Origin of the sequence: Terribacillus saccharophilus (genome assembly GCF_000725365.1) — a bacterium.
GTDB classification, from domain to species: domain Bacteria; phylum Bacillota; class Bacilli; order Bacillales; family Amphibacillaceae; genus Terribacillus; species Terribacillus saccharophilus.
In genome coordinates this window covers 416,923-474,593 of record NZ_CP008876.1, presented here as the reverse complement: position 1 = coordinate 474,593, position 57,671 = coordinate 416,923, and the positions used below count along the sequence as shown (strand labels likewise).

At 41.8% G+C, this 57,671-nt stretch carries 61 protein-coding genes (2 of these 61 only partly in view); 14 read left to right on the top strand and 47 right to left on the bottom strand.

The window, feature by feature from the left end; translation table 11 throughout:
- The 6 genes from GZ22_RS02525 to GZ22_RS02500 all read right to left on the bottom strand — a co-directional run.
- Window positions 1-82, bottom strand: the 5' portion of a protein-coding gene (locus tag GZ22_RS02525) for a YesL family protein (RefSeq protein WP_051747970.1). 542 nt of this gene lie to the left of the window's left edge; only the first 82 of its 624 coding nucleotides appear in the window; its start codon is at window positions 80-82; its stop codon lies off the left edge, out of view.
- 33 nt (window positions 83-115) lie between these two features.
- Window positions 116-955: a carbohydrate ABC transporter permease gene (locus GZ22_RS02520; protein WP_051747968.1), complete on the bottom strand. Its 840-nt coding sequence runs from the start codon at window positions 953-955 to the stop codon at window positions 116-118.
- Window positions 955-1,893: a carbohydrate ABC transporter permease gene (locus GZ22_RS02515; RefSeq protein ID WP_038558382.1), complete on the bottom strand. Its 939-nt coding sequence runs from the start codon at window positions 1,891-1,893 to the stop codon at window positions 955-957. The genes GZ22_RS02520 and GZ22_RS02515 overlap by 1 nt, the downstream gene beginning before the upstream one ends.
- 18 nt (window positions 1,894-1,911) lie before the next feature.
- Window positions 1,912-3,432 carry an arabinosylfuranosidase ArfA gene (gene arfA / locus GZ22_RS02510; RefSeq protein ID WP_038558380.1) on the bottom strand — a complete coding sequence of 507 codons (1,521 nt, stop codon included), beginning with the start codon at window positions 3,430-3,432 and terminating at the stop codon, window positions 1,912-1,914.
- Window positions 3,433-3,679: 247 nt separating this feature from the next.
- Window positions 3,680-5,017, bottom strand: a complete 1,338-nt coding sequence (locus tag GZ22_RS02505; RefSeq protein WP_038558377.1) for an ABC transporter substrate-binding protein — start codon at window positions 5,015-5,017, stop codon at window positions 3,680-3,682.
- A 303-nt stretch (window positions 5,018-5,320) separates the two neighbouring features.
- A complete protein-coding gene (locus tag GZ22_RS02500; protein ID WP_038558374.1) occupies window positions 5,321-6,451 on the bottom strand; it encodes a GntR family transcriptional regulator in 1,131 nt (376 codons plus the stop codon).
- A 228-nt stretch (window positions 6,452-6,679) separates the two neighbouring features.
- On the opposite strand from GZ22_RS02500, the gene GZ22_RS02495 reads away from it, so the two are divergent.
- From GZ22_RS02495 to GZ22_RS02485, 3 genes are read left to right on the top strand one after another with little or no spacing between them, the layout of a single operon-like run.
- On the top strand, window positions 6,680-7,072 hold the full coding sequence (locus GZ22_RS02495) for a Crp/Fnr family transcriptional regulator (protein WP_038558371.1): 393 nt from the start codon (window positions 6,680-6,682) through the stop codon (window positions 7,070-7,072).
- A complete protein-coding gene (locus GZ22_RS02490) occupies window positions 7,048-7,374 on the top strand; it encodes a Crp/Fnr family transcriptional regulator (protein WP_342666740.1) in 327 nt (108 codons plus the stop codon). The genes GZ22_RS02495 and GZ22_RS02490 overlap by 25 nt, the downstream gene beginning before the upstream one ends.
- An 18-nt stretch (window positions 7,375-7,392) precedes the next feature.
- Window positions 7,393-8,082: a YjjG family noncanonical pyrimidine nucleotidase gene (locus tag GZ22_RS02485; protein ID WP_038558366.1), complete on the top strand. Its 690-nt coding sequence runs from the start codon at window positions 7,393-7,395 to the stop codon at window positions 8,080-8,082.
- A gap of 128 nt (window positions 8,083-8,210) precedes the next feature.
- On the opposite strand, the gene araA is transcribed toward GZ22_RS02485, so the two are convergent.
- From araA to araD, 3 genes are read right to left on the bottom strand one after another with little or no spacing between them, the layout of a single operon-like run.
- Window positions 8,211-9,683: an L-arabinose isomerase gene (araA, locus tag GZ22_RS02480; RefSeq protein WP_038558363.1), complete on the bottom strand. Its 1,473-nt coding sequence runs from the start codon at window positions 9,681-9,683 to the stop codon at window positions 8,211-8,213.
- A gap of 16 nt (window positions 9,684-9,699) precedes the next feature.
- Entirely contained in the window at window positions 9,700-11,391 is a 1,692-nt protein-coding gene (locus tag GZ22_RS02475; RefSeq protein ID WP_038558360.1) for a ribulokinase, read from the bottom strand.
- 12 nt (window positions 11,392-11,403) lie between these two features.
- A complete protein-coding gene (araD, locus tag GZ22_RS02470) occupies window positions 11,404-12,102 on the bottom strand; it encodes an L-ribulose-5-phosphate 4-epimerase (protein WP_038558357.1) in 699 nt (232 codons plus the stop codon).
- A gap of 414 nt (window positions 12,103-12,516) precedes the next feature.
- Between araD and GZ22_RS02465 the strand changes: the two genes are divergently transcribed.
- A complete protein-coding gene (locus GZ22_RS02465) occupies window positions 12,517-13,071 on the top strand; it encodes a DUF4825 domain-containing protein (RefSeq protein WP_038558355.1) in 555 nt (184 codons plus the stop codon).
- A 67-nt stretch (window positions 13,072-13,138) separates the two neighbouring features.
- Here the strand turns inward: GZ22_RS02465 and GZ22_RS02460 are convergent, their stop codons facing one another.
- The 9 genes from GZ22_RS02460 to GZ22_RS18815 all read right to left on the bottom strand — a co-directional run bounded on the left by GZ22_RS02460 (window position 13,139) and on the right by GZ22_RS18815 (window position 21,840).
- Window positions 13,139-14,557 (bottom strand): amidohydrolase, encoded by a 1,419-nt coding sequence (locus tag GZ22_RS02460; RefSeq protein ID WP_038558352.1) that lies wholly within the window; start codon window positions 14,555-14,557, stop codon window positions 13,139-13,141.
- A gap of 63 nt (window positions 14,558-14,620) precedes the next feature.
- The gene (locus GZ22_RS02455; protein ID WP_038558350.1) at window positions 14,621-15,214 is read right to left on the bottom strand and encodes a type 1 glutamine amidotransferase family protein; all 594 of its coding nucleotides are present in this window, start codon (window positions 15,212-15,214) and stop codon (window positions 14,621-14,623) included.
- A 26-nt stretch (window positions 15,215-15,240) separates the two neighbouring features.
- Window positions 15,241-15,669 (bottom strand): GNAT family N-acetyltransferase, encoded by a 429-nt coding sequence (locus GZ22_RS02450; protein WP_038558348.1) that lies wholly within the window; start codon window positions 15,667-15,669, stop codon window positions 15,241-15,243.
- A 12-nt stretch (window positions 15,670-15,681) separates the two neighbouring features.
- On the bottom strand, window positions 15,682-16,149 hold the full coding sequence (locus tag GZ22_RS02445) for a GNAT family N-acetyltransferase (RefSeq protein ID WP_038558346.1): 468 nt from the start codon (window positions 16,147-16,149) through the stop codon (window positions 15,682-15,684).
- A 112-nt stretch (window positions 16,150-16,261) separates the two neighbouring features.
- Window positions 16,262-17,698 carry a glycoside hydrolase family 1 protein gene (locus GZ22_RS02440; protein ID WP_038558344.1) on the bottom strand — a complete coding sequence of 479 codons (1,437 nt, stop codon included), beginning with the start codon at window positions 17,696-17,698 and terminating at the stop codon, window positions 16,262-16,264.
- Between the two features lie 85 nt (window positions 17,699-17,783).
- Window positions 17,784-19,178, bottom strand: coding sequence for a PTS transporter subunit EIIC (locus GZ22_RS02435; RefSeq protein WP_038558342.1), 1,395 nt, complete (start codon window positions 19,176-19,178; stop codon window positions 17,784-17,786).
- Window positions 19,179-19,229: 51 nt separating this feature from the next.
- Entirely contained in the window at window positions 19,230-20,027 is a 798-nt protein-coding gene (locus GZ22_RS02430) for a MurR/RpiR family transcriptional regulator (protein ID WP_038558340.1), read from the bottom strand.
- Window positions 20,028-20,241: 214 nt separating this feature from the next.
- Complete coding sequence (locus GZ22_RS02425; RefSeq protein WP_038558337.1) at window positions 20,242-20,952, bottom strand: AAA family ATPase; 711 nt, start codon at window positions 20,950-20,952, stop codon at window positions 20,242-20,244.
- A gap of 801 nt (window positions 20,953-21,753) precedes the next feature.
- The gene (locus tag GZ22_RS18815) at window positions 21,754-21,840 is read right to left on the bottom strand and encodes a putative holin-like toxin (RefSeq protein ID WP_255212168.1); all 87 of its coding nucleotides are present in this window, start codon (window positions 21,838-21,840) and stop codon (window positions 21,754-21,756) included.
- Window positions 21,841-22,122: 282 nt separating this feature from the next.
- Between GZ22_RS18815 and GZ22_RS02415 the strand changes: the two genes are divergently transcribed.
- Window positions 22,123-22,818, top strand: coding sequence for a FadR/GntR family transcriptional regulator (locus tag GZ22_RS02415; RefSeq protein WP_306452923.1), 696 nt, complete (start codon window positions 22,123-22,125; stop codon window positions 22,816-22,818).
- A gap of 31 nt (window positions 22,819-22,849) precedes the next feature.
- On the opposite strand, the gene GZ22_RS18405 is transcribed toward GZ22_RS02415, so the two are convergent.
- The 7 genes from GZ22_RS18405 to GZ22_RS02385 all read right to left on the bottom strand — a co-directional run bounded on the left by GZ22_RS18405 (window position 22,850) and on the right by GZ22_RS02385 (window position 27,780).
- Complete coding sequence (locus tag GZ22_RS18405; protein ID WP_123921881.1) at window positions 22,850-22,993, bottom strand: GapA-binding peptide SR1P; 144 nt, start codon at window positions 22,991-22,993, stop codon at window positions 22,850-22,852.
- 39 nt (window positions 22,994-23,032) lie between these two features.
- Window positions 23,033-24,364: an MFS transporter gene (locus GZ22_RS02410; RefSeq protein WP_038558329.1), complete on the bottom strand. Its 1,332-nt coding sequence runs from the start codon at window positions 24,362-24,364 to the stop codon at window positions 23,033-23,035.
- Window positions 24,365-24,419: 55 nt separating this feature from the next.
- Window positions 24,420-25,178 (bottom strand): SDR family NAD(P)-dependent oxidoreductase, encoded by a 759-nt coding sequence (locus tag GZ22_RS02405; protein WP_038558327.1) that lies wholly within the window; start codon window positions 25,176-25,178, stop codon window positions 24,420-24,422.
- Window positions 25,179-25,198: 20 nt separating this feature from the next.
- Window positions 25,199-26,149 (bottom strand): transketolase family protein, encoded by a 951-nt coding sequence (locus GZ22_RS02400; RefSeq protein WP_038558325.1) that lies wholly within the window; start codon window positions 26,147-26,149, stop codon window positions 25,199-25,201.
- Window positions 26,146-26,982 carry a transketolase gene (locus GZ22_RS02395; protein ID WP_038558323.1) on the bottom strand — a complete coding sequence of 279 codons (837 nt, stop codon included), beginning with the start codon at window positions 26,980-26,982 and terminating at the stop codon, window positions 26,146-26,148. Before GZ22_RS02395 ends, GZ22_RS02400 begins: the two co-directional genes overlap by 4 nt.
- Window positions 26,983-27,198: 216 nt before the next feature.
- Entirely contained in the window at window positions 27,199-27,489 is a 291-nt protein-coding gene (locus GZ22_RS02390) for a hypothetical protein (RefSeq protein WP_038558322.1), read from the bottom strand.
- A 30-nt stretch (window positions 27,490-27,519) separates the two neighbouring features.
- The gene (locus GZ22_RS02385) at window positions 27,520-27,780 is read right to left on the bottom strand and encodes a YesK family protein (protein ID WP_038558319.1); all 261 of its coding nucleotides are present in this window, start codon (window positions 27,778-27,780) and stop codon (window positions 27,520-27,522) included.
- 223 nt (window positions 27,781-28,003) lie between these two features.
- Between GZ22_RS02385 and GZ22_RS02380 the strand changes: the two genes are divergently transcribed.
- Window positions 28,004-29,437, top strand: coding sequence for a PrpR N-terminal domain-containing protein (locus tag GZ22_RS02380; RefSeq protein ID WP_038558317.1), 1,434 nt, complete (start codon window positions 28,004-28,006; stop codon window positions 29,435-29,437).
- A 47-nt stretch (window positions 29,438-29,484) separates the two neighbouring features.
- Here the strand turns inward: GZ22_RS02380 and GZ22_RS02375 are convergent, their stop codons facing one another.
- The 5 genes from GZ22_RS02375 to GZ22_RS02355 are packed head-to-tail and all read right to left on the bottom strand — an operon-like array spanning window position 29,485 to window position 33,463.
- Window positions 29,485-30,129 (bottom strand): isochorismatase family protein, encoded by a 645-nt coding sequence (locus GZ22_RS02375; protein ID WP_038558315.1) that lies wholly within the window; start codon window positions 30,127-30,129, stop codon window positions 29,485-29,487.
- Window positions 30,130-30,145: 16 nt separating this feature from the next.
- On the bottom strand, window positions 30,146-30,886 hold the full coding sequence (locus GZ22_RS02370; RefSeq protein WP_038558313.1) for a sulfite exporter TauE/SafE family protein: 741 nt from the start codon (window positions 30,884-30,886) through the stop codon (window positions 30,146-30,148).
- Between the two features lie 36 nt (window positions 30,887-30,922).
- Window positions 30,923-31,465 (bottom strand): NADPH-dependent FMN reductase, encoded by a 543-nt coding sequence (gene ssuE, locus GZ22_RS02365; RefSeq protein ID WP_038558311.1) that lies wholly within the window; start codon window positions 31,463-31,465, stop codon window positions 30,923-30,925.
- 21 nt (window positions 31,466-31,486) lie between these two features.
- A complete protein-coding gene (locus tag GZ22_RS17935; protein ID WP_051747963.1) occupies window positions 31,487-32,386 on the bottom strand; it encodes a carbon-nitrogen hydrolase family protein in 900 nt (299 codons plus the stop codon).
- Between the two features lie 12 nt (window positions 32,387-32,398).
- Complete coding sequence (locus GZ22_RS02355) at window positions 32,399-33,463, bottom strand: LLM class flavin-dependent oxidoreductase (protein ID WP_038558309.1); 1,065 nt, start codon at window positions 33,461-33,463, stop codon at window positions 32,399-32,401.
- A gap of 176 nt (window positions 33,464-33,639) precedes the next feature.
- On the opposite strand from GZ22_RS02355, the gene GZ22_RS02350 reads away from it, so the two are divergent.
- Window positions 33,640-34,287 (top strand): zeta toxin family protein, encoded by a 648-nt coding sequence (locus tag GZ22_RS02350; protein WP_038558307.1) that lies wholly within the window; start codon window positions 33,640-33,642, stop codon window positions 34,285-34,287.
- Window positions 34,288-34,333: 46 nt separating this feature from the next.
- Here GZ22_RS02350 and GZ22_RS02345 read toward each other — a convergent pair whose 3' ends face one another.
- From GZ22_RS02345 to GZ22_RS18510, 5 genes are all read right to left on the bottom strand, one after another.
- A complete protein-coding gene (locus GZ22_RS02345; RefSeq protein WP_038558305.1) occupies window positions 34,334-35,572 on the bottom strand; it encodes an MFS transporter in 1,239 nt (412 codons plus the stop codon).
- Between the two features lie 72 nt (window positions 35,573-35,644).
- Entirely contained in the window at window positions 35,645-36,787 is a 1,143-nt protein-coding gene (locus GZ22_RS02340; protein WP_038558303.1) for a winged helix-turn-helix domain-containing protein, read from the bottom strand.
- A gap of 34 nt (window positions 36,788-36,821) precedes the next feature.
- Complete coding sequence (locus tag GZ22_RS02335) at window positions 36,822-37,433, bottom strand: HNH endonuclease (RefSeq protein WP_084160620.1); 612 nt, start codon at window positions 37,431-37,433, stop codon at window positions 36,822-36,824.
- Between the two features lie 186 nt (window positions 37,434-37,619).
- Entirely contained in the window at window positions 37,620-38,492 is an 873-nt protein-coding gene (locus tag GZ22_RS02330; protein WP_038558302.1) for a YitT family protein, read from the bottom strand.
- A gap of 141 nt (window positions 38,493-38,633) precedes the next feature.
- Window positions 38,634-38,771, bottom strand: coding sequence for a hypothetical protein (locus tag GZ22_RS18510; protein ID WP_164072005.1), 138 nt, complete (start codon window positions 38,769-38,771; stop codon window positions 38,634-38,636).
- A 190-nt stretch (window positions 38,772-38,961) separates the two neighbouring features.
- Between GZ22_RS18510 and fbp the strand changes: the two genes are divergently transcribed.
- A complete protein-coding gene (gene fbp / locus GZ22_RS02325) occupies window positions 38,962-40,893 on the top strand; it encodes a fructose-1,6-bisphosphatase (protein ID WP_038558299.1) in 1,932 nt (643 codons plus the stop codon).
- A 451-nt stretch (window positions 40,894-41,344) separates the two neighbouring features.
- On the opposite strand, the gene GZ22_RS02315 is transcribed toward fbp, so the two are convergent.
- From GZ22_RS02315 to melA, 5 genes are all read right to left on the bottom strand, one after another.
- A complete protein-coding gene (locus GZ22_RS02315) occupies window positions 41,345-42,241 on the bottom strand; it encodes an AraC family transcriptional regulator (protein WP_038558295.1) in 897 nt (298 codons plus the stop codon).
- Between the two features lie 95 nt (window positions 42,242-42,336).
- A complete protein-coding gene (locus tag GZ22_RS02310; RefSeq protein ID WP_038558293.1) occupies window positions 42,337-43,167 on the bottom strand; it encodes a carbohydrate ABC transporter permease in 831 nt (276 codons plus the stop codon).
- A complete protein-coding gene (locus GZ22_RS02305; protein ID WP_367544106.1) occupies window positions 43,167-44,006 on the bottom strand; it encodes a carbohydrate ABC transporter permease in 840 nt (279 codons plus the stop codon). Before GZ22_RS02305 ends, GZ22_RS02310 begins: the two co-directional genes overlap by 1 nt.
- Before the next feature lie 141 nt (window positions 44,007-44,147).
- Complete coding sequence (locus tag GZ22_RS02300) at window positions 44,148-45,398, bottom strand: ABC transporter substrate-binding protein (protein WP_038558288.1); 1,251 nt, start codon at window positions 45,396-45,398, stop codon at window positions 44,148-44,150.
- Window positions 45,399-45,483: 85 nt separating this feature from the next.
- The gene (gene melA / locus GZ22_RS02295; RefSeq protein WP_038558286.1) at window positions 45,484-46,809 is read right to left on the bottom strand and encodes an alpha-glucosidase/alpha-galactosidase; all 1,326 of its coding nucleotides are present in this window, start codon (window positions 46,807-46,809) and stop codon (window positions 45,484-45,486) included.
- Between the two features lie 387 nt (window positions 46,810-47,196).
- Between melA and GZ22_RS02290 the strand changes: the two genes are divergently transcribed.
- A complete protein-coding gene (locus tag GZ22_RS02290; RefSeq protein WP_038558284.1) occupies window positions 47,197-48,249 on the top strand; it encodes a tetratricopeptide repeat protein in 1,053 nt (350 codons plus the stop codon).
- Between the two features lie 16 nt (window positions 48,250-48,265).
- Entirely contained in the window at window positions 48,266-48,406 is a 141-nt protein-coding gene (locus GZ22_RS18505) for a hypothetical protein (RefSeq protein ID WP_164072003.1), read from the top strand.
- 92 nt (window positions 48,407-48,498) lie between these two features.
- Here the strand turns inward: GZ22_RS18505 and GZ22_RS02285 are convergent, their stop codons facing one another.
- Window positions 48,499-49,725: a CynX/NimT family MFS transporter gene (locus GZ22_RS02285; RefSeq protein WP_038558282.1), complete on the bottom strand. Its 1,227-nt coding sequence runs from the start codon at window positions 49,723-49,725 to the stop codon at window positions 48,499-48,501.
- A 180-nt stretch (window positions 49,726-49,905) separates the two neighbouring features.
- On the opposite strand from GZ22_RS02285, the gene GZ22_RS02280 reads away from it, so the two are divergent.
- Entirely contained in the window at window positions 49,906-50,400 is a 495-nt protein-coding gene (locus GZ22_RS02280) for a hypothetical protein (protein ID WP_038558280.1), read from the top strand.
- 69 nt (window positions 50,401-50,469) lie between these two features.
- Here GZ22_RS02280 and GZ22_RS02275 read toward each other — a convergent pair whose 3' ends face one another.
- Together GZ22_RS02275 and GZ22_RS18500 are read right to left on the bottom strand one after the other, a co-directional pair.
- Window positions 50,470-50,850, bottom strand: a complete 381-nt coding sequence (locus GZ22_RS02275; protein ID WP_123921880.1) for a hypothetical protein — start codon at window positions 50,848-50,850, stop codon at window positions 50,470-50,472.
- Window positions 50,851-51,065: 215 nt separating this feature from the next.
- Window positions 51,066-51,236 carry a hypothetical protein gene (locus GZ22_RS18500; RefSeq protein ID WP_164072001.1) on the bottom strand — a complete coding sequence of 57 codons (171 nt, stop codon included), beginning with the start codon at window positions 51,234-51,236 and terminating at the stop codon, window positions 51,066-51,068.
- Between the two features lie 479 nt (window positions 51,237-51,715).
- Between GZ22_RS18500 and GZ22_RS17930 the strand changes: the two genes are divergently transcribed.
- Both GZ22_RS17930 and GZ22_RS17925 read left to right on the top strand, forming a co-directional pair.
- Entirely contained in the window at window positions 51,716-52,036 is a 321-nt protein-coding gene (locus GZ22_RS17930; protein WP_051747961.1) for a hypothetical protein, read from the top strand.
- 77 nt (window positions 52,037-52,113) lie between these two features.
- Complete coding sequence (locus GZ22_RS17925) at window positions 52,114-52,323, top strand: hypothetical protein (RefSeq protein WP_123921879.1); 210 nt, start codon at window positions 52,114-52,116, stop codon at window positions 52,321-52,323.
- A gap of 621 nt (window positions 52,324-52,944) precedes the next feature.
- Here GZ22_RS17925 and GZ22_RS02260 read toward each other — a convergent pair.
- The 3 genes from GZ22_RS02260 to GZ22_RS02250 form a co-directional block, all read right to left on the bottom strand.
- On the bottom strand, window positions 52,945-53,721 hold the full coding sequence (locus tag GZ22_RS02260; RefSeq protein WP_038558272.1) for a putative hydro-lyase: 777 nt from the start codon (window positions 53,719-53,721) through the stop codon (window positions 52,945-52,947).
- A gap of 73 nt (window positions 53,722-53,794) precedes the next feature.
- Window positions 53,795-53,986 (bottom strand): hypothetical protein, encoded by a 192-nt coding sequence (locus tag GZ22_RS02255; RefSeq protein ID WP_038558270.1) that lies wholly within the window; start codon window positions 53,984-53,986, stop codon window positions 53,795-53,797.
- A gap of 12 nt (window positions 53,987-53,998) precedes the next feature.
- Window positions 53,999-55,195, bottom strand: a complete 1,197-nt coding sequence (locus GZ22_RS02250) for a class I SAM-dependent rRNA methyltransferase (protein ID WP_038558268.1) — start codon at window positions 55,193-55,195, stop codon at window positions 53,999-54,001.
- A 191-nt stretch (window positions 55,196-55,386) separates the two neighbouring features.
- On the opposite strand from GZ22_RS02250, the gene GZ22_RS02245 reads away from it, so the two are divergent.
- The gene (locus GZ22_RS02245; protein WP_038558266.1) at window positions 55,387-56,877 is read left to right on the top strand and encodes a flotillin family protein; all 1,491 of its coding nucleotides are present in this window, start codon (window positions 55,387-55,389) and stop codon (window positions 56,875-56,877) included.
- Between the two features lie 87 nt (window positions 56,878-56,964).
- Here the strand turns inward: GZ22_RS02245 and GZ22_RS02240 are convergent, their stop codons facing one another.
- Window positions 56,965-57,671, bottom strand: the 3' portion of a protein-coding gene (locus GZ22_RS02240; protein ID WP_038558264.1) for a Gfo/Idh/MocA family protein. 265 nt of this gene lie beyond the right edge of the window; 707 of the gene's 972 nt are visible here — the last part of the coding sequence; its start codon lies off the right edge, out of view — the gene reads right to left on this strand; the stop codon is at window positions 56,965-56,967.

The following is a 57,671-nucleotide window of genomic DNA, read 5'->3' as shown; positions in this document are numbered from 1 at the left end:
GCAGGAACAGTGCATTCAAGTGTGCAAATCGGGTGATCCACAAAAGAGACTTATCGAGATTATTCATCACTTTCTTCAGCATGGTTCTAACTCCTTTCTAATTAAAGCTCAAGACTCAGCCTTTGACACCGCCCACAGTCAATCCGGAAATGAAATAGCGCTGGAAGAAGAAGAACAGAATTACAATTGGAATAATTGTCATTACAGACCCTGCAATCAACACATCATAGTTATTACCATACGGCGTAAGCAGTGTTGCCAATCCGAGCGGCAGCGTGAACATATCGTTGGAACGAAGTACGAGCAATGGCCACAGAAAGTTATTCCAGCTGCCAAGCCCTTGCAGAATTGCCATCGCTGCCAAGGACGGTCCCATCAGCGGCAGCATGATTTTAAAGAAGATACCGTATTCAGTCGATCCGTCAATCCGGGCAGCATCCATCAGCTCTTTAGGCAAACCAAGTGCATATTGCCGGAAGAAGAAGACTGCTACCGGAGCAACGACACCTGGAAGAATTACGCCCAGATACGTATCAATCAGCGTCATATCGATCATCAACTGGAATAGCGGCAGCATCAGGATTTCAAATGGCACCATCAGGATGAATACAACAGCGACAAAGAAAATGTTGCTTCCTTTGAAGTCATACATCGCCAGCGCGTAGCCAACCATGGATGAAAAGAACAGTGACAAAACAATCATCAATGCAGAAATCCAAAGACTGTTTCCATACCAAGTCCAATATTCAGCAGATTGTGTAAAGATGTACGTGTAATTGCTGAGTGTCAGTTCATCCCAAGGGAAGCTGAAAGAAATACCGTTTCGCATCAAGGAGGCGGAAGGAATGAACGAAGACAGCACGATACTGATGATCGGGAATAGTGCTATCAAACTGACAATAGCCATGACAACAGTAGCAATAACTCCCAGTAGTTTGTTGTTATTCTTTTTCATCATCGATCCCCCTTCTTGAATGTCCCGGTAGCAATTAAATAGATAATACTGATTACGAAGATGATGAGCATTAATACGACGCCAAGCGCAGCACCGAAGCCCATATCATTTTGCTGGATACCCTGCTGGTAAATGTAAGCCGCAATCGAAAGACCAATGTTACCAGGTGAACCAACAGCCCAGAATACGTAGCTTTCTTCAAACATACGGAAGCCGTTGATGATCGTGATCGTACTTACGAAAATGATAATCGGCTTAAGCATTGGCATCGTAATGAAACGGAAGCGCTGGAATCTGGTAGCACCATCAATTTCGGCTGCTTCGTACATTTCATCCGGTACATTTTGTAAGGCTGCTAGGAAGTAAAGGATATTTACGCCGATCCAGCGCCAGCAGGCGAGCATTACCATAAGGCCGATTGCTGCCCATGGTGTGAACATCCATTTCAGTGGATCAAAGCCGAACACCCCAATGAGCTGGTTAGCAACAGCGCTTTCCTGCTCACTGAACATGAAGCGGAAGATCATACCGCCGACGATCGTCGATGTAAGTGCCGGGATAAAGAGTGAAGCTCGGAAAATCGTCCGGAAGCGAACATGCTTCGAATTCAGAATTACCGCAAGCACCATCGGTATGATAGTCAAAATCAGTACGGTAAGTACTACATAAGCAGTTGTATTTGAGACAGCTCTGTAAAATGTTGGATTAAAGACGCGCTCATAGTTGCTCATCCCAATGAATTCCACTTGTCCCGGGAGTACACTCTGGAAACTCATAATAACTCCCTGTATAGCCGGATACACTGTGAAAAGAAGCAGTGACAGTACAAATGGCGATATGAAAACGAATGGTACTACCTTTTTTGAATTCAGAAACCGGAGGAACTTATTCTGTTTCTTCCGCGTTCTCACCGGTGATACTGGCGTAACTGTATTCATCACAATCCCCCCTCACCCTTAATTTGTTCTGGCTTTCCGCAGCCGGATGACATTCCAGGAAGTCCGATTCAATTGTGCCTTCAGTCTGCCGTCTTCCAAACTTGATTCTCCTTTGTTATGCGGTGCAACGCGTGTCGTGTCCTTTGTATTGGCAGCCTTCAAATCATGATGCTCAAGCACGATATGCTCTTCAATTTCATAGCCTTCAAAGCTCCTGACATCAACATCCAGTGGAATAGCTTCTTCCAGGTGCTTGTTCACTAGGAAAATCGTCAATGCTTCATCCTGCTCATCATAGACAGCAGCGCTATCAATGAACGGTACATCTGTGAAGTCTTTGCTATCATACTTAGGAGAAGAAAGGATCGGCTGCAAGCTGATTCCCCTACCATAAACGGATGCGTGCAAATAAGGATAATAGATTGTCTGTTTCCAAGATTGACCATTGTTTTCAGTCATAATTGGCGCAATAACGTTCACCAGCTGTGCCATGCAAGCCATTTTCACGCGATCAGCATGACGGAGCAAAGTGATTAGCATGCTTCCTACTAAGAGCGCGTCTTCGAAATTGTAGACGTCCTCCAGCTGTGGTGGTGCAACTGTCCATGGATCCAAGCGTTCATCATGCTCTCTGGAGTGATACCATACGTTCCATTCATCAAAGCTCAAATTGATTGTTTTCTTGCTGCGATGCTTTGCTTTGATGTAATCACAGGTAGCAGTAACTGTTTTGATGAAATGATCCATATCCATGTTCTTCGCCAGGTAGTTAGCTGGATCATTGGAGGTGTTGCCGTAATACTGATGCAGCGAGATATAATCCACTTCGTCATACGCGATATCAAGCGTCGTCGCCTCGTACTCCGGGAAAGTCGGCATATCCGTATTGGAGCTGCCGCACGCAACAAGTTCAATACTCGGATCAACAAGTTTCATAGCTTTGCCTGTCTCTTTAGCGATTCTGCCGTATTCTGCTGCTGTCTTATGTCCTACTTGCCAAGGCCCATCCATTTCATTTCCTAAACACCAGGTCTTGATGTTATGCGGCTGCTCGTAGCCATGCTCTCTGCGTAAATCACTCCAGTACGTCCCGCTAGGATGATTTGTATATTCGATCAGATTGCGTGCTGCATCAATACCTCGCGTACCAAGGTTAACAGCCATCATAACTTCCGCTTGCGCTTTCTTCGCCCAATCCACGAATTCATTCGTCCCGATCTCATTCGTCTCGATTGTGCGCCAAGCCAGCTCCAGGCGCTTTGGCCGGCTTTCCTTCGGTCCGACACCATCTTCCCAGTTGTAAGCAGATACCATATTCCCGCCAGGATAACGGACGATAGGCACTTGCAGCTCTTTCACCAAGTCAATAACATCTTTTCGAAAACCTTGTTCATCTGCATCTGGATGGCCTGGTTCATAAATACCGCCGTATACTGCTCTTCCTAGATGTTCAATGAATGATCCGTAAATTCGCTTGTCGACTTCGCTGATTTGATAACTCTTATCCAAAACCATCTTTGCTTGCAATTTATCTGCCATTTATCCCCACTCCTCTTTCTTTTTTGATAACGCTTACAATTAAGGTAAAAAAAGAAGGTGACACATCTCGCATCACGTACGAACATATTCCTCCTGCAATCTCCTTAACTAGAAATATGTACGTATAAGTTTATATATTCAGTATAGACAGATGCGTCTATAAAAACAAGCGTTTTTTGCATTAGTTGGAAATAATATAAAAACCCCAAGCTGCAATAGTGCTGCTTGGGGTTCTAGAGTCCAGTTATTACTTCATCGTACTTTCAATCTTATCAGCAGCTTCTTTCATTGCTTCCTCAGGAGTCTTATTCTTCTGTCTCAGCACAGAATCTGCGATTATCGTATTATACTCCGTCGAAACATCCGGTGTATTTTCGGTGATATTCAGTGTGTTGATCTCATCTTTAACCTCTAAGAGCATATCGAATATGCCATCACCGAAGAATTGATAATACTTATTATCTTCTTTGACTGCTTCACTTTCCCATACATCCCAGCGAGGCGGGTCAAATCCGAGAACCTTCCATAGATTGATGCTTCCTTCTTCCGACAGCTTGGTATACGCCAGGAATTCCTTCGCCAAATCCGTCTCTTCTGACTGATTGGTCACGACCGTACCGGTACCGCCCATACCTGCAGAACGTTTACCGCCTTCTTCCCATGCAGGAAGCGGCTTGATGGCAATTTTGCCTTCCATTTCTGGCATGTTGTCAACAAAACGTCCCATATACCAAAGCGGTGCTAGTATGGCTGCTGCCTTTCCTTCCGAATAATACTTATAGAAATCCTCTGATTGGTTCATTCCACCAGGAGTAAGTTCAGCGATTTTCTCTGTATAAATAGCATCATACAAGAATTGAAGGGTCTTAACGTTGGTTTCGTTATCCAATGTCAAATTGCCTTCTGCATCAAAGAAATCGGAATCTTGCTGGGAAACCATCGGCCACAAATCCATGAGGAAGTCACCTGTACCGACGTTCCACATAACAGCATCTGTGTTTTCTGTCACTTGTTTACCGGCTTCCACGAAGTCATCCCATGTCTGGATTGAATCGATATCCACTCCAGCTTGCTCCATAATTTCTGTATTATAATACATAACAGTTGCACCTACATGAGTTGGAACGCCATAATAATCGCCTTCCTTCGCATATAGATCAAAACGAGCCTCAACGGAATCAGCAAGGACTGGCTCCACATATTCGTTCATTGCCTCAAGCTGCGGTGTTCCTTGTAAAAAGTTCGGAAACTTGCTTAATTCAATATCTGCTATATCTGGTGCTCCCTTACCTGATTGCAAACTAAGCAGCAGGTTATTATGCATATTATCGTACGGATACGTTTCAGCTACGAGCTTGATTGGCCGGTCCGGAAATTCTTCATTCCAGCGTTCTGCTGAATCTTTGAATAAATCCATATGCTGACCGACAAATGTCCAATAAGTCAATTCTGTTGCATTCTCCAGATCTGCACCAACAACTTCCGTTTCATCCGCTTCACTGCCACCGCCACTTCCACCTTTGCTGCAAGCAACCAATATGATGACCATCAAACCGATCATCAGCGTCTTCAAGACCTTCTTCATAAAGCTACCCCCTCATTTTTGAACTCAATAAGCAGAATTTGAAAGCGTTTACTAAAGAGGTCATACCTCCCTTTCCGTACTCGGCTAACTGGGGAATGGTCTGGATGATAGCGCATACATTTAGATGCGTCAGCCTATACGATGCGTGTTATGTATATCCTATCACCGCTGCCCTAATCAGTCAATAAGTTTCAGGTTAATATCTTTACAACTTATACGAACAAGATTTTATAAATAGAAATTATGAAGAATACTTGTTCAACAAGTTATAAAAATAGAGCTGATTAACTCAGCTCCATCTGTTTACTTTATTTTTTCTAATGTATCTGCTTTGATAGCTTGTGTGGACTGCCTTGGTACTAGCTTTGTCGGGAACACAACACTGTCTATTGCCCCTTCAGAGCCCTTACCTTGATTACTCTCAATTAAATCCAGAATCAATTTGCCGGCCGCCCTGCCAAGCTCTGCTTTCGGATGTTCTACAGAAGTCAGTTTCACTTCCGATAATTCAGTCAGGAAGGAATTATCAAAGCCTACAATCGACATATCCTGAGGAATTTTCAAATTACGTTCCCGCAGCACATTGATCAGTTTGATAGCCAGTTCATCGTTATAGCATACTAATCCAGTTGGATTGGCATCTGTTTGATTCAATAATGCTTCAAGCTCCTGTACTGGCTTTTCATGCTTTTCTTCTGTGTTGTATGTCACGATATGTTTCGGATTGATTGGTACTTTATATTCTCGATGTGCTTTTAAGTATCCTTTCATTCGCAGCGTGCCCTGCATGTCGTCCGTTTTAAAGAAGCCGATGATATCCCGATGCCCTTGCTTGATAAGATGCTCTGTTTGCAGAAACGCACCACGCTCATCATCGACAAGCACTCGATACGGCTCCAAAGCATCGTAATAAGCATTAATCATGATATATGGAATCTGCAGCCGCTCCAAATTCAAATAGTAATTGATATTCGGATTGGCAGATGCACTTTTAGTCGGCTCAATAATAGCACCATCAAAACCAGTAGTGATAATTCGTTCGAGATACTCCCGCTCTTTTTCATGATCATTATTCGTATTAAACAAGCTCACATTATATCCATGATCACTTAAATAAGCTTCTGCTCCGCGAATGATCGATGGGAAAATATAATCTGAAATGTACGTCGTTACGATGGCAATATTTTTATTTTGCATAGCGTTCTGCTGCAGCTGCTGTTTCGACCGATCAGCACAGAATGTTCCAGCACCTTGTTCACGGTAAAGCCAGCCCTCATTCACCAGCTCTCCGATTGCAAGACGTACCGTATGACGGCTCACATCGAATTGCTTCATCATTTCGCTCTCCGATGGAATTTTAGCATGCGGCTCATACGTACCATCGAGGATTTTGGACTTGATTGCCTGTTTTACAATTGCATATTTTGTCTGCATAACTAACACCAGCTTCCTTGACATGTTCGTATAAGTTAGCATAACACATGAGAAGGAATAGGGCACTATGTTGCTATAAATTACGTTCAAGCAAAAGAAGAAGACGTGGGAAAGGATATGATTTATTCCGTCCTTTGCTGATTAAATAACTATATGATACGATCGGGACATATGTCCTTTCCTTTCCAATTTACCAACATATACTATAAGTAGAGGGCGGGCCTGTTTATGCAGCTTATACATAACGCAACACTGCTGGAATCTTATATAGAGAAATATGAGTTCAGGCAGCACTTCCCATCTGAACTGATAAATTATTTTCGTTTATACAGCGCCAGTACCGGTGATGCTATCTGCGAACAAGGAGAACACGTGACCCAGCTGTATTTGCTTGTAAAAGGAAAAGCTACTGTATCTTACGTTGCCGAGAATGGCAAGAAACTGATTGTTTCATTCAAGCAAGCTTTCGAATTATTTGGTGATATAGAATATATCAAGCAGATCGATGCATTACATACAGTTGAGGCTGCTAGTGATGTCCATCTAATCCGGATACCAATTGATTCAATACATATGCGGCTGCATATCCGCCTTTTCTGCAGCTTCTGCTCCGCGAAGTAACAGAGAAGTTCCAGCTTAAATCAAGAGCATTCAGCTTCAGTCTGACCCACGGCGCTCTCACCAGGTTAGCAAGCTATCTAATGCGTATGATGACAGCGCATGACGGCAGACAGCTGACCAGCCCATTGCCAACTAGCCGAACAAGCGATATTGCGGATCATATCGGGACGACCTCTCGGCATGTGAACCGTTTACTTGCTACGTTAGCTAAAGAAGGCATTATTGAACGCAGCAAGAGTGCAATATCTATAAAAGACTGGGAAAAACTCGAACAGCTAGCAAATCAATCAATCTACGCTTAATAACTGGAGGAAGACAACATGACTAAACAATATGATGCTTTATTTTTCGATGTTGATAACACCATCTTAGACTTCACAAAAACTGAGCAGGAAGCTCTGCCGCTTCTATTTAAGCAACACGGTCTGCCAACAGATGAAGCAGCTATGACCGCGTACCGCACTATCAACCAGCGACTGTGGAGTTCTTTTGAAAAAGGAGAAATCAATCGTGATACTGTCGTCAGTTCCAGATTCACCGAGTTCTTCGCCATCTACAACAAGCAAGTAGACGGAGCTGATTTGGATGCTGCCTATCGCGAACTGCTCGCACAAGGAAGACATATGATAGCTGGTGCAGCTGAAATATTGGAGGAACTGTCCAAGAATTATCCTTTATATATCGTGACAAACGGTGTATCTGAGACACAATTCCGCCGTCTGAAAGCGACTGGACTGCTTCCATATTTCCAATCTGTTTTCGTTTCTGAAGATACCGGTTTCCAAAAACCGATGGCCGGGTTCTTTGATTATGTGTTTGAACGCGTTCCTGGCATTGAGCCAGAACGTTCATTGATTATCGGAGATTCCTTAGTTGCAGATATTCAAGGTGGTAATATGGCTGGTATGGACACATGCTGGTTCAACCCAAGCAGACTGCCGAATCACCTTCCGCTCCAGCCGGATTTTGAAATAAGTAAATTAGACGAATTGCAGGATATTCTGAAGTAATAAGAGAGGCATATACTACTAGTTAACTTATAATCGAAATCTAACTATAAAGAGTGTGATATAAAAAAGGGGCTTCTACGCCCCTTTTTGGTTTTTATTTCGATATTAGAAAGAATGACAAATTGATCTTATTTCCATACCACCTGGTTCCACTGCAACTCTTTCCGGAACTGTTTTAGGGTTGTATTATTATCAATCGTCACACATTCGATGCCGACCAATTCTGCAAAGTCCTCCAGCTGCTCTGCTGTGAGTGCAAATGATAGCGCCGTATGATGCGCACCACCAGCATAGATCCACGCTTCTGTTGCTTCGCTCAAGGACGGCTGCGGCTTCCACAAGACTTTGGCAACTGGAAGATTCGGTGTTTCTTTCTCAGATTCGACAGCGTCCACTTTGTTGATAATCATGCGGAAGCGTCCGCCAAGCTCGATAATCGAGACATTGACCGCTTCACCAGCGATGCCATCGAATACAATACGAGCCGGATCTTCTTTACCGCCAATACCGAGCGGATGGACCTGGATGGACGGTCGATTTGCTGCTACTGTTGGGCATACCTCCAGCATGTGTGATCCTAGAATTAGTTCATTGCCTTCTTCCAAATGATACGTGTAATCCTCCATAAAGGATGTCCTATCATTATTTGCCATCGCCTTCAACAAGCGCACGAGTGCTGCTGTACGCCAGTCTCCTTCTCCAGCAAAGCCATAGCCTTGTGCCATCAGATGCTGGACAGCTAGACCTGGGAGCTGCTTCATACCGTGCAGATCTTCAAAGTTTGTGCTGAATGCCTGATAGCCTCCGCGATCCAAGAAACGCTTCAACGCAACTCCAATTCGTGCCTGCTCCCGCACAGAAGCTAGCTGGTCTTCTTCAGTCGGAAGGTCATAAGCTTCCTTATACGTCGATACCTGTTCATCGACATCGGATTCACTAACTTCCTTCATCTCGGCAACAAGATCGCCGATACCGTAATAATCAACTGTCCAGCCAAATTTAATCTGCGCTTCTACTTTATCACCGTCTGTGACCGCTACAGTGCGCATATTATCACCAAAGCGAGCTACTTTGATTTGCTGACTTTCATTGAATCCTACTGCAGTCGTCATCCAATCCGAGACTCGATTTTGTATTTCTTTATTGCCCCAATAGCCGACAATGACTTTTCTGGCTTTATTTAGGCGTGTTCCCATGAAACCATATTCACGGTCACCATGAGCGGATTGGTTCAGGTTCATAAAGTCCATATCGATTGTATCCCATGGCACATCGCGGTTGTATTGTGTATGCAAGTGCAGCAATGGTTTCTGTAATGTCTTCAATCCGCCAATCCACATCTTTGCAGGTGAAAACGTGTGCATCCAGGTAATCAGCCCGGCACATTCCGGGTCCGCATTTGCCTCCAGACTAACTCGCTGGATATCAGCTGCATTCGTCAGTACTTCCTTGAAAGCAATCGGAAATGGAAGTGTACCTTGCTCATTCAGTTTGTTAACCAGATCCTCAGAGTTCCCTTGCACCTGATTAAGCGTTTCTTCTCCGTATAGATGCTGGCTTCCTGTCACGAACCAAAATACATATGGCTTTACTTGTAACATCCTAACTCCCCCTTTATTACTGTACTGTCAATTTTCTTTCAGACTGAGACCGAATCGATTTCAGGCGTTTCATCACATCGTTTGCTCCCCGGCCAAAATAATCGTGCAACGTGTTATATTCCTGATAGATTAACTCATAGATTTCAACGTTTTCTGGTATCGGCTGAATAACCTCTTCCTTCACTCTTGCCATCTTGTCAGCCGCATCAAGTACGCTGTCATATCCGCCTGCTTCTGCACCAGCAGCTACGGCACCGAACATTGCTGCACCAACAGCTGGCGTTTGCACCGAATCCGCAATATAAATAGGTCGGTTCGTTACGTCTGCGAAAATTTGCATCAGCAATTTATTCTTCTGAGGCAGACCACCGCATGCATAAAGTTCTTCTACCGAAACGCCACTTTGATGGAAAGCGTCTACAATTTTACGCGTACCGAATGCTGTTGCTTCGAGCAAAGCGCGATACACTTCTTCCGGCTTTGTCGCCAGCGTCAGACCGAGCACCATCCCGCTTAATTCCGTGTCAACGAGCACTGAACGGTTACCGTTCATCCAGTCCAACGCCAACAATCCTGTTTCTCCCGGGCGATACGTACTAGCTCGCTCCTCCAGCCATTGATGCACATTCTGCCCGGCAGCTTCTGCCTGACGATAGACATAAGCCGGAACCTGCTCGTCGACGAACCAGCCAAAAATATCACCAACTGCAGACTGTCCAGCTTCGTACCCATAATAGCCCTCGATAATGCCATCCTCGACGACACCGCACATTCCTTCAACCGTCTGCTCTTCTGTACCAAGCAGCATGTGACAAATCGATGTGCCCATTGCCATCACGAGTTTGCCTGGAGTTACAACACCCATTGCCGGAACAGCTGCATGGGCATCGACATTTCCTACTGCGATCGCAATACCTGGTGATAGATTCATAGATGCTGCAAATGAATCCTGAAGTTCTCCAGCTTTTGTTCCGAGCGGATATACTTCTCCACGCAGCTTCGTATCAGCCAAATCTCGCATTGCCGGGTGCAGGCTTTCGAAGAAATCTGCCGTTGGATAGCCGTCCCGCTTATGCCAGATAGCTTTATAACCAGCTGTACAGCTATTTCGTTTCAGTTCACCTGTCAGCTGAGATATGACCCAATCTGTTGCTTCGATGAACTGATCGGCAGCTTCATAGATTTCAGGAGCTTCATCAGCAATTTGCCAGATTTTTGGTATCATCCATTCCGAGCTGATTTTCCCGCCATAGCGAGCTAGAAATCCCTCGCCACGCTCACCAGCAATTTCATTCAGCTTATTCGCTTCTTCCTGTGCAGCATGATGCTTCCAAAGCTTTACCCAGCTGTGCGGATTATCACGAAATGCCGGGTCAAAGCATAATGGTTCCAGATTTACATCCACCGGTAAGATCGTACAAGCAGTAAAATCGATGCCGAGTCCGATAACATCTGCCGGATCCACCCCGGCAGCCTGCATAACCGCTGGTACCGATTGGCGCAGTACATCGAGGTAATCCATCGGATGCTGCAGCGCCCATTCATAGCCAAGCGCTTTTTCCAAATGTGGCAGTTTAACATCCATTACACCGTGACGGTATTCCGTCACATGCTCTGCCATTTCCATCCCATCTTGAAGCCGGACGAGCACCGCTCTGCCGGATTGTGTTCCATAATCAATTCCAATCGAAAATTTGTCCGTACCCATGGAATTCTCCTCCTAAGTGGTTTGGCCGTAGTATGCGTCAGCCCCGTGTTTTCGTAAATAATGCTTATCCAGCAGCTGCTGATCCATATCCTCCACCTGCTGATCCAGCTGGTAGGACAGATGCGCAATCTTCGCTACCTCTTCCAGCACAACAGCGTTATGTACCGCTTCGGCCGGTGATTTCCCCCAATTGAAAGGCGCATGCTTGTGTACGAGCACACTCGGCACCTGATTCGGATCAAGTCCCTTTGTCCGGAAAGTCTCCACAATCACATTTCCTGTCTCCAATTCATAGTCTTTCTGAATCTCTTGTCCGGTCATCGGTCTGGTACAAGGGACAGTTCCATAGAAGTAGTCCGCATGAGTTGTGCCAAGAGCAGGCACCCCTTTTCCAGATTGCGCAAAGGATGTTGCCCAAGTGGAATGGGTATGGACGATTCCGCCAATATCTTCAAAATGCTTATACAAAACTAAATGAGTTGCTGTATCCGATGAAGGCTTCATGTCGCCTTCTACTACTTCGCCATCCAGGTTAACAACAATCATATCCTTTACCGTCAGCTTCTCATATGCCACGCCACTCGGCTTGATGACCACCAGCCCGGCATCTCTATTGATACCGCTTACATTTCCCCACGTAAAAGTTACCAGCTCATGCTTTGGAAGGTCTAAATTCGCTTGCAGTACCTGTTCCTTTAATTCCTCCAGCATTAGGTCCACCTCTCCTTGTACGTATATTTGATTTCATAATGTGATTTTACCTCAATTGGTACGTACAATCAATCACTTATTTAAAACTTAAACGTACAAGTTTGAAAATCAGAATGATCGCCAGACATTTCTACTTCTTCCATTTTGTAATCATTTCCATCAGTAATATGTCATGCATCACAAACGCTCTTATTCGTTTACACGATTTTTCTGCACTATGTCAATCACTATTACTGATAGTTTTATCATTTAATTTGAATCTTTAACAGTGTATTCCATATTGTGACATGCGAATACTGTAGAAACCACATACCATTTTGCGGTAGTCCGCAATTGTATTTCTCCACTCTTCAATCACATCATTATCTTCGATAGAATGTCTTTATAAATACAAAAAATGCAGGAGGGATAATAATGAATCTAAAAATAACAAGTGCTGTTGTTATTTTAACTATAGGATTAAGCTTGACCGCTTGTTCAAATAATGAAGATACTGGAGTAAGCATCGAATCAGTAGAACCAGCCGAACTACAGGAGTATCAGGAAACCTTCATAGGTAGTAATGGTGATGTAAGTGGAATTCTCTCTAATTTGCCAGGCAATACTATGCAGAAGGAGTACAGTGTTGCTGACCAAAATTTAACAGTCAGCTATGACACGGGGCAATTAGAGAGTCAGCCGGATGATGGCTGGTATAACAATGAAAACGGAGTCAAAGAGACGTTTTATCACAATTCCCTTTATATTGCTGCACTCATAGATAATGTGGAAAAAATAGAATTCTCATTAGTAAATGAACAGACGGAATATACCTGGATGATCTCTAAAACAGAATTAGAATACTTTTTAGAAACTGACTTATCTGAGGAAATAAAGAATGAGCAAGCTTGGAAGAATTATATAAACGAGCAACTAAATACGAAGAACATCGAAAGCATTTATGACGAGTTTCCTTTGGAAATTCAATGACCTAACTAAAAACATAAAGTTGTTTAAATGAAAAGAAGACAAGTCCTAGGACTTGTCTTCTTTTCATTTATTTAGCCACTCTTTTTACCGGTGCGGGTTTCGTATCTGACGGAATCAATGATCTGTACGTTTCTCCCTCAAGATTGGCTTGGTGCTCTGCTTTTATTCCTTCTAGCAGCTCTGGCTGTTCTAACAATTCCATAGCTGAAGCAGCCAATACTTTGCCAGTGTACAGCATACCTTTGTGAGCAACAGATGATTTCCCTTGCGTCACAAGCTGCCAGCTGTGGAATGGTGTTGCGAAAGCACAGGTTGTGATATAAATCTGACCAGTTGGGACAAGCCAGCTTACATCACCTACGTCTGTCGATCCTTTAAAGAAGCCAGGAACTGATGAAAATTCTTTCACGCCTTTTGCAAGCACTTTGTTATCGCTTTTCTCAATCACAGCTTTTTCTTCTGCACTAAAGGTTTGCTGGATAGATTGGGCAAATGCAGTTTCTTCTTCGGTATAACTAGGGGCCTTGGTTGTTATCAGATGCTTATGTATCAGTCTACCCAGTGTCTCATTTGGAATCAGATCTGCTGATGCCGCATCGAATTGAATCTCCAATTGTGTGCCTGTCATCAAGGCTGCTCCTCTGGCAACGTCTTTGACCCGCTCCAGAATCTCTTCAACCTGACCCATTTTTGGAGCACGGATTTTGTAAAGTACCTCTGCATTAGCCTGTACAACATTCGGGCTCATTCCGCCAGTATCAGTAATGGCATAATGCAGCTGTCCTTCCGGAATGATGTGCTCACGCAGGAAATTGGAACCGATGTTCATCAGCTCAACTGCATCCAAAGCACTTCTGCCAAGATGAGGACTGAAAGCTGCGTGACTGCTTGTCCCAGTAAAACGGAAATACACTTGGCAAGTTGCCAGCATTCTAGCATGATAGACTTGATTTTCATCCCATGGATGCCATGTCAATGCCACATCTACATCATCGAAAAGACCGGCTCGAGCCATAAAGGCCTTACCGCCTCCACCTTCTTCTGCCGGACATCCATAATAACGTACTGTGCCTTCCAGTCCGGTTTCTTCCATCAGCTGCTTTACTGCAATCGCAGCTGCCATCGCTCCTGTCCCAAGCAGGTTATGTCCGCAGCCATGTCCATTGCCGCCTTCTTCTATCGGATCCTTTGTTGCGCTATCTGCTTGCTGGCTCAAACCAGATAATGCATCGTACTCACCTAGAAATGCAATAACCGGCTTCCCGCTTCCAAAGCCAGCAACAAATGCAGTCTCAACATCACCCGCATTTCGCTCCACTTCAAAACCTTCTTCTTCCAATGTTGCCGCTAGTATTTCAGCAGATTGAACCTCTTCATATCTCGTCTCTGCAAAATCCCATATTCGATCGCTGACAGCAGTCAGCTCATTACTTTTACCTTCCAGAATTTCTGATATTCTCGTGTAAACATCATGACTTGTTTGCAAGATAGGGTTCCTCCTGATAGTAGAATCAATCATCCCTATTATATCATTTATAATTCTGAAAATTTAGTTACTTGTTAGATTATCTACCGAACCTGCTTTAAAGAAATGATACCAAGCATCAATTTTCTCGTCTTCTCTGACTTTAAGTAATTTCAATATGTCTCTAGCAAATTCCAAAGGGGCTGTTCCATTAGCTGTAATTAAATTACCGCCTCGGACTGATTGTGCATGGATATAGTCGCTCTCTCCAACATAATTTGGAGCTCCCTCTTTCAGGTTTTCCAGACTGTTAATAGTATGCTTCACGCCATCCAAGAAACCATACCTTCCAAGGAAAACAGTAGCATCACAAATAGCTGCCACAGGAATATTGTTTGAAACACAGTGTGCAACCAGCTCTTTTACTGGAACAGTTTCAGGCTGTCTCCACGTGTTACCGCCAGGCAGGATAAGCATGTAAAAGTCGATAGTTTCGGTATCTGCTAAACTATAATCTGGGAGAACCTTGAATCCTCCGATAGATGAAACTGGCTTTCCGTCTAGTGTTACAGTCTTCACCTGAAACTCTGAATGTGGTGCTTGCAGTTCTGCTGCTACATAGCTCGCTTCCCAATCCGCGTATTGGTCGGTAAGAAAAATAAGGACTGTTTTTTTCATTCATAGATCCTCTTTTCTACTTTTTTTTAAACGTCCCTGCTCATGAACATAATTCTTTCGATCTCCTTGAATCCATTGCGTTTATAGAAATTTTCTGCTGGCAAGCCGCGATCTGTCAGTAAGGAAATCATATCTGCATCTGTTGTTTCAACAAGGTACTCCATAAGGGTCTTACCGATGCCTTTATTCTGTTGGTCAGCTCGCACACACATCTCGTTTATAAAGAATTCATCACCAGACCACCATTTCCTTTTCACACCGAAGAGAAAGCCAATCACTTCTTCATTCTCTACTGCAACAATTCCAGTAAATCCAGGTGTTCGATAAAAATTAATCAAATAAGAAAATGCTGTTTCTGCAGTCCAAGCTTCATTCCATGGAGCTTCATTGAAAACCTTAGCATAAGTATCGCTGCATGCTTTTAATTCATTCTCTGTACACAAACGTATTCCCATATGATCCCCACCTCAAAGTTTCTTTGTCTTCACCATCGATACTGTCTCGTAACCTAGCTGATTATATGCATGCTGCGCACCCGGGTTGTTAGCAAAAACATTTAATGCTATTGTTCCAATACCTTCTTGCTTCGCCACTTCTTCTAAAAGAGTCAGCGCAGCACTGGCATAGCCCATCCTCCGGAATGTTTCGTATATGTAGATATGGAAGATAAAAAACCTGTCCCTTTCTGGCTGAATGTTGTACCAAATGATACCAACATTCTCTTTCTTATCTTCGCAAAATACATTCCCAATAAAATGATCTTTCTTTCTTTTTTCTTCTGTTAATAAACTATGCAGCTGTGTGTCGGCATCCTTGAGAGCCGTCTCTTTTGGAATTCCGAGATTAGCAGATACATTTTCCGCATAGTTTGGAATTTCAAATTCAATATACTGCTGTACTTCTTCTGTATTCATTTCTTTGAATATAACTGACATGTAGCAAGCCTCCCTAATTCCATAATTTCCTTATATTTTACAGGAACCACAGACATAAGTGATACAAATAATTAAAAAAGACCTTCCCCGTAAGGAAGGTCTTCTGTTATTTTCATTTGCCCCAGTCACTGCCATTAGATTTAATTAGTTTTGAATACCAATAGAAGGAATCCTTCCGTATACGCTTCAAATCTAATAGTTCTTCATCCGTTGTGTTGATATAAACCAAACCGTAACGTTTTGCCATACCGTTACCTGTGCTAAGCAGATCTGTGAATGACCACGGATTGTATGAGATGACTTCACAGCCGTCCATGATGGCTAGTCCTACTTGATAGATTTGGTCACGCAGGAATTCGATTCGTTTCGGATCATGAACTTTTCCATCTTCTGATACACTGTCATACGCCCCATAGCCGTTTTCTGTAATCATCATTGGGAGCTGGTAGTGATCCCACACATATCGAAGCATATAACGCATAGCTACAGGATCGATTTCCCAGTCCCAATCTGTCGTCTCCACATAAGGGTTCTCCGTAAGCTGATAAAGCCCCGGTACCTTCGGAAATTCCAGATTACCTTTTACACCGCTTTTATTCAGTTTATATTCGCGAGGCTCTTCATCGATTCCACAAGCCTTAGCTGTATTAGAACGGTAGCAGTTCAAGGCAAAGAAATCGATTTTAGCTTCCTTGATTAGTTCCATATCGCCTTCTTGAATCTCTGGATCAATATCATTTTCTTTCCAGTAGCTCTTAATGAAACCATTGTACTCACGGTGAGCATAAAAATCGTTCCACACTTTTTCAGTCAGTTCTTCTGCATTCATAGCAGCAATCTGATCATCAGGATGTGCAGATGCCGGATAGATTGGAACATAACCTGGAACAGGACCGATTTTACCGTCTTCAACCAGTTCATGACAAGCAATGACTGCTTTGGCGTGGCACATATTCATTATATGGTTGACCTTCCACTTATCCTTGAACCATGTTTCTGGATACTTCGCAACACCAAGCCAATCACCATAACAAATCTGCATATTTTGTTCATTCAAGGAATGCCAGTATTTCACCCTATCCCCGAATTCAGTGAAGCAGGTTCGAACATATCGGTCAAATGCATCAATAATTCCTCTGTCATACCAGCCATTATATTTTTCATCGACCCATACTGGCATATCGTAATGGTAAAGAGTAACAATCGGCTCGATATTATGTTTGATTAATTCATTGATTAAATTGTTATAGAAGTCGATCCCTTTTTGGTTTGGTTCAGTGGAATCGCTAGGATAAATACGAGGCCAAGCAATCGAGAAACGATAGGATGAAAAGCCGCACTCAGCCATCAGTTTGACATCCTCTTCGTAGTGATGATAATGATCAGCCGCAATAGAGTTATCTGTATAAGGTTTTTTCTTTTGACTGTTCAAATCGATAATGGCAGTTGTTCTGCCATCTTCATTTACTGCTCCCTCTACCTGCCAAGCAGCACTGGAAGCTCCCCACAAAAAATCTTTCGGAAAAACTGGATCTTGTTTGTAGAACATATTCCCATCCCTCTCCAATCTTTATTTGTGTTCCTATATCTACTGTAAACTCTCTTATTTTTTCATGTGGTGCAGGTTTTGGAACCTAGCTTTTGAACTTGCCTGATTTGCTTGCGATTATCGTTCCTGCAAAGGATACTATTGCAGCCAAAACGATAGTCACAAGAGAATACCAGAAGTTTGCACTCAAGCCCGATCCATCGGTTGGGATGAATGTGGGAATTGCTGCAATACCCGGTGACACAACAGCATACTGTTTCAAGAAGACGATACCCGCAAATATGCCGCCAACCAGTCCGCCTGTAATAGCTCCTATTAATGCAGCTCGGAACCGGATCAATACACCAAAGATGGCAGGCTCTGTAATTCCCATTACACCGGTAATACCTGCTGATAGACTCATTGCCTTGGTGTCTTTATCTTTCTTTAGCAAAGTCATTGCAAGTGCGGCTGAGCCAATAGCAACATTCGCTGCAAGCATGCCACTCATCACAAAGGCGTCATAGCCATTGTCTGCCATAGATGCAAATACTAGTGGGAACAACGCTTGGTTTGTGCCCGTCATTACTAACAGTGGTGTCAATGCGCCGATTAACCCAACTGACAACCATCCAAGTTCTTCGTTAACGAAATTCAAACCAGAAGCAATATACGTACCGATGAAGTTACCCAGTGGACCTAAAACAATTAACGTTATAGGAGTTACAATCATGATGGTAAGCAAAGGCTGAGCAAAAAACTTAATCTCTTTCGGAATAACCTTATTCCAGCCTTTGTCGACTACCGACATGAACAATACACCCAAAATGATTGGAATAACTGATGTACTATAGGTTACTTGTGGAATAGTAATACCTAAAAAATTGAGACCTTCCGCATTATTGATACTGGAATGCACTAAGATTGCCCCAAGATACATCCCCATCAAAGGATTAATAGATAATTTCCTAGCCGCACTATAACCGATAAAAATTGGCAGGAAGAAAAAACCTGCATTATTTATTGCTGTTAATACCGTATACGTCCCGCTTGTATCTGATAGACCGAAGAAAGTGACAGCTATATTCAGTACAGCAGCAACAAGCCCTGCAGCGACTAGTACAGGAAGCACCGGCACGAATGTCCCGCTTATAAAATCGACAATCACTGCAAATGGATTCTTTTTGTTCTTCTTTTGTTCCTCGCCCTCAACAAGCTCAACTGCTGCAGCTTGCTTGGCTTGGGTCTCACTGAATTCCCCAACCTGCAAAACGCTGCTGTAGACATTAGCTACATCAGTTCCAATAATGACCTGCAGTTCGTTACCCCGATTGACAACGCCCATGACACCTTTTAGTTGCTTTAACTCTTCTTGCTTCACACGCTCGATATCCGAAACTGTCAATCGTAACCTTGTTGCACAATGATTGACGACTTTAATATTATTAGTGCCACCAGCACCTTCGATAATCTTTTTGGAGAGCTCGTTATATTTGCTCATCTCATCCACATCCTCAAATTTAATGGTTGGTAATCTGAGTAATGCCGTAGTTCATTTATTCTGTTTGACATATTCGCTATAAAGCAGATCCAGCATAAAATGGATTCCATACTTGCTATAGATAGGGAAATTCAGTTCCTCGCCCCTCTTTGCAGATAGGTAATAGACCTTGTCATAGAACGATTCGATCTGTGGATTCTCCATCCCAGTAATCAAAACTTTCGATGCCTTCAGCCCTTTTGTAAACGAGCAAGCTTGACCTGCGAATACACCTGAAGTGGAGAGTGTAATTAACAGATCCTTTTCATCCAAATTCCTGATTAATTCATTTTCAGTGTAATGCTCGGAAATCAAGTAGATGATTCGCTTATGGGTAATCAGTTTCTCTTGAAAATCCTTGATTAAGCCACCGTAAGCACCTGGTGTCATAAAGATGACATTTCGGCTCTTCTGAAATCGCTCCAGTAGATCTTGTAAGGCAGATTCATTTAGTGCAATCGACATATCCTGAATCATCTTATTGATCTCAAAGGAAAGCAGTTGCTGATAATTTGGTTGTTTATAATACTCGATGTTTTTGTAATACACTTCGTCATAGCGAAAGAATTCTGCTTTCAAATCAATGAAATTCTCATATCCTATCGCTTTACAGAACCTCCTCACACTAGATCGTGAAACAAAGCAATCTGTTGAAACATCAAAAATATTTAAATGCTGCAGTTCACTGTAATTTTCCAGGAAATAATGTGCCAATACATAGTTCGTATCGCGGACATTCCCCTCATTGATAATAGAGAACAAACTGTGAAGTAAGCTGGAGTGCAAAGGACTAGATTGATCGGCCGTCATTGTCATAGTCTCCTTTTCAACTAGGAATAAGCATTAATGAAAGCGGTTTCTATTCCTAGTATTATTGTAGAACGCCCGGAAGTTATTTGTGGTGCAAAATTTGAACCCAAGGCCGGACATAAATTTGTATTATGGTGAAAATATCATACGTCCACTCTCTAATTACGACAAGCAAAAAAGGCACATCCTCTGATTATCAAGGATGCGCCTTCATTTATTGGAAAAGATGCTTCAAATAACCCTCCCTGTTCTCTAAAAAACCTCTCGTAATCTGATAATGCTCTGTCTCTTCATAGTCTATTGATCTGATTCCATCCTCGCTGAAATGAAAAATCTCAGCTTCTGGATAACCGAGCAAAATTGGTGAATGGGTCGCAATAATAAATTGCACCTCCCCTGATTTCTCCAAGTCATGGATGATGCGGAGAAACGTAAGCTGACGTTGCGGCGATAGTGCTGCCTCCGGCTCATCGAGTAAGTATATGGCCTTGCCTCCAAAGCGATTCTGAAACAAAGAAAGAAAAGCTTCTCCATGAGACTGATGATGTAGTGATCTTCCTCCGTATGCTTGGATTGAACCGATGTCATCTATGTGCGAAGCAAAATGGTAGAAAGATTCTGCCCGCAGGAAGAAGCCATTCGTCACTTTAGGCAGCCAGGATAGCCGAATATGATCAGAAAGTGCAGCTTCAGATGCTTCCAGGTCATAGGTATTATTCCGTCCTCCGCCGGCTGTATTAAATCCGCAAATGTCTGCGATTGCTTCCATTAATGTCGATTTGCCGCTTCCGTTCTCACCGACGAAAAAGGTTACTGGATTTGTAAGTTCCAGCTCATCCAGCTGATTGATTGCTGGGATTGAATAAGGGTATTTATGAGGGAGATTATTTCCTTCCCGCAGTAGCTTTACTCTTTTTAGAAACAAATGCTCAGCCCTTTCGTTTACTACATGTCAGTTTGTATCGCATTTCTTAACCGGTAAAAACAAACATAATGGAAGATTAGATCTCCGGTAAAAATGATTATATAAGCAAGAAGCACATGCAGAATATCACTTATACGTATCCATCCTATTACTTGCGCCAATGCAACAAAAGCAATTAAGCCACTTCCTGTTATCCAAGCTGCCTTAATTTGTTTCCTATGATAAACCATTTCCTGGGCACTGCTCATCCGCCTATTTCTTCTCCGAAATACTTCGATAATCCGTACAATAACTATGATTCCCACTACAAGCGGGACGTAAGTAAATGCATTCAAACATAATCACCTTCCTATAAAAACCTCATCATTTATGTACGTTATATAAAAATGCTTCCATCTATTAGTATTCCATTTAAATAATCAACCACCTGCCTGAATCTCCAAGTGAATGGTCTTGAGGTTCAAATCAATAACATGATGTTAGATGTACATGCTGAGGATACATATGATTTACGGTATGACTTTTATATAAGATTGTCTTTTGTCACATAAAAAGCTGGATCACACCTGATACTGGTTTAGACAAAACACATTAAGGTAATGGAAATGTAATCATCTTTTACTCCAATAGTCACATGACAATCCCTTCCAATTGCGCTACTATAATATTTGTGTACAGAAAAAGACCGTTCGGTGCTGCCAACACCAATCGGTCTGTCCAGTAATAGCATGATTCCCTAGGGGATCTGCGCGAAAAAGAGGTAACGTAACCACCCTTCTCGAGCTGCCAACTCAAGGGTGGTTATTTTTTCTCGTTCTTTTCCGACAAGATCGCAACAATCAACGTTCCAAATCCGATCATCAACGTCAACGCCTCAGCCACCGTCATCCGCTACACCACCCTCCGTTAAAGGAAAGAGTAATGCGCAAACCACCCTTGAGTCACCTATGCTATTGTCCTACTATTATATCAAAGGTCAAGGGCCGAACATACGTTACTATAGTCCATTTTTTTCCAAAATGGTGTAGGACTTAAATAACTTTTCTCAATTTAGCTTAAAAAGAGACAAGTAAATCATACTTCTGCATGGTCTCTCTGAATCCTCTTTTGCCGTAATAACCGCAAAGCATTATACTTTAAGAAGGAACTCCTATAATGAGGTGGGTCATCATGAACTTTAATCCAGTAACAAATAAAAGACTATACATACAGATATACGAACAAATCGTTGAGCAGATGAAGTCTGGTGCTTTCAAAGTCGGTGATAAGCTGCCATCAGAACGGGAGCTATGTGAACAGTTCGGTGTAAGCAGAGCCCCGGTGCGCCAAGCGATGAGCGCATTAGAAATGAACGGATTCACTTATTCCAGACAAGGAGAGGGTGTTTTCATTAAGTCCTTGCCAGCTGATGAGATCTATTCCCCCGCTTTCTTATCAAATGTGTCCCCAGAAGATATTGTGGAAGCTCGGATGAACATTGAACCGCTCATAGTACGTTTCGCAGCGATGCGCGCTACAGAGGAAGATTTGAAAGAGTTGAATGAAACAATCAAGCAAATGGAGAAGGAAACAAATGAAGGTGTATATGTTCCGGAAACGGATGAAAAATTGCATAATGGCATAGCAAAAGCATCCCATAATGATCTGTACATCCAGTTCATGGCTACCATCAGCAGCGCCATGAAGCAGCAGCAAATGTGGACTTTCATCCGCGATCGTACAGTAACAAGACCTGATTTTCGCGGCGTAAATTTCCATGAACACAAGAATTTGATTGAAGCAATCGAGGATCATGACGAGGAAAAAGCAGAAGCACTGATGAAGCTACACATGGATAACCTGTACGAACGGTATTGGAAAGTATAAAAGGAGTCAGCAACTGCTGACTCCTTTCTTTTTATTCCGCTACTGCATTATCATCTCGGCATTCCAGACATACGCCGTACAACACACGTCCGCCTTCCGGGCTGTCTGCCACATCAATCACATCTTCGCAATCTTGACAAATAATCGTTTGCTTCGAATTCAATTTCTCTTCCATTTTTCTTCGCCTCCGATTGATTTTTTCGTCATGCTTTTATCAGCTTGATTTACCGAGTTTCTTTTCAGCAATCCGAGAGACTGCTTTTCCGGACTGCTTCACTAGGAATATTATGATAAGCGAGCTTAGAATCATGCTTATACCAAGGAAAATCATACTCATTGTGAAAGAACCTGTTGTATCCCGGATATAACCGACGGCATACGGTCCGAAAAATCCACCTAGATTCCCGATACTGTTGATCAATGCAATCGCTCCAGCAGCCGCCGACTCAGTAAGGAAGGATGGCGGTATAGCCCAGAACGGAGAGTATGCTCCAAAAGCCCCGCACAGAGCAATTGTCAGCAGCACGAACGATAGAATAATATTCGACTCAGCTACATAGCTGCTCGCTATCATAGCGATTGCACTTGTTGTTAAACAAGCAGCCACGTGCCAGCGTCTTTCGTTCTTTTTATCTGAGTGGTTACCGACAAGGATCATTGCCACCATGGCGATAGCATACATCAGTCCAAGCAGCCAGCCCAGGCCTTGTGTGCTGATCGACAAGGATTCAGACATGGACTGCGACAAGGTCGGTAGGAACATATTGATACCATAGTAGCCGAACATCCAGCAGAAGTAGCCCGCAGATAAAATCAAGACATCGCGATCTTTCAGAGCCTGCGCAAACGTATAATGCTTTACTTGCTGCTTCGCTTCCTTTTCTTTTTGCGTCACATCCAGCAGCCACTTCTTCTCTTCTGGCTTCAGCCATTTCACATCTTCCAGACGATCATCCAAATAGAAGAAGCAGATGATTCCCAGAATAAGCGCTGGAACCGCTTCCAAAATAAACAACCACTGCCACCCTGCAAGGTTTAACCAATTAATCTGCATCAAGAATGTAGATAATGGTGCTCCCACTGCATTGGCTCCCGGTATGGCTAGCATAAAGGCAGCAATTGCCTTTGCGTGATGCTTCGATTGGAAGAAGCCACTCAAGTAATACACCATACATGGATAGAAGCTTGCTTCAGCTACCCCTAATAGGAATCGAGCCGTATAGAACTGCCATGGTTCTGTTACAAATGCCATTAGGATCGCGATAATTGCCCACGAGATCATGATTCGGCTGATCCAGCGCCGCGCTCCAATTCTGGTCATGATTGCACTTCCCGGTACCTCCAGCAGGAAGTAGCCTAAGAAGAATATACCTGCTCCAAGACCGTAGACTGCATTCGAGAAACCAAGATCTTCATTCATCTGTAAAGCTGCAAAACTGATATTCACACGATCCAGGATCGAGATAAAGAAACAGAGAAACAGAAACGGTATCAGACGTAATGTAACTTTCCGGGTAGTGGATTTCTCAAGCATGTGCTGCTCCAAGATTATTCCTCCAATCATTTCAGATGCAGGACGGGGCTAGTGGCCCGCCCGTTCTTTAGTCCATATGCGAGCCACCATTGATATCAATTTCTTCCCCAGTAATATAGGAGGATTCTTCGGATGCAAGGAATGCAACTGCAGAAGCGATTTCCTTCGTCTCCCCTGGTCTGCCCAGTGGAATTCCAGAGATGACTTGCAACGCATCTTCCTGCGGCAGTGACTTCCAAATATCCGTATTCACTAATCCCGGAGCAACGCAGTTAACCGTGATGCCATCCAGTCCCACTTCCCGTGCAAGATTCTTGGAGAATCCCAGTACAGCTGCTTTGGATGCGGAGTAATGCGCCCCACCGAAAACACCACCGCCGCGCTTTGCGGAAACAGAAGACAAACTGACGATGCGGCCGAATTTCTGCTTGCGCATTGGCGCTAATACTGCTTGCGTACAGAGGAACAGCCCGAACATATTGACGTTGAAGACCTTTGTGATGTCTGTGAGTGTCATTTCTTCTACTGTCACTTTTTGCGAGATACCGGCGTTGTTAACGAGAATATCGATTCGTCCGAATGCATCCAGCGTTTTTTCTACCATTGCGTCAACAGATGCTTTATCTGTTACGTTGACTTCCACTCCTAGAGCTGTCCCACCGCCTTCCGTTATGACAGCTACCGTCTCTTCGATACCTTCCTTATTCATATCAGCAATGACTACTTTTGCACCCTGCTCGGCTAGCGTCAGTGCAATAGTCCGGCCGATTCCTTTTGCAGATCCACTACCTGTAACGATTGCGACTCGCTCATCCAATTTGAACATGTTCCCCGACCCCTATGCTATTAATTTGTTAGTAATTTATTTGCTTTTGCGATAATGTTTTCTACGGTAATACCGTTGATTTCAAGCAGCTTCTCATAAGGTGCTGATTCACCGAATCTATCCTGTACACCGATACGAGCCAGCTGTCCCTTCCCTGCTTCCGCTATGACTTCAGCCACAGCACTGCCAAGACCGTTCAAGATATTGTGATCTTCGACGGTAATGATTCTTCCGATATCCAGGCAATCTTTTACTGCATCTACATCGAGCGGTTTGATTGTATGCATATCCAACAGCTTAACGGAAACGCCATTTTGCTCCAGCTGTTCAGCAGCTTCAATTGCTAAACGAACCGTATCACCATTTGCGATGATGGCAATATCCGCTCCGTCACGAAGCTGTTTTGCTTTACCAATTTCAAACGTCTCATTTTCGTCATAAATCATTGGTACGGCATCACGCGTGAAGCGCAGGTAAACCGGCCCGTACATGGCAGCTGCTTCAGCAATCAATTTTCGAGTAGAATGATAATCCGCACCCATAATGACAGTCATATTCGGGAATGATCGCATGACGCCCATATCCTCAATCGCCTGATGACTTCCTCCGTCATTCCCTGGCGTCAGACCGCCATGTGAGCAAGCGATTTTCACATTCAAATTCGGGTAGCAGACTTCCTGACGAATTTGCTCTGCCATGCGAAGTGATCCGAACACGGCGTACGTACTGATGAATGGGATCTTTCCTGTTGTCGCAAGCCCCGCCGCGATACCAGCACCGTTCTGCTCTGCAATTCCTACATTGATATGCTGCATCGGGAATTTTTCAATAAACTTATCTGTTTTACAAGATTTCCCGATATCAATATCCACGACGTAAATATCTTTATTAGACTCACCTAAACGGACAATCTCGTCTCCAAATGCAGCTCTTGTCGCTTTTTTCTCGACGGCTTTTTTTGTCACACTCATACCGGCAAGCCTCCTTCTAGTTCCTTGATTGCCAACTCGAATTCCTCTTTGTTCGGCGCTGTACCATGCCATGCAGCTTGGTCCTCCATGTAAGAGACTCCTTTTCCTTTAACGGTATCGCAGACAATGCACTTCGGCTTTCCGTTCTTCTGCTTCGCAAAGGTATCCAACGTCTCGACGATTTGCTCCATGTTGTGCCCATCAATGCGCGTAGTATCAAAACCAAATGCATCGAATTTCTTTTCCAGATCGAGCAGCGGCATAACATCCTCACAGAACCCATCTATCTGCAGCCTGTTGTTATCCACGAATACGATCAAGTTATCCAGCTTATATTTGACCGCTGCTTGGATTGCTTCCCAAATCTGTCCTTCCTGACACTCCCCATCGCCTACCATTGCAAATACGCGGTAGTCTTTTTCATCACGCTGTCCTGCAATTGCCATTCCGACAGCACAGGATAGACCTTGGCCTAATGATCCTGTTGATATATCAATTCCAGGACATTTTTTCATATCGGGATGTCCTTGGAAAGGTGATCCATACTGCCTTAAAGTGTATACGCTTTCATTTGAAACAAAGCCTCGTAAAGCTAAAGCTGCATATTGTATTGGGGCTACATGACCTTTTGATAAAACGAATCGATCTCGATCTTCCCATTTCGGATTGGCCGGATCTACATTCATTTCTTTGAAATATAAAGCCGATATAACATCCGCAGCCGACAAGGAACCTCCAGGGTGCCCAGACTGTGCTTCATACACCATCGTGACTGCTGTCTTGCGTAATTCAATCGCATGCTGTTTCAACTGTTCAACACTCGTTTGCTGCATATGCTACACTCCTGTTCCTAAGTGATCCTCTTGTAAACTCATATACTTGTATACTTGTATTACAAGTGGTGTTGAAAACATCATAACTCCATATTCCAGCAATGTCCAGTACAAATGTTAATTTGTTTCATTTGCCTATTTTTTATATGTTTATAGCAAACAAAGAAGGGCCTCTCTTCAGAGAGGCCCTTCAACGTAAGGATTTATCTATTACTGTTATTGATAAATTTCGGTGGAAGTTATCCATTTCATGAATTGCTGGTATGGATAATATGTTGTTCCATTCAATTCAATCTTAGGTGCATTTGGGTGCTGCTTCAGCAAATCTGCAACCTCATCTTTACTAAGATTCAAATATGTATGCAAATCCTTTTCCTTAATTAGTGTAGGACATTCGTCTTCAAACTGAAACGAAGCTTCAGGATTTTTAAAGTTCTTCAGTCCATTCCCTATGAAGTATCCAAATGCCGCTATTCCTAACCCAATCCAGAAAAAATCTATTTCCATGTAGTACACTCCTTTTTCCTCTACAAATTTTTATTCGCTCTTTAGAAAACCATAGAAACTAACAACAATTAACGCAGCTGCAGAAGAAATTAACAAGCAGATGCTAATAACTGTCATTCCCATTCCACTAAAACCGCCAATTGTGAAGCTAGCTATTAGCAAAATAATGCTTACTGCTGTAAAAGCAGATGGAATGATGTACATAACCGGCGGCTTCTTATTTCTAAAGAATAAAGAAATACCAATAATAAGTGCTGCGAAAATAATGTTCATAAACCAAAATTCCATCATGACTCCTCCTTTACTGGTCTTGCTAACCCTTCATTCTTTTAAGAAGTCTCGAAAATGATGTATAAGCTGTACTACGAATTGAGTTACCAAAAGTTCCTAATTTTCTCCCACCTATAAAATTTCTTGTTAATTAACATGACAGAAGCTTTGTAACATATCCCCCGACATGCTATATTTCTTAGAAATTACAGACGGCTATTATTAAGGTGAAGGGGTGTATGCAGTGCCATCAAAAGTCCTGATTCTCAGTCATCCGAAGCTGACGAATGTTGTGCAGCAGGTTATGGATAGTACGGAGCAGCTTCCTGATGTGACGATTCGTGATGTCCATTTTGGGCATGTTGTTGATTACTTGAACGACAATTTGCATACAATTCAGCCGCAGATGATCATTACTGGCGGGGCGCATTGGACGATGTTGGATAAAAGCGCCTATCAATCAGCACTTCCTATACTCCCGATTCCGATTACGCGTTATGATTTGCTACAGGCTGCATTGCAGGCCAGACAATTTGGTCCCCGCATTGCCGTTATTCATTATGGGGAGGATTTGCAAAGTTATCAGGATGTGGTGCAGCATTTAGATGGGGAGTATTTATTCTTTGCTTACAGCTCCAAGAATGATGCCACCGCACTGCTTGCATCACTCAAACAAGCTGGCATAGATGCTATTATTGGCAGTGGCTTTATTTGTACCCTCGCCGATCAGTTCGAGATACCGTCTGTTTTCCTTCATTCGAAAGATTCTATTATGAAAATCTTAGAGCATGTTGCACGCTTGGAAACCTCGCGAACGGAGATTGAGCAGGTTACTAGAAAATGGGCGCAGGAATTCATGCGGCATCCGCTCGATACGTATGAACCAGCTTCCTATCCAGCACAGCAATGGATACGCCAACCTTTCCAACAACAAAAAAGAGTCAAAAGACAGCATGCGCTTGATGATTTCCTATATCCATTGGAAGTACCTGCTTGTTGTAATGAATATCCTTATCTGTCCGTTGGTGTAGTGGAAAGTAAAGAAGGAATCGGACATTTAACCACTTCCCTGAACCAGCTGGAATCTGCTAGTGAGGTAGATTTTGTTTACTCTGTCCGAGAGGATCGCGGTCATGTTCTGTTCTTTTCCAAGGAATCGGGCAAGATAGAAGAACGATTAAAATCTACTACAACTATTCCTGATCTTATTGCTGGTATCAGTTCCGAGACGTCCAAAACAAATAATCTAGCTGATAAAATACGTGAAGCTCAGATCGCATTGGAGCTTGCCAAGCAATCCAATTCAAATAATATCTGTCTTCTAGACCAAAACAGTCCTTATCACATGCTGCTGCCACTTGTACGCAGTGAAGCCATGCCAGAGATCAAACTGCTTCTCCCTCTTTTCGGACATCGTAATACAGCTAAGCTGCTGGAAGTGCTTCGATTGCTATTGGATCACGGCTTATCTGTTACTACGGTTGCGAATCATTTAGGCGTTTCCAGACAAACGGTCTACGGTCACCTGGAACGAATAGAAGCTTTGATTGGCTTACTGACTGATCCTGAAAAACGCTTTGCTCTTTCGCTTGAGCTGCGTGTTCAGGAGCTGAAGACAGCTGTGGAGAAATTGGATACTGCGCAGACGAACGCAAAGATCTTCCCTATAAGTATGTAAGCAAATCAAAAACACATCTCCCCAAAAAGAGATGTGTTTTTCATATCTTATGTTGTTATTGGCGTAGCCTTCAATGCCGTTAAATACTCCACTACCTGTTGTTTCGGCAGTACATCGGCATACCTTGCATTCACATCAAACAGATTCGCATCATGTGATTCCTTTGCTTGATCTCCGACACATTCCTCCGGCACAATCGTCTTGAATCCATATGAAAACGCGTCAATGATCGTTGCCCGTACACAGCCACTAGTTGTGCAGCCTGTGACAATGACGGTGTCCACTTGCTTTGTCGTCAGGAGTGACAGCACCTCGGTCCCGAAGAAAGCCGACGGATATTTTTTCAGTACAATCGGCTCACCCGTAACTGGCTCTACTTCAGGACTTACTTCTGCTGCATGTGAGCCAATTGTAATCCAGCCGATATCTGTTTTCCAATTACCTGTATCCCATTGGCCTTCCCTGTAGCCAACGACAGTATATATAACTGGTATATCCTTCTCTCGTGCTAACTCCAGGAGCTCTGCCGTTTCAGCAGCCGCCTGCTTGATGAGGGGACTTTTTCCGGTCGGATATTCACTGTTCGTAAATGCATGCTGGAAATCTACCAGTAATAAAGCTGGTTTCTCTCCAAATCCTACTTGCTTTTGACCATAACCTGCTTGCTGGTAGACTGATTGTATATCTGTCATATGCATCCCTCCTGTTTTATGTAAGCAGTAGAATCCCGCCGAATATCGGCAGTAAAATAATCACTGTCCGCAGCACCTGCACTGGAGCGAGACGTGTGAACTTCGCGCCAATGAACGACCCTATCATCGTACCTGCGACTACTTGTACGAGCAGCGTGATATCAATGAACCCAGCTTGAGCGAAACCGAATGCCCCAAGAAATGAAATTGGGATGAGCACAAACATGCTCGTTGCTGCCGCTTGCTGAATACTTAGCCCGAAAAAGATCATCAATCCCAATTGAATTAAGGGCGTCGATCCGATTCCGAAACACCCAGATAAGAAACCAGTGCTGCCGCCCACTCCCATAGCCAGCAGCAGATATTGCTTTTGGCTGAACACTTTCTCTACCTTTACGCTGCCGCTCAATTTAGTTCGGAAAAACAGCAGGATAGAAGACACAAATAAAAGCAGAGCGGAAACGATAATTAGCGGTGTTTCCGGCAGACCTGCTGCCACTTGTGTGCCCAGATAAGCACCAACAGCACCAAATGCCCCGACCATAGCGCCAGTTTTCAGCTGTATATTACCTTCTTTGAAATGACTGATCGACCCGGAAATAACCGTGAAGATCATAGCTGTTGTGCTTGTGCCGAGCGCTGTATGGATCGGAATCTGGAAAACACTAATTAGAAGCGCTAGCACAAATCCAGATCCTCCCCCGCCGGCGAATCCCAACAGCAAACCCAATGCAAACATTGTCGCCAGCATCATCATACGTTCCGACCTTTTCTGTTTAAATTAGTGAAGAAATCACACAACCTGTTCGATCGTCACACCTTCCAAAAGGCCCTCAACCGCTTGATCCAGTCTTAACTTGCAGTCTTCCCCCAGCTCAAAGCTGTCGTCCGCAGCACGTACTACTTGCTTATCCTGGATGAATACACCCTGCTCAATCGCATTAGCACCCAAGACGGATAGCACTGGTTTTAAAGCAAACTCAAGCATCAATAAATGTGCCGTTGTACCGCCCATTGCTAGCGGCAGCACCTTTTTGCCAGCCAAGCCTCTTTCCGGAACCAAATCCAGGAAGCATTTCAATACGCCAGTATAAGAAGCTTTATATACTTGTGTTGCCACGACTACAATATCTGCATCCTTTACCAGCTGTGTTGCGTGGATGATAGCATCGCTCGTAAAATTGGCATAAAGCAAATCTTCTGCCGGCAAATCCGCTACTACAACATGCGAAACGTCACAGCCCTTGAGCTCCAAATCAGAAATCACATAAACAACTGGACCATTCAACCGGGACGTTTTCTTCGGACTGCCTGTAATCACAACTGCTTTCGTCATATTAATCGCCCTCCATTTGTGTTAGTTTACTACTTCCGTTTGATAGCGTTCATAGACTTCCGGTTTCCGGTTGGCCAGCCAGTCGACACGATTACGGGATTGTGCAAGTTCAGCTTTGCTGATCTCTGCAGATACATGCTGCCACTCTCCATCTTCGGCTATTGCCATCACATCCCCGAATGGATTGAGAATGCAAGACTGTCCGAAGTGGTGGCGCAGCACCTCCTCGCCCTGCAGCTGTTCTGCTCCTGCTTTATTCACACCCATGACAAACAGATTATTTTCCAAGGCCCTCACTCGCAGCTCTGCCACATACAGATCCTTGCGGAAGCCATATGTCGCAGTCGGCACGACAATTGCATCGACATCCTGCACGCGTAGTGAGCGCCAAGCCTCCGGGAATGATCGGTCAAAGCAAATGAGGATGCCTATCTTCCAACCATTGCCCAGGGTGAATGTCGGAAACGCACTTCCGCCGCCACCGTATTGTTCAAAATAGAATTTCTCATCCGTCTTCATCGTTGCATCATCGACTTTCGGCACATGCACCTTGCGATAGCTGCCGATCAGGCCTCTTGTCGGGGAACAGACAAACGCTGTATTGTAATAATTCGTGTGGTCACCTTCCTCTGCTCTCTCGAAAACTGTTCCGATCAGATGTGTCCCTGTTTCTTCGGCTAAAGCTGTCATCGCTGTTACTGTCGGACCATCCATTGGTTCGGCAAAATCAAAGAACGTCTCATCCGGTGTCGTGACCGCCGCAAAATACGGCGCCGTCATCAGTTCTGCACAAACAAGCAAATCCGGTTTGTCAGCTGCAATCACCCGTCTGCACTCTGTGATGATTTTCTGCAAATTCGTTTCAACATCTCCTGCATAAGCACCATTCTGCAGTCCAGCAATCACCATGCTTTCCTTCACTAGATCTCCCCCTTAACCGATGATTTCTTTTATGACTGTATTCCGAAGTCCTTTAGCATCCAACAATGGAACGATGTCACTTTCGAAGAAATTCATATCTGTCACAAAGTCAGGGAATGTGAACAGCAAGCCATCGATCATTGTTTCCTTCTCGATTTTTTCAATCTGTTCGGCAATTTTCTGCGGGGAACCAACAAGTGTAGGAACGATAAAGATTTCACCTAATAGCTCCATTGTCGAACCTGTCTTATCATTATCACGCGCATCCTGAAGCCCATCAAAGCCGCCTTTATCTGTACCTTCAATAAAGTTCAAATACATGTTCTCTGCTTCTTCATCTGTTTCAGCGGAAATGATTGTATACACGGCATACGTCTTGATCGACTTGTTCATGCTCGCTGCAATTTCTTTCCCTTTGGCACTAAGCTCGGCGATGCGGTCAAAGTCACCTGCGACGAAATTGATATCACCATGCTTGATCGTGAATTCCAATCCTTTATCCGACATACCCGCACAAACAATCGGTGGATTCGGTTTCGTTTTTGGCGTCGGCTGACACATGCAATCTTCCAGCTCGAAGTATTTGCCCTTATGCGTCAGTCGTCCTTTATCCCACAGCTGCTTCACAACCGTCAGCCATTCATCAGCATACTCATAACGATCACCATAAAACTCATCTCCAGGCCATAGTCCCATCTGGGAATACTCATACTTATTCCAGCCTGCCACGACATTCAAGCCGAAGCGCCCATCACTTATATCATCAATCGTTGCCGCCATCCGTGCTGCCATTGCTGGATTGTAAGTCAGCGGCTGCACCGAAGCATAAATCCCAATCTTGTCAGTGACAGCTGCCAGCCCTGCCATCAGATTGAAAGACTCCATCGCATAATCCCAATGCTCCGTCTTCCCGCCATACCCGCGGTACTTCACCATCGACAACACAAAATCCAACCCCATATTCTCCGCCCGCAGCGCAATATCCTTATTCAATTCAAACGTTGGCATATACTGCGGTGAGTTATTCGACATGATCCACCCATTATTCGCTATTGGCAAGAAAATTCCGAAGTCCATTTGTATCGCTCCTTTTGTGTTGTGTATTTAACCTAAATAAATTGTATAATTATTCAGAAAATAAAAGGAGCTTACAATGTGTAAAGGAGAAGTGACAAAGTGTAACCATTAAGTACAACTTCTTGAATTAAGCTATAATGGATGCTCACTAATGTATCGAAAAGGTGGGTAATCCGTTGGTTAATCTCGCACAAGAACTCTCACATATTTATTGGATCGGCGGCTCTCCCTGTGCCGGTAAAACAACCATTTCCCGAAAACTCGCAGCCGAATATGGCTTTACATATTATAAATGCGATAACTGCTATGATGACCACATGTCCCGCAGTACACCAGATCAACAACCATACATGTACAAAATAAAAGACCAAACCTGGGATCAGGTCTGGTCTACGCAGTTTTGTTCTTTGTCTGTTGAGGAACAAATTGAAGATGTAATTCGTGTGTATGAGGAACAGTTTAGTCTAATACTGGAGGACTTACTATCCCGTCCTAAAACAACACCTATTCTTGTTGAAGGAGCAGCATTGCTGCCTCATAAGGTAGCTCCCCTTCTTACTAACTCGAACCATGCTATTTGGATGGTGCCTACACTTGAATTCCAAATAGAGCATTATAAGAAAAGAGAGTGGATTCATCGTATTCTTGATCAGTATAATGATCCTGATTTGGCATTTTCTAATTGGATGAAGAGGGATAGTGGGTTTGCTAAGAAGGTTGTGAAGGATGCAAAAGACTTGAGTCTTAGAACTTTAAGCGTGGATGGAAGTTATTCAGTCGACCAAAGTTATAAATTAGTAAAAAGGCACTTTGGATTAAAATAAAAAGAAAAGGAAGAAACTCACTTCCGTTTCTTCCTTTCCATACAGTTTAGCTCGCACTTCTTCTTTTGGCATTACCATACTTACTCTTCCAAATAAAAGCCTGAAATGCAATTCCACATATTCCAATCAAAGCAATAACACTCCCTGTTAAGCGGAAAGCTGCAAGTACTCCAATACTATTTATAAGAAAGCCGCCTAATAATGGACCTATAATGAATAAGGTACTCAAGCTAGAATCTACAATGCCTGATACTCTGCTAATCATTTCTTTCGGTGGTTCTTTTTGGACAAGGTAGTTCACACCAGCAAAGACAAGTCCATTTCCAAGACCTCCGATAAAAGCTAAGCCAAGAGCTATATAAATATAGCTTTCTCCTGCATTCAGAAAACCGAACCCACTTGTCATCAATCCGAGCCCGAAACAACCGGTTCCAAAAAACCAGCCATACCTGTGTATTTCATTTATCCGGTTCATGACCACTATCATTGTAAGTGACCCCAACCCAATTCCGCCTACTATCCATCCAGTCAATTCTTCCCTGTCAGGATACAGCGTACTAAAAAGCGTGACCAATTGAGCGTCAATCATTTGAATAACAAGTGTACATAACAGACCAAACAATAAGCTGGCAAACAAGATGCGATTATGAATGACTGCCTTCCATCCTTCTTTCCAGGATTCCATTACACCTGCATTCACACTTGTTTCGTTTCTTTCAACTTGCGTAGTGATTAGTCGTATTCTGTATAGCAGCAATGCAGAAAGGACAAAAGCTACTGCGTTCATTCCCATTGCTACTTGGGTAGAAAGGATGCTTACAACCGAACCACCGATGAGAGGACCAACAACTTTAACTAATTGGATTACTCCTCCATTAAGTGTTACTGCCTGCATCAATTGTTCTTCTTCTACTATCCTTCTCATTAGCCCTTGCTGTGCAGGCACGCTTATTGCACCACAAGTACTGCGTAGCAGCAATACCATGAGCGCGACATAAGGTGTGCTGACAAAGAGTAAAATAACTGTCAGGACAGCTCGCACCCAGTCAGAATAAATTAGGATTTTCCTCTGGTCCCATCGATCTGCCAGTACGCCAGCCCATTGGCCAAGAAGAACACTAGGTAAGGCGTAAAACACAGGAATTAATGAAATAAGCATAGGATCTGCATTCCAGTTAAACCGAAACAAAATCAGAACAGCAATGAAATCGAACCAATTCCCGAGGTTAGCCAATCCATTGGCTAAAAAATACTTTGTAAAATTGCTGTTTTTCCATACACTCATATCATCCAGCTCCTATTCCCTGATATTGCATACAGTTTACCGATGCAATGTCAGAGGAATATCAGAGACTGCTTATAAGTGCTTCTCCAGTTCACGGCTAATATACGAACCTAATTGCGTAAGACGGAACATTTCTTTATACTGCTCCAATTGAGTAGAGTAATAAGCTTGCAACTCGGGATAGTCATCGTATTCTTTTAGAAATGCAATGATCACCTTCAAGCTTTGGAAGATACCAGGTACATATTTTGCTTTGCGAAATTGGGTGAATCCATCTGCTATGGCTTCTTGGGCACTAACGGGATTGCCCTTATAAAGCCGATACAGTCCTTGCATGATTGCAAAGAGAGCTTTCTCCCGAGAAAAAGGACGCTTAACAATCTCGCTTTCAATCCGCGCTATCCCAATTTCTATCGCTGTTTCATCCTGTTGAAGGAAAGCAAGACCTAATTCCATCAAGAACAAAATGAGAACGAATCCTTCCATATCATCATCTATAATCTGTTGTTTGGAATCTTCAAGAAGAACAGTTGCCTCATCCAATTGCTTTGTAAGAATCAGCAGGGTAAGACGGTTCAGCAATGCAATCTCTAATTTATGCTGAAGAGGCAATTGATCATAATTCAAAGCCTTGGTAAAGTAAGACAGACTTTTCTCTATATCCTCACAAGCATAGAAATGAAGATGAAGCAGATAATAGCACTTCTCCCAGAATTCAATATGCTCAGCATGCAGCAGATGCTCAAATTCTCCATTCATAAAGTAGAGATATAACTGGCTAGAAGCATCAAATTCCACTCCAAATACAGATTGATTTTCCGACATCAATCTCAGCGCATCTCCTTGGCCATATAAATGATATTTTTGAAACAGCTTGCTGACATTCTCAGCCAGTTCGCGATCTTCCGACAGTGGATTAGCTTCGAGTTGAGGCAGCTGATCCAATACATACCCCCGCCCCCGCACTGTTCGAATCGTTACCACGTTAGATAAAGGAGCTAACTTCTTCCTCAAGCGATAAATATGATCATCTACTGTCCTATCAACCGGATCAGACATAGGCCAAAGACGATCAAGCAATGCCTGACGAGAAAATATTTGAGAAGGATGTTGATAGAGTAACTGAAAAAGCTCATATTCTTTAGGCAAGAGCTTAATTTTTTCGGAAGCATAGCTTATTTGAGAATGATCTGATTGAAATGAAATATACCGCATTTTACCAATCCTTTGGCTAATATGTCTGTTTCTCCTAACCTCTTACATTCACTTTTTCTAATACTTGATCGTTAATTCTGTCATCTGCCACTTCTTTCGCAACAGCAACTTTAATATAATCGGACAGCTTCTGACTTTCTTTCATTAACTGATGAATCTTCTCACAATTCTCCCAATGCTCTTTCCATATATCTGAGCCGACGACTTTCTCGAAATCAACAACTGTCGGCTTACTCCAGGCTTCGTATTTCTCCAAACGACTAACCAGTACATCAATATTTTCAACTGCACGAGTTTTAGGTGATAATCTAGCATCACTTAGAACCCATTGTCGCCAATATTTATTTCCTTTTGACTGGTTGCACTTCCCACATGCCGGTACAAGGTTTTGTATCTCGGAAATATATCCCGTTGGCTTTTTGTTTTGAACCAAAGGTCTGAAATGATCCCATTCAGTAGAATCTCCCCCACAATAGGCACATCGCACTTCATTAGCCATTCCCAACAGATTTAATACCTCTTCTATCTCTTGTTCAGTTGGAGGTATTATAGGGATAATTCCGTTGACGAATGAGTTCGTTATACTCGATGACCTTCCAGTTATCTTTACTGCTTTAGGCATTTGAAATAGTGAATTGGTTCTCAATTTCTGCACTCCATCTTCTAATTAGCATTATTTTCTATTGTTAAAGATACAGTATTTTACTGCTACCTGCTCATCCTTATTGAAAAAAAATAAAGTTTTACTTCTAATCCCTACCAAAATAAAAAAGTGCAATCTTGGTTAACAAGACTGCACTTTTTTAACAAGTATCTTATTTCAACATTAAGGTTAGTGAATATCACTCTTCCTAAACGTACCACCCTTAACTTCCGCTACATCATAAATCGTAACAAAAGCTCCATCATCAATATCATTGATGATTTCTTTCATCTTACTTTCCTCTAGACGGTTAATAATGCATGTGATTTCCATAAACTTTTCATGTGTATATCCGCCGTATGCTTCCTTATAGGTAGCACTTCTTCCTAACCGATCGCGAATGGTTTCTACCATAAGCTTTGGTTCGGTAGTAATGATTTTGAAGGTTTTCGAACCGCTTAGACCTTCTTCTACGATGTGGATGACTTTGGATGCGATAAAGTAGGCGATTGCTGAGAGAATAGCTCCCTTCAGACCAAAAACAGTGGAAACAAAAATGAAGACAAACATGTTAAGGAATAAGATCAAATCACTTGTTCCAAATGGTAACTTACGTGATAGCAGAACGGCCAGCATATCAATGCCGTCTACTGCTCCGCCGTTACGTAAAGCGAGACCCATACCTAAACCTAGGATAATACCTCCGACTACAGTGACGAGCAGGGTGTCTCCTTCAATAATGGCTGGTGTGTGATGCATAAGAACTGTACCAATAGATAATGACGCAATTCCGATAACAGAATAAATCGCGAAGCTTTTTCCTATCTGTTTATAACCTAACCATACAAACGGAAGGTTGATAATAGCGATTAGTGCACCTAGCGGCAGTCCAGCTAGTTGAGAAATGACGATACTGATACCAGTGACGCCTCCGTCTGAAACATTGTTTGGGATCAAGACGGTTTCCAGGCCGTATGCTGCGATGAATCCTCCGAGGATGACGGCTAATCCTCGTAACAAGATGAATAACTTACTTCGGTTACGCTTTCTGATTTTGCTCATACAGTTACCTCATTCTAAATTTTTTAACCTTATAATTTTACCACAAGCAGTATGACCTCTGCTAATTCCTGAGAACTTTTCACAATTAATTTGAACCAAAAAAGGACTTCATCCCCTTGGAAGTAATCCTTATTTCTTCATTCACTCAGGCTGCATTCGAACAACAACCTTCTCACGTACATGGTTATCTTTTACTTCATTCAACCTATCAGGTATTTCCTCACGGGAAAGGACTTTGTTCACCATAGCATCCAGCTTGCCTTCTGCCACTTTATTCAAAAGATATGAACTGCCAATCTTATCAAGTTTCACTCCTTGGTCAGAAAGGGAAAAATAAGATACTATCAATTATGTAACTATTAAAATTCGATACAATGTCACAAATTTCACCTATACTTGCAAATTTATTTTATAATAGAAGAAGTAAAATTATGTAAAAGTTAGTAATTCTGAAAGGAGATACATAATCTTGAACACCAAATACTTAGACTTACTAGCTCAGAAATATGATACGGAAGAAAAAGTAGTCACTGAAATCATCAATTTAAAAGCGATTCTCAATCTCCCTAAGGGTACTGAGCATTTTGTGAGTGACTTACACGGGGAATATCAAGCCTTCCAGCATGTGCTGCGAAATGGCTCTGGAAGAGTAAAAGAAAAAATCCGAGATATCTTCAGCGGTGTCATCTTTGAAAAAGAGATTGATGAGCTGGCAGCTTTGGTTTATTACCCAGAAGAGAAACTGCAAATTATAAAAAATGATTTTAATCAGGATGAGGATCTTAACGAGTGGTATAAAAAGACGATAAAACGAATGATCAAGCTTATCTCGTATGCCTCTTCTAAATATACTCGCTCCAAACTGCGGAAGGCATTGCCTAATCAGTTTGCTTATATTATTGAAGAACTCCTATATAAGACGGAGGAATCCGGAAATAAGGAGCAATATTATCATGAGATTCTCGAGCAAGTTATCTCGCTCGGACAAGCTGACAAGCTAATCACAGGACTCGCCTACAGTACGCACCAGCTTGTAGTGGATCATCTGCATGTTGTAGGTGATATTTATGATCGCGGACCTGAACCGGATAAAATTATGGAAGAACTCATTAATTATCATTCTGTTGATGTGCAATGGGGGAATCATGATGTGCTCTGGATCGGCGCCTTTGCTGGATCAAAGGTTTGTCTAGCGAATATCCTTCGTATCTGTGCGCGCTATGACAACTTGGACATCATTGAAGATGTGTATGGCATCAACCTTCGCCCGCTGCTGAATCTAGCGGAGAAATATTATGACGATAACCCAGCGTTTCGTCCTAAAACGCAGGCAGATAAGAAAACATCTGAGGAAGAAATTGTACAGATAACTAAGATGCACCAGGCAATTTCAATGATTCAATTTAAGCTAGAAAGTCCGATCATCAAAAGACGAGACTTTTTCAATATGGAAGAACGATTGTTGCTTGAGAAAATCGATTTCGACTCAAATGAAATTACACTGAATGGCGAAGCTTACCCGTTAGAAAATACATGCTTCAGCACAATCAATCCTAAGCAGCCTGATATGCTGTTAGAAGAAGAACAGCAAGTAATCGACAAGCTGCTATTCTCTGTCCAGCATTCAGAAAAGCTGGCCAGACACATGAATTTCCTCATGAGGAAAGGCAGTCTTTATTTGCGATATAACGGCAATCTTTTAATACATGGATGCATACCAATAGATGAAAATGGCGACATGGAAAAAATGGAGATTGAGGGTAAAGACTACGCAGGCCGCGAGCTGCTAGATAGGTTCGAACAGTATCTTCGCTATTCATTTGCTCATCCAGAGGAAACAGATGATCTGGCGACAGACATGGTCTGGTATTTATGGACAGGTGAATACTCTTCCCTCTTCGGAAAACGAGCCATGACAACTTTTGAACGTTACTTTATCAAGGATAAGGTGACTCATAAGGAAATCAAAAATCATTATTACCATCTACGCGAAAACGAGGAAACGTGCGAAAAAATCCTAAAAGAATTTGATCTAGATCCAGAACATGGCCACATCATTAATGGCCATACACCTGTGAAAGAGCTTGAAGGCGAAAACCCTATCAAAGCGAACGGAAAAATCATCGTTATCGATGGAGGCTTTTCCAAGGCGTACCAATCTAAAACCGGCATCGCCGGATACACATTATTATATAATTCCTACGGCATGAAGCTCGTCGCCCATAAACATTTCAATTCCAAAAACGAAGTGCTGCATGACGGAACAGATGTATTATCCGTTAAGCGATTGGTCGATAAAGAACTGGAGCGGAAAAAGGTCCTTGAGACGAACGTTGGAGAGGAATTATGTCAGGAAATCAATATACTCAAGAATTTGATGGATTATCGTTATATGAAGTGAGAATAAAGGAAAAGCCAGAATTACCTAACCTGGCGTGCTTCAAAGGCCCCTATTCAAGAATAGAGGCCTTTGATATTACCTACACCCACCTATTGTAATACAGCTACTCATGCCCTCAAGAAAAATTCACTTCTTAAAGTGTAAAAACGTTAAATTTGGTAACTAATAGATATGCAGTATAAAGCATTATGCAGGTAGATAGAAAAGAAGCTAACTTATTAGGAACTCTTAATAACTTAAAAAGTATAATTAATATTATTCCTACCCCTAGTAATGAACCCATAAAGATACCTAGTCTACCAGCCATCTCATTAATTATCGAGTTATCTACACTTGAAAAATCCAATTTATCCATATAACCCCTCCGTCCTATCTATCGGCTGAATTTTATGGTTCTTTAAGTTTTCTATCTTTTGCTACCTTTTAGCATTCTTCATATTTCTCGTATCATCTAATCAATAATTAAATGATCAATTTTAGATGGATCCTTACTTTTTCTAAACTTGCCGGCAGACATCCCCACTGCTTTGCGAAAAACCTTATTAAAGTAATTGGCATTGCTATACCCAACTTGTAGAGCAATTTCATTCACAGTTTTTTTTGTTGCAAGCAGAAGATCAGCTGCCTTCTTTACTCTAATTTTGGTAAGGTACTGAATAGGACTCATATGTACATCTTGCTGGAACTGCTTCAGAAAGTAATAACGCGAGTAGCCAGAAGCAGCCGCAATATCATCTAATGTAAGTGGATCAGCATATCTTGTTTGGATATAGGAGAGCGTTCTTGCAATTGGAACTGAAAGTTCTTTTGGCGACTTCTCAATGTTTTTGGCAAATCGGTACAGCTCCATCATAAACTCGTATGCCTTTGCCGAGGCATGGTAGACGTCGGTAATCTTTTGATCAGCAGTATCCTGATAGATAGTAAACAAAAGCTGAATTAATTTAGAATCGGGAGATAACTTTAGTACAGAGCCGCTTTGTGCTTTGGCAAATCGCCAGCATTCTGCTGCTTTACTGCCCACTAAAGTGATAAAAATAAACTCCCATCCGTCACTATCTTCAGGCAGATAATATCGATGATCACTTGGTATCTCTACGATAAATGCTTCTCCTGACTTCAATGCATAGCTTGTTCCTTCTATCTGAATCTGCCCTTTTCCGGATAAGGTGTATTGGAATACGTAAGTACCTACGTCCTCACGCTGCATTCCGTACCAATCATAGTCAGTGCCTGGTATTTTTTTATCTCGTCCAAGCAGTAAGATGTTTGCCATCTCATTAAAGAGTGCGTCATAGAAGTGGAAACCATATACATTGTACCCTTCCTCTCGCTGATTAGCAGACATAATCTCCCTCCGATCTAGACGCATAAACACAAACAAAGCGACTGAAAATAGCCGCTTTAGATTTTGCTCGATTATGCTTTTGATTAGACTCTCTCTTACCCTTTGACACTTCCAGCCGCAAGTCCTTCAATAAAGAAGCGCTGGAGGAATAAAAACAAGAAAATCATAGGTAGCGATGCAATTAATGCAGCTGCTCCTACAAGTCCAAGCTGGCTGGTATTTTGACCAAAGAAACTTGCCAGGGCTACAGTCAATGTATGCATATCGGAATCTTGCAAGAAGAAGATGGCAAACTGATAGTCGTTCCAAATATAAACACAAGACAGAATCAATACGGTTGCGGTAATTGGTTTCAGTAGCGGAAACACGATTCGGAAGAAGATGCCGATCGTGCTGGCTCCGTCCATTTTTGCTGCTTCTTCTAATTCTTTTGGTACCGTGGAACGAATGAAACCTGCATATAGAAAAATGGTTAATGGCAAGAATGCAGCCACATTATTTAGTACAGCTACCAGGCGTGTGTTCATCAGGCCCACGTCTACGACAAGCTGATACAACGGAACGAGTGCTGTCAGCGGCGGGATGACCATAACTGCGACAAATAACATATACACATATTTATTCAACCTTGTTTGACGTCTTGCCAGTGCGTAAGCTGCCAAGGAGCCGAATAGTATAAGCATCGCTGCTGCAAAGAAGGTAATCACAAAGGTATTCATAAACGCATTAGACAGATTCGCCTGTTCCCAAGCAGCCGTGAAGTTCTCCAAGCTAAAGTATTCTGGAAACAACCATTTTGACGAAAAATCACCAGCCCGCTTAAAAGCAGTCGTTAATAGAATGTAGTATGGGATTAAGTGAAGCAAGGTTATCACTAAAGCTACAGCTGTTAAAAACCATTTGGCCCTTTTGGACACTTGATTCATTATGCTTCCACCTCTTTTCGTTTTAGGTAGAGCAGCGCTGCCAAACTAAGTACTAGGATAATCACTGCCATCAATACACCTTGCGTTGCTGCGTAACCCGCATCCTGCCGCGCAAAATAAAGCGAGTACATAAACGTCGACATCGATTGAGAGGCATTTCCTGGTCCGCCATTTGTCAGTGAGACAATGACATCGAATAGCTTCAATCCGCCGATTATATTGATAACAACATTAATTGTGATTGCAGGCGCCAGCAATGGCAGCGTAATATTCTTAAATTTTGACCAGCTTGACGCACCATCAATATTCGCTGCTTCATAATACTCCTTGGAAATACTCTGCAAACCAGCCAGATAGATAATCATTGCAACACCTACAAACTGAAACGTATTAACGAAAACGATAATGTACGGGTTCACTTCTGGATTACCGAGCGCATTGACCGGATCCAAACCAAGCCAGTTATATATATCGTTCAACGCTCCTCCTTGGTAGGCAAAGAAGAAATACCAAATGTAACCCATAACAAGCGGGCTGATAATAACTGGTAGATAAATGATTGTACGCGTTAAAGTCCGCACCTTTAAGTTGTAATTAAGCAGTAAAGCATAGCCGAGCCCAATAATATTTTGCAGCACTGTACTGCCGATTCCGTACAGCAGTGTGTTCTTCACTACGAGCCACGTATCTGGATCAGCAAACATTCGCTTGTATTGTTCAAGACCAATATAATCATAAACTTGTGAAAACCCATTCCAATTCGTCAAGGAAATACGGATACCATCTAAAAAGGGATAAACAATAAATAGCATGACAAGCAAGACACTGGGCAAGTACATCCACCAAAGAGAGGATTCTTTTCTGCGTTTTTTTGCTTTCTTTCCCTTTTTTGCTTCTACAGTCGATGATAAAGGCTGATCCATTCTCTTTCATCTCCCTTTACTAAACAGAAGGAGCATCAGCTCCTTCTGCCTGCAATTTTACTTTTTCACTAAGCGACTATATTCTTCGTTCATTTTCTTCGATACTTGTTCCGGCGTCATTGCTCCTGAGACAAGTTCCTGCCCTGTTGCTCCCATTGGATCCCACATTCCGCTAGGTAAGTAAGCACGGTCAAAATAAGGCTCAATCCGAGTACCTTCATACTGGTTATAAAAATCAGCAAAATAATTATCAGCATCAACATTGGTTAACGCATCCGGCAGCGATGTTCCTTCTGCAAATTTTTTCGCGACTTCCGGCTGTGCGATATACTCGATGAATTTCTTAGCTTCTTCCTTATACTCGGAGTCGTTTGAAATGGCTAAGGTAAAGCGCTCACCGCCAATCCAGCTTGGCTCATCATCTGCATGAATTGCAGGAACCGGCATTGTACCCAGCTGTACATCTGGATTCAGCTCAGATACCTCACGTCCAATCGAACCACTCATCATAATAAATGCCACTTTATTTTGAGCTAGTAAATCCGCAACCTGGGTTGTCTGAGCAGTAACAGCATCTTTATTCAGTAATCCTTTATCATTCATTTCCTCCAGCTTCTCCGGCAGGTACGTGTAGTTAGACCAGTCAAAGGATCCATCTAGTAACGCATCACCATGACTATTGGAAGGTGACGTAATTAACAGTGGCGTTGCGAACTGATCAAAGTACTGCCCAAATTGGCTTTTATCTGATCCGCCCAGCCAGAAAGGTACAACCTCCCCGCCACTTTTTTCTTTCACTGTTTCGAGTGCTGTCATGAATTCATCAAAGGTTTCCGGCGGCTCAATTCCATACTCGTCCAACAGATTTTTGTTGTAGGTAATTCCGTCAAGTGCCTGATTTATCGGATAAGCATTCAGCTTCCCAGTCTCATCTGTTAAAATACTCGCCATGGCTTCATCCAGATTCTCCGTCCATGCCATGTCACTTAAATCCTCGGTATATTCGACATATCGTGTAGTTGACCAGCCGTGTGTATCAAATAAATCCGGCATATCGTTTGCTGCCATCTTAACGCGTGCCATCTCTTCATATCCATCGGTCGGATACGTATCTTCAATATCAATATTCGGATTTTCCTCTTCAAATTCAGAAACAACTTCCTTGAAGATTTCTTGGTCTGCCTTATTCGTGGCTGTAGACATGAGCGTTAATTTTGTTTGTCCATCACTATTGGCACTGTTTCCGCAAGCTGACAGTACAAAAGCCGCTGATAAAGAAACTAGAAGTAATGTCATTTTCTTGTTCATGATATCCCTCACATTTCTATTTTTTGATAGACTCTCGCTAATTAAAGCGCTTACATATTGTTTTGAAACAAACAGTCTTTAATTTCTAAAGACTGACTGTTTCATTTTCAGAATAATAAGCAGGCAGCATCTCACCATGTGCCTCAATCAAATCATCACACATACTGATAATGTCCTCCATGGAAAGCTCGGCAGCGGTGTGCGGATCAAGCAAAGCAGCTTGATAGATTTTTTCTTTCGATTTTGTAATGGCTGCTTCAATTGTCAGGAGCTGCGTATTAATATTCGTGCGATTTAATGCCGCCAGCTGTTCCGGCAATTCCCCCATATAAGCAGGTGTAATTCCATTTCTGTTTGCTATACAAGGTACCTCAACGACCGCTTTTTCAGGTAAGTTGCTGATCAATCCTCCCGTATTTACGACATTCCCACCAAAAACAAACGACTCATTTGTTTCCATAGCTTCAATAATCCTTGAACCATATTCACGAGAACGCTTATGGGTTAAGCCTTGATTGTTCAGCAGCTCGCTTTTAGTTTTCTGCCAGTTCTCAATCTGCACCTCACAGCGGCGTGGGTACTCATCCAGCGGAATATTGAGACGATCAATCAATTCCGGATACTTATCTTTAATAAAATACGGATGATATTCCGCATTATGCTCGGAGGATTCAGTCACGTAATAGCCGAATTTGTCCATTAATTCATAACGGACCATATCATGATGCTTTTCTTTTTGTTTTTCTTTGGCGCGCTTCTTAATCTCAGGATACAGATCCTTTCCATTCGATTTAATCTCAAGCAACCAAGCCATATGGTTAATACCTGCAATCCGCTCCTCTATATTCTCATGTGGGATATCCAGATCCTTCAACAAGTCCTTCGTACATACCTGTACACTATGGCATAGCCCGACCATTTTCACATTCGTATAGCGAGAAACTGCACCAGTAAGAGCTGCCATTGGATTTGTGTAATTTAATAGCCAAGCATCCGGACAGACTTCCTCGATATCTTTAGCAATATCAAGCAAAACTGGAATTGTCCGCAGCGACCGGAATATGCCACCTATACCAACAGTATCTGCAATCGTCTGCCGAAGCCCATACTTCTTCGGAATCTCAAAGTCGATAACAGTACTCGGCTTATATCCTCCAACCTGAATCGCGTTAATAACGTAACTCGCATCCTTTAGTGCTTCTTTGCGATCTGTATACGCTTTGATGGTGACATCTGCCTGTAAAGTCAACTTCAAGGCATTTAATAACAGCTCAGACTCTTCTAAACGCTCCTCATTGATATCGAATAATGCAAATTCAAATCCCTGCAGTGCAGGAGATAACATGCAGTCTCCTAATACGTTCTTTGTGAAAATTGTACTTCCAGCTCCGATAAACGTAATTTTTTTCATCTGACAGCCTCCTGATATTCAAAAGATTCCATTTTGGAAATCATTACTCCAGTAAATATTAAAGCGCTTTCAAACATGAAGGCAATGGTAAATAAAATTAAAAAAAGGGTAAAATATTGCTTTCTATATTTTTTAATATCTTCACAATGTTTACTCTAAAATGCTGTAGAGGATCCATCTGTCTGTTGAAGTTTTGTAAGTAAATTGAACAACTAAATCAATTGCATACCAGCGATACTTAAGCGAAGTATATGTTCTATCTCAGGAAATCTAATAGATTATATCGCCATTAAATCATCCACACCGTGTAAATAATTCCCAATACACAAACCGACAATAGTTGGTAAAATAAAACTGTAATCTATTAAATTTAAGGAGCCTTGCACTATGGGTCGAAATAGTACCGAACTTATCGACATTGCAGCTCGTTTAGAAAACTGGTCTGTCAGCATTCGACTGGATAAAAAAGAAGTTGCTGCCAGTATTCATAAAGAACTGCATAGCCACATCGACGAATATGATCATGAATCGAGGATTTCCTACTTCCTATCGGAAAGCCGACATTACATCATTCAGAATGACTTAATGAAAAGTATTGCCTCATTAGAACAAGCAAAGGAGTTCTACGAACACTTCTCAGACACCCACCGTTATCACCTTCATTTAGCAGAAGCTATGATCTTTTATGAAGAAGAACATTACCAAGAAGCACTGGATGGTTTCGAAAAAGCCGAAAGATATCTCCATAAACTTAGTGACTCTGTAGATATTGGCGAGTTTCATTTTCGGAAGGCTATGGCTTATTTCTTCTTAGAAATTATTGCCCTATCAGTAGTACATACAGAAAAAGCCATTCAATCATTTAAACCACATCAACCGTTTCATTTTTTGTTAGCACGTTCGGAAATGCTGCAGGGGATAAATTTTATCGAGCTTTCCAATTATGATTTAGCAGAAGAATATCTTCATAACGCTCTCACACATGCTAGAAAAACAGAAGAACATGCTTTGATTTCATACATTAACCACAATCTTGGCGGGCTTTATACGAGACGAGACTTACCAGCTGCTGCTATTCGTTATTTGGAGGAAGCATACAAAAATAATCAACAACGCACACAATTAAAAGTTTTATTCTTGTTAGCTGATTGCTATTGGAAGACTAATCAACGTTCTAAAGCTATAAGAGCATATAAAGAGGGATTCGAAGCTAGCATTAAGGAAGATAATATGAAGATGAAATGGGAATTCGCCATGCTGCATAAAAAATATGAAGATAGATTAAATTTTGAAAGCGTATGGCAAGAAGGTATAGACTACTTTCGCAGAATCAACGATAATTACAATATAAGGCATTACACAAGAGAGTTAGCTGACTATTATTCTTCCATGAAAAAATACGAACTTGCCAATCGGTACTATGCACTTGCTTTACAATAAAAAGGAGGGCTTTAATATGAAGAAAGTAACTTTTACTTTGATTCTAGCAATCACGATTATTGTAAGTGGACTAACAGGCTATGCTGACCATGGCTCTACCGCAAGTAACAAAAACGATCCAGGTGGCGGCGGTCTTTCCATCATCTTAGATAAATAAGCATAAAAAAGAGGATCACTCGGTGATCTTCTTTTTTGCCTTTATACATAGATACTTATTTACACTCTAACCGCTAAAAACAAAGTAATGATTTATTCCTCACCTTTTGGTTCTGCACCTAAAGATATCTTTTGATTCTGACCTGCAATTGTCCCTAAAAAGGCAATACATAAAGCAGCAATCATAAGAATAATGAGCGGTACCATCCATCCGTTCGTCTTTTCAGCGATGGTACCAAGCAGAAGCGGTCCCATTGCAGCAACCAAATAGCCAACCGATTGAGCCATGCTTGATAGCTGAGAAGATTCGGCTATTGAATTAGTACGGAGAACAAAGAACATCATGGCTAAACTGAATGCTGTTCCTGCACCAACCCCCGTTAATACAAGTGGCGCGATGATAAGATTAGAGGAAATTAACGAAACCCCTACTAATCCAAAGAAGAATAATAGACCCGCAATACAGCCAATTAGCCGCTGGCTTTTCATTCTGCCGGCAATAATAGGTGCGATGAATGTAGTTGGAATCAGACCTAGCTGATAAATGGCAATAAGCCAGCCTGCTTCACTTTCATCGAACCCTTTGGTCATTAATATATCTGGCAGCCACGTAAACAGGCTGTACGGTATGAATGATTGCAAACCCATAAATAGCGTTACGGCCCACGCAATCTTAGATTTGACAATTCTCCGAGAGGATTTGTTCTCTACTTTCACGAACACTTTCTTCTCCGAACGTGCTGCCGGCAGTCGAAGCAGCAATATAATAATTGCTATTAGTGAAAGAATACTCCACATTTGTAACGCATTTCGCCAGCCGAAGCTAGGTACAGATGCAATCGGCACAGAAATACCTGAAGCAAGTGCACCGAAAATATTCATCGAAACAGAATATATGCCCGTCATCAGTCCTATTTGATAAGGAAAACTAGACTTGATCAAACCCGGCATTAGCACATTACCAAAAGCAATCGCCATGCCAAGCAAAACAGTACCAAATAACAATAATGGAAGACCGCTTAAAGCCCGAATAAAAATACCAACAGTCAGCATGCACATAGCAGCTAACAGTGTTAACTCCATACCGAACTTACTTGATATTTTCGGTACTAACGAGGAAAAAACGCCAAAAGCAAGCAATGGCAATGTATTTACTAAACCAACCATGGAGTTAGAAACGTCCAGTTCTTCGCGGAAGAATGGTATAAGCGGCCCAACAGAAGTGAGCGGTGAACGCAAGGTAGCAGCAATAAAAAGAATTGCTAATATTAATAAAAATGTATAATAACGTTTTTGCTTATTTGTTGTAGATCTGTTCACATAAAATATCCTTCCTAAGTAAGATGCAATAATTCATCATAACAAATAATTTAAACTGGAAGAAGAAGTTTATTCAACAGTTAATAATTTTTATGAAGAGAGCATCTTTCTTTAGGCATTCGCACAGTCCTTTAGGCAAGGACCTACATATCGTACATGGAAAACAATGGAGGTATGTATATGACCAATTTTTATTCCTTCCATGGAACTGTAACGATGATTAGTGATTTCCAGGGCAATGGCCGAGCGGATGGCTGTTATAAATTCTTTACTGTCGAAAACGATACAGGATCAATAGTGAACTTTGTTGTATCACCTACTACTTACTTCGTTGATCATGCAATGGTATCCGTAGGTGATCGTGTGACTGGCTATTATGATGGAGATGCACCTGCGATTCTTATTTATCCTCCGCAGTATCCAGCACTTGTTATGGTAAAGGAAAGCCCTAACCAGAATGTAAAGGTCAGCTTCTTCGATAATCAGCTGTTGAGCAGTGATGGACAATTGAAGCTGAATATATCCCAAGCTACGCCGCTGCTATTAACGAACGGGCAAGCTTTTACCGGTAACCTTCGTAACCGGGATTTAATTGTTGTATATGGACCCACTACAATGAGCATTCCCGCTCAAACCACTCCTTATTGGGTCATAGTTTTGTGTAAAAGTTTATAGAAAAACGTGAAATCTTGGTAATCAAGATTTCACGTTTTTTTGAGCATACAATATAGCCGTTCTGTTGTTTTACTGCTTTCTTATTTCAACTGCTAATCTTAAGTTCGAGATAATTCCAAGCAGCACTATGAATGAACAAACTCCCTTTTCAAAAGCTGTGCCTAGCAGTTGTTGTATAAGGCCAACAAAACACATCACAACAAGAAACCAACATATAATAGTTATGCCCCTATTGAATCTTCTGGCTTTATTTTCAGCAGCAAAAAAAGTGAATAGTCCTCCTATAATACAAACGACAATACTGATGATAGATAGTTGAAGTTGATTTGCAAAAGAATCAGATCGTCCGCCATTCACCCATGTATATGGTAGGATACCGCTAATAACTAAAACATGAATTAAGATTGTGAAAGAGTAGAAACAAATCCCTAATAATACAGCCGTTTTCATACTTATATACCTAATAGTGTCAAACAAGAAATCACCTCTGATTCGAGCTTAGCCTTCTGATAATTATGTTCACTTAAGTGGCTAGTAACTACGTATATGTATACTTTCTACTACACATACCTATTTTCACTTCTATATTAGTGCACTTGTATTTCTCCTAATTTAAGAAATAAAAAAAGGCGTACCAAGATGGAACGCCTTTTAAACACTACATATCATTCAGATTGATCTGTATCTTCTTCTGTATCATTCGTATCATCTTCTTGTTCTTGTTCTTGTTCCTCAATTTGCACATCATCAGCTGGATCTTCATCATCATTGTTATTACATGCCGCCAACGTTAGGACCGATACCATTCCCAATGCCACCATCCATTTTTTAAGCATTGAAACCTCTCCCCTTTAAGAAATTAAGGTACATATGTAAGATACCAGAAGCATGTTAAGAAGAAGTCAATTCATTGTAAACAGGCTGTTAATGCGAACGATTATTATTGACGTTAATCGACATGATGGATTCTTCTACAAATATGTTTATATACCTGAAAATGTAGTTAACCCAGATTAATCTGCAGCTGCTTTTAGGCTAATTTGAATACCTGACTTTCTCTTTTTTCATCTCTTTTAATCCTTTAAAATTAAATAGATTTGTCGATATATAAACAGTGCATACTAATGAATCGGAAAGGAATATTTTGGATTGGGAACCTTGATAGTTTTTACATTAGTTTAATCAGTATAATGATATTACTAGAGTTTCTTATTGTGATCCTAATTCTGTTTGTAGTGGGACACTTTATTATTTTAAAAACATAAGAACTAGCTTATAAATTATTCTATTAGAGATAGATAAAGGGAGAGATTTAATGGGCAGGAACAACAAACGACGGCATTTACAAAGCTCAGCTCAATTGAAACGTGAGGTTGCTACTAGCAAGAGGATAAGAATTATATTTGGCTTCATCATGGTAATGAGTACTTTTGTTATTTTAGGTGTATCTTCTATGGTTTTAAGAACATTCTTTGCTTCAAGCCTTTATCATGCATTCATCTATGATTGGATAGGAACTGCCTTGTTGTACTTGGCTGCCTTGACCCTGATTGCCTTTTTTGTGTACACAAGTCTTGTTATTACAATAAAAATCCACAGAAAGTCGGCAAAAGACAGGTATTTTATTTTGGTTTAACAGGGATAATTTGTTTTACCATAGGTGTTTTCATTGTCCCACAATTAAGTTCTTTAACAATTAATAGTATGGGAGATATGAGGGATTACTCAAATGGCGCGATGCATGTAGATGACTTTGAAGTGGTGGATGTATATACTGGTGGCCACTCAACTATTGCACTCATCACAACAGATGAACGAGATCTTACACTGATGATCAACAATTATCAGATAGAAGAAGGCAAGCTATACCGATTTACATACTTGGAGCGGACTGGCACTATCTTAAGTGTTGAAGAGCAGTAATTCATTGCTTACATTCTTTAAGTACAATTCAAGACAGAAAAAAATTACGGTACAGTATATCATTGTATAGTCATTCAATAATAGGAACTGAACTGCATCCATCAATTATGTAGTTCAAGATTGCCCTTATCCTCTGTAACTTGTTATTAATCGTATTTGGTCCATTACCTTGTTGTTGGCAGGATACAAGATGCTGCTTAACAGAATTACTTGTGATGTCTTCGATATTCTGCAAATCCAAAGACATTAGTATCTCTCGCTTTTGTTAGTGTCGAAATTGATAGATTCTATAATAATTTTTAAATACCGGCTGTTTCTGAGTCCGTAATTTTTGCGCTTTCCTCTTCACTTAAACCATCTTTGCAATCCCACGTGGTATAAAATTGAATTTGTTGATTGTTGTCGTTCCACAATAAGCCTGTAACTCCATCAACTTTTCCGCTTTTTGCTTCTGCATCGGATTCTAGGAGAATGTGGAGTGAAGCTCTTGGGCATGGCTTATGCTTACGAGCAAGCGACGAAACATAGAGCCACTCCCATTTTAGTAGAAGAATAAAGTTTAGAAAAAGCGCCAAACCCTTAAGTTTGGCGCTTTTTTAGAGCTAACTTGAAGCAATGTATTCAAGAATTATCACGTAAAAATTCATCATTCGTAACATCAGTAATAAACATATGGCCCGGCGCATGCGTAATCACAAATGGAATTTGTGAATGGATTGCTGCAGATTGAGGTGTTACGCCACATTCCCAAAAAACAGGTGTTTCTCCTTCACCGAACTCCGTAAATTCACCAAAATCCGGCTCACTAATATCGTCGATACCTATTTCTTTAGGATCTCCAACGTGAATTGGAGATCCATGCATGTTTGGAAACTGTGCGGTGACATCAATTGCCTTTTGAACTAGCTCATTTTTAATGGGTCTCATGGAGACTACAACAGGTCCACTAAATTCACCAGCTTGCTTCGTTTGACGGTTAGTTATATACATCGCAACATTTCTGTTCTGCTCGATATGCTTTAACGGAACGCCTTCCTTTAGTAATGCACTTTCAAAGGTAAAGCTGCAGCCTATCAAGAAAGATACAAAGTCATCCCGCCAGATTTCTTTAAGATCCTGACGCTTCTCCGTCAGTTTACCGTTCTCATATACAAAGTAAAGCGGAATATCACTTCTAATATCTGAGCCAGTTGCAAGAGCAGACTCAACCACACCTGGTTCTAATACATCAATTATTGGACAAGACTTTGGGTTCCGATTAGCAAACAATAGAAAATCAAAAGCATATTCCTTTGGTACAATTACTAAATTAGCTTGAACATAATCACTGCCTAAGCCAGAAGTATGGGTATTGTGTTCACCGCTTCTGATTTTTTCTCTTATCGTGCTTGGATTCATTTGTAATTCCCCCTGTCTCTCTATTTAATTCCAATACTAACTCACTCACCTAGATTGTGTATATCTTTGTCTCCTATTTTCTCGGACGTTCTAATTCTTTATATTCCTCCATATATTTACCACTATTAGCTACAAAGGAATGATAAAGAGCTTTTATTGCTAAATTTTTCTCTAAACCCATTTCAGCTTTCAGTCTCTTTAACTCCGCATGTAATTCACTTTGTTGGTTAATTAATTTCGTCATAGTTGTTTTAGTGTATTTCATTTGAACACATCCTTAATTCATTACCTTTATAAATACGACTTTTAAATAGTTAAATTCGGGATAGTTGTGCGGTACCGTAAAATCTTCTGGCAATTGATGTTCTTCTAAGATTTTGTAGCGTGTATTTGATTCCGTAAATGCTTTATCTATAAAGCCCTTAAACTTTTTCATGTTGAAGCTTGCGTTATTTGTGGAAGCAATAATTACTCCACCCTGATTTGTAATTTTCAAGGTGTCTTTTAGCAGCTTTGGATAATCCTTTGCAGTACTAAATGTTATTTTTTTTGTCCGCGCAAAGCTCGGAGGATCCAATACAACAACATCAAATTTCAACTCATGACGGGCCGCATATCGGAAGTAATCAAAGACATCCATTACCTTAATATCTTGCGCTTCATATTCGATCTCGTTGACTGCAAATTGCTCAATCGTTTTTGGCAGGCTTCGTTTTGCTACATCCACACTAGTTGTTCCTGTCGCACCGCCAAGAACTGCTGCTACAGAGAACGCACCTGTATAAGAGAATGTATTTAAAACCGTTTTTCCCTTTGAATAATGGTCACGTAATGCTTTTCGTACATTGCGTTGATCTAAGAATATTCCAGTCATTGCGCCATCATTTAAATCTACCGCATATTTCATTCCGTTTTCCATAACGATTAAAGGAAATTCTCCCTTTTCACCTGACACATAATCATCTTGTTCCACATATTGTCCATTCGTATTAAACCGTAATTTTTCATATAAACCACGAACTTCTACAACTTCACGTAAAGCTTGATATATCTCTTCACGGAAAGAATAAATACCTTCACTATACCAACTCACCATATAAAAGCCGCTATAGAAATCAATAATCAATCCTCCGATACCGTCCCCTTCTCCATTAAACACACGAAAAGCAGTTGTATCTTCTGCTTCATATAAATTCTTCCGCCTTGCAACAGCTTCACTAATCTTCTTAACTAAAAACTGCTTATCAATTTTCTCTTGTTCCTTGCGAGTCAAAACCCAGCCAATCCCTTTATTTTGTAACCCATAATATGCTGTTGCAAGATACCTGCTGCTTGAATCAACTAGGCGCAAGATGCTCCCCTCATCCATCGCCACTCCTGAAGTTTCAACTGCTTCTTTTGATAGTAACGGATAGCCATTCTTTATATCTGTAACGAATTTGGATTTAATTTTTACTTCTACTAATTGTCTCATGTAGTCATCCTTAATTTTTATGTTTTATTTTTATTATGCCATTATTTTATTGAATAAGCGAAAGTAGCAATATGTTCACCTGTCCTTACTGTGCTTTATATAATTATCTTTGAATCCTCTTAAAATTATTGAAACTAAGAATACTTGTAAGTCGTATAAATATAAAATACATAAAAAGGGGAAATGCACACATGTTAGAAGGAATAACAATTGTTTCCATCATTATTATGCTAGTTGTACTGGCAGCTATCGCAGGAACTGCATGGTTCATTTACATGAAAATCAGATTCCGCACCGTGCCGTCCAACGAAGCACTCATCGTTACCGGCCCGAAACTTGGCGATGAGACAAAGGAAACGAATATTTATAAAGATGATCAAGGACGCTATATGAAAGTTATCCGCGGTGGCGGGCACAGACTAAGAATGTTCCAAACTGGTACAAAAGTATCTCTGAAATCATTCCAATTACAAATCAAAACACCAAAAGTATATACAGCACAACACGTTGCTGTATACGGAGAAGCTGTCGCAACAGTCAAAGTAGCCGACACATTGGAAGGAATCGTGCGATATGCCGAGCAGTTCTTGGGGAAAGCGCAGGGAGAAATAGAGCAGGAAATTGGCGAAGTATTAAACTCCAGTTTGCGTGCAATTTTATCAAGTATGACCGTTGAGCAAATCAACGGTGACCGAGAACGATTCAATGAAGACGTACGTAAAATTGCACAAAAAGAACTAAATGATATGGGCTTCCGCATCACATCACTTGGACTCACAGACATCAGCGATGATGAAGGATACTTAGAAAACTTGGGTCGTCCGCAAATCGCAAAAATCGAAAAAGAAGCTGAAATAGCAGAAGCGAACAACAAACGCGAAACCGAACTCAAACGGGCAGAAGTAAACGAAGAAGTATCTCGCGAGAAATACCAGCGTGAAATGAACATCGCAGAAGTCCGTAAAACAAAAGACATTAAAGATGCCCAAATCAAAGCGGAAACAGAGCGCGAAAGAGCCATCGCCGAAGCTGCATACGAATTGGAAAAAGAAGAAAAACGCTTGGGTATCGAAAAACAACGTCTTGAAATACGAGAACAGGAACAAGAAAGTGAATTAAGACTGCGCCAAAAAGAACGTGAAAACGACGTTAAACTGGAACAGCAGCAAGTAGAAGTACAAAAGCAAAAAGCCGAAGCTGAATACCTCACTAAAACAAGAGAAGCACAAGCCCGTGCCGAAGCAAGAAGAGTCGAAGGTGAAGCGGAAGCCGAGGTTATCAAACAAAAGAGCATCGCAGAGATCGAAGCGATCGAGAAACGCGCTCAAGCAATGGCAAAACACCAAGACGTCATCCTACGCGAGAAACTCATCGACATCATGCCAGATTATGCAAGAGCAATCAGTGAATCATTCAGCAATGTCGAGTCTATCCGTATTTTGGATAATGGATCAGGCGGTGGAATCAACTCCTTGCCTAACACCGTGACAAATACGATGGCGAATTTGCAAGAGAGTCTTGGGCAGATGACAGGGTTTGATTTGGAAGGTTTTTTGCAGAACATTAGCACTCCAAAATCAAATAAGAGTACAGATGAAGATAATGTAAAATCAGATCAACAGCAAATCCCAGTTAATGATTCTATCATACGTTTTGAAGAAGAAGACACAAATCCCGAGTAAAACATAGACACCTGCGTTAATGCACAGGTGTCCTTAAGAAAGGAGCCCTGACCCAAATCAGTGCTCCTTCTTTTATTACCTTTATTTTTAAAGCTTAACAGGTACACCACTTCTCGCAGACTCCAATGCAGCATACGTCACCTCATGAGTTAGACATGCATCACTATAATCTGAGCGGATTTTTGAGGTGTCGCCAGTACGGACGGCATGAATAAATGCCTCATTTTCCAGAACGTATGGATTGTCTGTATCCTTATAAGCCGTCTTTATGCCTTCTTGGTCTATTTCTAGCTTATCGCCCTGCCAATCTAGTATTCCTTTATCTGTATAAAGCTTGAGCCCAACTTCTCCCATGCCACTAGGAAGGATAAACGTATTTGACAGGTTAGCTATCACGCCATTTTGCAGCCGTAAACTTACCGTACCAATGTCCGGCACCGTAACATTATCGTGCTTGTTATGCTGTACTTGATTGCCATACATCGCGTAAACTTCTTCAACCTCACCGCAGATGTATCTTAGTAAATCTACAATATGCGTTGTTTGTTCGATAAATTGACCCCCAGACTTCTCTTGATCTCTCCACCAACCTACCATGGGCATCTCACCCATCCATTTACCTAATACCATGCCAAGCGTTTGTCCATTTACGTTTTCCTTTAGATACTCAACCGAATCAGTGTATCGAAAATGATACCCAACAGACGTAATCAGAGAACTTTCATTCAAACGCTCCAACACCTTGGCAGGGATCTTGTCCTCTGTCCCCAGTGGCTTTTCGATGAGGAAAGGAA

Excerpts from the sequence above, each read along its gene's own strand:
- GZ22_RS02290 (WP_038558284.1), top strand. The coding sequence starts at position 47,197 with ATGGGTCGAAATAGTACCGAACTTATCGACATTGCAGCTCGTTTAGAA.
- GZ22_RS02440 (WP_038558344.1), bottom strand. The coding sequence starts at position 17,698 with ATGTTCTACAAACAAGATCCAGTTTTTCCGAAAGATTTTTTGTGGGGA.
- GZ22_RS18500 (WP_164072001.1), bottom strand. The coding sequence starts at position 51,236 with ATGCTTAAAAAATGGATGGTGGCATTGGGAATGGTATCGGTCCTAACG.
- GZ22_RS02250 (WP_038558268.1), bottom strand. The coding sequence starts at position 55,195 with ATGAGACAATTAGTAGAAGTAAAAATTAAATCCAAATTCGTTACAGAT.
- GZ22_RS02330 (WP_038558302.1), bottom strand. The coding sequence starts at position 38,492 with ATGAGCAAAATCAGAAAGCGTAACCGAAGTAAGTTATTCATCTTGTTA.
- GZ22_RS02300 (WP_038558288.1), bottom strand. The coding sequence starts at position 45,398 with ATGAACAAGAAAATGACATTACTTCTAGTTTCTTTATCAGCGGCTTTT.
- GZ22_RS02415 (WP_306452923.1), top strand. The coding sequence starts at position 22,123 with ATGAACTTTAATCCAGTAACAAATAAAAGACTATACATACAGATATAC.
- GZ22_RS02275 (WP_123921880.1), bottom strand. The coding sequence starts at position 50,850 with ATGAAAACGGCTGTATTATTAGGGATTTGTTTCTACTCTTTCACAATC.
- GZ22_RS02405 (WP_038558327.1), bottom strand. The coding sequence starts at position 25,178 with ATGTTCAAATTGGATGAGCGAGTCGCAATCGTTACAGGTAGTGGATCT.
- GZ22_RS17930 (WP_051747961.1), top strand. The coding sequence starts at position 51,716 with ATGGGCAGGAACAACAAACGACGGCATTTACAAAGCTCAGCTCAATTG.
- melA (WP_038558286.1), bottom strand. The coding sequence starts at position 46,809 with ATGAAAAAAATTACGTTTATCGGAGCTGGAAGTACAATTTTCACAAAG.
- GZ22_RS02375 (WP_038558315.1), bottom strand. The coding sequence starts at position 30,129 with ATGACAGATATACAATCAGTCTACCAGCAAGCAGGTTATGGTCAAAAG.
- GZ22_RS02400 (WP_038558325.1), bottom strand. The coding sequence starts at position 26,149 with ATGAGTGTGACAAAAAAAGCCGTCGAGAAAAAAGCGACAAGAGCTGCA.
- GZ22_RS02435 (WP_038558342.1), bottom strand. The coding sequence starts at position 19,178 with ATGAGCAAATATAACGAGCTCTCCAAAAAGATTATCGAAGGTGCTGGT.
- GZ22_RS02465 (WP_038558355.1), top strand. The coding sequence starts at position 12,517 with ATGAATCTAAAAATAACAAGTGCTGTTGTTATTTTAACTATAGGATTA.
- ssuE (WP_038558311.1), bottom strand. The coding sequence starts at position 31,465 with ATGACGAAAGCAGTTGTGATTACAGGCAGTCCGAAGAAAACGTCCCGG.
- GZ22_RS02315 (WP_038558295.1), bottom strand. The coding sequence starts at position 42,241 with ATGTCTGCTAATCAGCGAGAGGAAGGGTACAATGTATATGGTTTCCAC.
- arfA (WP_038558380.1), bottom strand. The coding sequence starts at position 3,432 with ATGGCAGATAAATTGCAAGCAAAGATGGTTTTGGATAAGAGTTATCAA.
- GZ22_RS02340 (WP_038558303.1), bottom strand. The coding sequence starts at position 36,787 with ATGCGGTATATTTCATTTCAATCAGATCATTCTCAAATAAGCTATGCT.
- GZ22_RS02445 (WP_038558346.1), bottom strand. The coding sequence starts at position 16,149 with ATGTCAGTTATATTCAAAGAAATGAATACAGAAGAAGTACAGCAGTAT.
- GZ22_RS02455 (WP_038558350.1), bottom strand. The coding sequence starts at position 15,214 with ATGAAAAAAACAGTCCTTATTTTTCTTACCGACCAATACGCGGATTGG.
- araD (WP_038558357.1), bottom strand. The coding sequence starts at position 12,102 with ATGCTGGAGGAATTAAAGGAACAGGTACTGCAAGCGAATTTAGACCTT.
- GZ22_RS02515 (WP_038558382.1), bottom strand. The coding sequence starts at position 1,893 with ATGAATACAGTTACGCCAGTATCACCGGTGAGAACGCGGAAGAAACAG.
- GZ22_RS02390 (WP_038558322.1), bottom strand. The coding sequence starts at position 27,489 with ATGGAAATAGATTTTTTCTGGATTGGGTTAGGAATAGCGGCATTTGGA.
- GZ22_RS02475 (WP_038558360.1), bottom strand. The coding sequence starts at position 11,391 with ATGGGTACGGACAAATTTTCGATTGGAATTGATTATGGAACACAATCC.
- GZ22_RS02280 (WP_038558280.1), top strand. The coding sequence starts at position 49,906 with ATGACCAATTTTTATTCCTTCCATGGAACTGTAACGATGATTAGTGAT.
- GZ22_RS02385 (WP_038558319.1), bottom strand. The coding sequence starts at position 27,780 with ATGATGGAATTTTGGTTTATGAACATTATTTTCGCAGCACTTATTATT.
- GZ22_RS02345 (WP_038558305.1), bottom strand. The coding sequence starts at position 35,572 with ATGAGTGTATGGAAAAACAGCAATTTTACAAAGTATTTTTTAGCCAAT.
- GZ22_RS02430 (WP_038558340.1), bottom strand. The coding sequence starts at position 20,027 with ATGACGGCCGATCAATCTAGTCCTTTGCACTCCAGCTTACTTCACAGT.
- GZ22_RS02370 (WP_038558313.1), bottom strand. The coding sequence starts at position 30,886 with ATGATGATGCTGGCGACAATGTTTGCATTGGGTTTGCTGTTGGGATTC.
- araA (WP_038558363.1), bottom strand. The coding sequence starts at position 9,683 with ATGTTACAAGTAAAGCCATATGTATTTTGGTTCGTGACAGGAAGCCAG.
- GZ22_RS18405 (WP_123921881.1), bottom strand. The coding sequence starts at position 22,993 with ATGGAAGAGAAATTGAATTCGAAGCAAACGATTATTTGTCAAGATTGC.
- GZ22_RS02305 (WP_367544106.1), bottom strand. The coding sequence starts at position 44,006 with ATGTACTTGCCCAGTGTCTTGCTTGTCATGCTATTTATTGTTTATCCC.
- GZ22_RS02495 (WP_038558371.1), top strand. The coding sequence starts at position 6,680 with ATGCAGCTTATACATAACGCAACACTGCTGGAATCTTATATAGAGAAA.
- GZ22_RS02505 (WP_038558377.1), bottom strand. The coding sequence starts at position 5,017 with ATGAAGAAGGTCTTGAAGACGCTGATGATCGGTTTGATGGTCATCATA.
- GZ22_RS17925 (WP_123921879.1), top strand. The coding sequence starts at position 52,114 with ATGAGGGATTACTCAAATGGCGCGATGCATGTAGATGACTTTGAAGTG.
- GZ22_RS02310 (WP_038558293.1), bottom strand. The coding sequence starts at position 43,167 with ATGAATCAAGTGTCCAAAAGGGCCAAATGGTTTTTAACAGCTGTAGCT.
- GZ22_RS02450 (WP_038558348.1), bottom strand. The coding sequence starts at position 15,669 with ATGGGAATACGTTTGTGTACAGAGAATGAATTAAAAGCATGCAGCGAT.
- GZ22_RS02500 (WP_038558374.1), bottom strand. The coding sequence starts at position 6,451 with ATGCAGACAAAATATGCAATTGTAAAACAGGCAATCAAGTCCAAAATC.
- GZ22_RS02520 (WP_051747968.1), bottom strand. The coding sequence starts at position 955 with ATGAAAAAGAATAACAACAAACTACTGGGAGTTATTGCTACTGTTGTC.
- GZ22_RS18505 (WP_164072003.1), top strand. The coding sequence starts at position 48,266 with ATGAAGAAAGTAACTTTTACTTTGATTCTAGCAATCACGATTATTGTA.
- GZ22_RS02485 (WP_038558366.1), top strand. The coding sequence starts at position 7,393 with ATGACTAAACAATATGATGCTTTATTTTTCGATGTTGATAACACCATC.
- GZ22_RS02395 (WP_038558323.1), bottom strand. The coding sequence starts at position 26,982 with ATGCAGCAAACGAGTGTTGAACAGTTGAAACAGCATGCGATTGAATTA.
- GZ22_RS02355 (WP_038558309.1), bottom strand. The coding sequence starts at position 33,463 with ATGGACTTCGGAATTTTCTTGCCAATAGCGAATAATGGGTGGATCATG.
- GZ22_RS02245 (WP_038558266.1), top strand. The coding sequence starts at position 55,387 with ATGTTAGAAGGAATAACAATTGTTTCCATCATTATTATGCTAGTTGTA.
- GZ22_RS02255 (WP_038558270.1), bottom strand. The coding sequence starts at position 53,986 with ATGAAATACACTAAAACAACTATGACGAAATTAATTAACCAACAAAGT.
- GZ22_RS02260 (WP_038558272.1), bottom strand. The coding sequence starts at position 53,721 with ATGAATCCAAGCACGATAAGAGAAAAAATCAGAAGCGGTGAACACAAT.
- GZ22_RS18815 (WP_255212168.1), bottom strand. The coding sequence starts at position 21,840 with ATGACGGTGGCTGAGGCGTTGACGTTGATGATCGGATTTGGAACGTTG.